This window comes from Vibrio sp. D3, from assembly GCF_043995865.1.
GTDB lineage: Bacteria > Pseudomonadota > Gammaproteobacteria > Enterobacterales > Vibrionaceae > Vibrio > Vibrio diabolicus.
On sequence record NZ_CP171887.1, the window covers coordinates 1,614,548 to 1,672,218 of the forward strand.

Annotated in this window: 55 protein-coding genes and 1 pseudogene (1 of these 56 cut by a window edge); 22 read left to right on the plus strand and 34 right to left on the minus strand. The window is 42.9% G+C overall.

Translation table 11 applies throughout. From position 1 onward, the window contains the following. Positions 1-680 precede the first annotated feature (680 nt). Positions 681-1,187 carry an ankyrin repeat domain-containing protein gene (locus ACHFJ9_RS15420; protein WP_012841835.1) on the plus strand — a complete coding sequence of 169 codons (507 nt, stop codon included), beginning with the start codon at positions 681-683 and terminating at the stop codon, positions 1,185-1,187. 462 nt (positions 1,188-1,649) lie between these two features. After that, positions 1,650-2,870 (plus strand): ammonium transporter, encoded by a 1,221-nt coding sequence (locus ACHFJ9_RS15425; RefSeq protein WP_258627402.1) that lies wholly within the window; start codon positions 1,650-1,652, stop codon positions 2,868-2,870. Between the two features lie 32 nt (positions 2,871-2,902). On the opposite strand, the gene ACHFJ9_RS15430 is transcribed toward ACHFJ9_RS15425, so the two are convergent. After that, complete coding sequence (locus ACHFJ9_RS15430; RefSeq protein ID WP_395357403.1) at positions 2,903-3,076, minus strand: hypothetical protein; 174 nt, start codon at positions 3,074-3,076, stop codon at positions 2,903-2,905. Positions 3,077-3,194: 118 nt separating this feature from the next. Between ACHFJ9_RS15430 and cobB the strand changes: the two genes are divergently transcribed. Beyond that, positions 3,195-3,926, plus strand: coding sequence for a Sir2 family NAD+-dependent deacetylase (gene cobB / locus ACHFJ9_RS15435; protein ID WP_005396469.1), 732 nt, complete (start codon positions 3,195-3,197; stop codon positions 3,924-3,926). Between the two features lie 90 nt (positions 3,927-4,016). Here cobB and ACHFJ9_RS15440 read toward each other — a convergent pair whose 3' ends face one another. The 5 genes from ACHFJ9_RS15440 to potA form a co-directional block, all read right to left on the minus strand. Further along, the gene (locus ACHFJ9_RS15440) at positions 4,017-5,054 is read right to left on the minus strand and encodes an extracellular solute-binding protein (protein WP_005396470.1); all 1,038 of its coding nucleotides are present in this window, start codon (positions 5,052-5,054) and stop codon (positions 4,017-4,019) included. A 247-nt stretch (positions 5,055-5,301) separates the two neighbouring features. Next, entirely contained in the window at positions 5,302-6,333 is a 1,032-nt protein-coding gene (locus ACHFJ9_RS15445; RefSeq protein WP_395357405.1) for an extracellular solute-binding protein, read from the minus strand. A 106-nt stretch (positions 6,334-6,439) separates the two neighbouring features. Then, positions 6,440-7,210, minus strand: a complete 771-nt coding sequence (gene potC / locus ACHFJ9_RS15450; RefSeq protein WP_005396472.1) for a spermidine/putrescine ABC transporter permease PotC — start codon at positions 7,208-7,210, stop codon at positions 6,440-6,442. Beyond that, positions 7,210-8,070 (minus strand): spermidine/putrescine ABC transporter permease PotB, encoded by an 861-nt coding sequence (potB, locus tag ACHFJ9_RS15455; RefSeq protein ID WP_012841831.1) that lies wholly within the window; start codon positions 8,068-8,070, stop codon positions 7,210-7,212. The genes potC and potB overlap by 1 nt, the downstream gene beginning before the upstream one ends. Further along, a complete protein-coding gene (gene potA, locus ACHFJ9_RS15460) occupies positions 8,051-9,166 on the minus strand; it encodes a spermidine/putrescine ABC transporter ATP-binding protein PotA (protein ID WP_395357408.1) in 1,116 nt (371 codons plus the stop codon). Before potA ends, potB begins: the two co-directional genes overlap by 20 nt. 401 nt (positions 9,167-9,567) lie before the next feature. On the opposite strand from potA, the gene ACHFJ9_RS15465 reads away from it, so the two are divergent. The 4 genes from ACHFJ9_RS15465 (at position 9,568) to ttcA (ending at position 12,963) form a co-directional block, all read left to right on the plus strand. Then, complete coding sequence (locus ACHFJ9_RS15465) at positions 9,568-10,365, plus strand: hypothetical protein (protein ID WP_012841829.1); 798 nt, start codon at positions 9,568-9,570, stop codon at positions 10,363-10,365. After that, positions 10,358-11,194, plus strand: coding sequence for a glucosaminidase domain-containing protein (locus ACHFJ9_RS15470; RefSeq protein WP_047008784.1), 837 nt, complete (start codon positions 10,358-10,360; stop codon positions 11,192-11,194). The genes ACHFJ9_RS15465 and ACHFJ9_RS15470 overlap by 8 nt, the downstream gene beginning before the upstream one ends. 13 nt (positions 11,195-11,207) lie before the next feature. Further along, positions 11,208-11,870: a DUF2987 domain-containing protein gene (locus tag ACHFJ9_RS15475; RefSeq protein ID WP_005396478.1), complete on the plus strand. Its 663-nt coding sequence runs from the start codon at positions 11,208-11,210 to the stop codon at positions 11,868-11,870. 199 nt (positions 11,871-12,069) lie between these two features. Further along, complete coding sequence (ttcA, locus tag ACHFJ9_RS15480) at positions 12,070-12,963, plus strand: tRNA 2-thiocytidine(32) synthetase TtcA (RefSeq protein ID WP_005377502.1); 894 nt, start codon at positions 12,070-12,072, stop codon at positions 12,961-12,963. Positions 12,964-13,088: 125 nt separating this feature from the next. Here the strand turns inward: ttcA and uspE are convergent, their stop codons facing one another. The 10 genes from uspE to ccoN all read right to left on the minus strand — a co-directional run bounded on the left by uspE (position 13,089) and on the right by ccoN (position 22,087). After that, positions 13,089-14,036, minus strand: a complete 948-nt coding sequence (gene uspE / locus ACHFJ9_RS15485; protein WP_053807422.1) for a universal stress protein UspE — start codon at positions 14,034-14,036, stop codon at positions 13,089-13,091. A 180-nt stretch (positions 14,037-14,216) separates the two neighbouring features. Next, on the minus strand, positions 14,217-14,963 hold the full coding sequence (locus tag ACHFJ9_RS15490) for an FNR family transcription factor (RefSeq protein ID WP_005377497.1): 747 nt from the start codon (positions 14,961-14,963) through the stop codon (positions 14,217-14,219). A 90-nt stretch (positions 14,964-15,053) separates the two neighbouring features. Then, positions 15,054-15,731 (minus strand): sulfite exporter TauE/SafE family protein, encoded by a 678-nt coding sequence (locus ACHFJ9_RS15495; RefSeq protein WP_006742590.1) that lies wholly within the window; start codon positions 15,729-15,731, stop codon positions 15,054-15,056. A gap of 8 nt (positions 15,732-15,739) precedes the next feature. Then, the gene (gene ccoS, locus ACHFJ9_RS15500; RefSeq protein ID WP_012841826.1) at positions 15,740-15,904 is read right to left on the minus strand and encodes a cbb3-type cytochrome oxidase assembly protein CcoS; all 165 of its coding nucleotides are present in this window, start codon (positions 15,902-15,904) and stop codon (positions 15,740-15,742) included. 15 nt (positions 15,905-15,919) lie between these two features. Next, positions 15,920-18,283 (minus strand): heavy metal translocating P-type ATPase, encoded by a 2,364-nt coding sequence (locus ACHFJ9_RS15505; protein WP_395355383.1) that lies wholly within the window; start codon positions 18,281-18,283, stop codon positions 15,920-15,922. 4 nt (positions 18,284-18,287) lie between these two features. Then, positions 18,288-18,764, minus strand: coding sequence for a FixH family protein (locus ACHFJ9_RS15510; protein ID WP_317396401.1), 477 nt, complete (start codon positions 18,762-18,764; stop codon positions 18,288-18,290). Between the two features lie 105 nt (positions 18,765-18,869). Beyond that, positions 18,870-19,844 (minus strand): cytochrome-c oxidase, cbb3-type subunit III, encoded by a 975-nt coding sequence (ccoP, locus tag ACHFJ9_RS15515; protein ID WP_005377487.1) that lies wholly within the window; start codon positions 19,842-19,844, stop codon positions 18,870-18,872. Next, positions 19,844-20,017 carry a cbb3-type cytochrome oxidase subunit 3 gene (locus ACHFJ9_RS15520; protein WP_005396487.1) on the minus strand — a complete coding sequence of 58 codons (174 nt, stop codon included), beginning with the start codon at positions 20,015-20,017 and terminating at the stop codon, positions 19,844-19,846. Before ACHFJ9_RS15520 ends, ccoP begins: the two co-directional genes overlap by 1 nt. 9 nt (positions 20,018-20,026) lie before the next feature. Then, the gene (ccoO, locus tag ACHFJ9_RS15525; protein ID WP_005377475.1) at positions 20,027-20,647 is read right to left on the minus strand and encodes a cytochrome-c oxidase, cbb3-type subunit II; all 621 of its coding nucleotides are present in this window, start codon (positions 20,645-20,647) and stop codon (positions 20,027-20,029) included. A 12-nt stretch (positions 20,648-20,659) separates the two neighbouring features. Further along, positions 20,660-22,087 carry a cytochrome-c oxidase, cbb3-type subunit I gene (ccoN, locus tag ACHFJ9_RS15530; RefSeq protein ID WP_005396488.1) on the minus strand — a complete coding sequence of 476 codons (1,428 nt, stop codon included), beginning with the start codon at positions 22,085-22,087 and terminating at the stop codon, positions 20,660-20,662. 257 nt (positions 22,088-22,344) lie between these two features. Between ccoN and ACHFJ9_RS15535 the strand changes: the two genes are divergently transcribed. The 3 genes from ACHFJ9_RS15535 (at position 22,345) to ACHFJ9_RS15545 (ending at position 25,707) form a co-directional block, all read left to right on the plus strand. After that, complete coding sequence (locus ACHFJ9_RS15535) at positions 22,345-22,701, plus strand: hypothetical protein (protein ID WP_395355387.1); 357 nt, start codon at positions 22,345-22,347, stop codon at positions 22,699-22,701. Positions 22,702-22,814: 113 nt separating this feature from the next. Then, positions 22,815-23,996, plus strand: coding sequence for an FIST signal transduction protein (locus tag ACHFJ9_RS15540; protein ID WP_031780556.1), 1,182 nt, complete (start codon positions 22,815-22,817; stop codon positions 23,994-23,996). After that, positions 23,986-25,707 (plus strand): ATP-binding protein, encoded by a 1,722-nt coding sequence (locus ACHFJ9_RS15545; RefSeq protein ID WP_048626397.1) that lies wholly within the window; start codon positions 23,986-23,988, stop codon positions 25,705-25,707. The genes ACHFJ9_RS15540 and ACHFJ9_RS15545 overlap by 11 nt, the downstream gene beginning before the upstream one ends. Before the next feature lie 174 nt (positions 25,708-25,881). Here ACHFJ9_RS15545 and ACHFJ9_RS15550 read toward each other — a convergent pair whose 3' ends face one another. Beyond that, positions 25,882-26,250, minus strand: coding sequence for a DUF3693 domain-containing protein (locus ACHFJ9_RS15550; RefSeq protein ID WP_005389163.1), 369 nt, complete (start codon positions 26,248-26,250; stop codon positions 25,882-25,884). Between the two features lie 112 nt (positions 26,251-26,362). Here ACHFJ9_RS15550 and ACHFJ9_RS15555 point away from each other — a divergent pair, with 112 nt between their 5' ends. From ACHFJ9_RS15555 to ACHFJ9_RS15600, 10 genes are all read left to right on the plus strand, one after another. Next, positions 26,363-26,974 carry a hypothetical protein gene (locus ACHFJ9_RS15555; protein ID WP_395355390.1) on the plus strand — a complete coding sequence of 204 codons (612 nt, stop codon included), beginning with the start codon at positions 26,363-26,365 and terminating at the stop codon, positions 26,972-26,974. After that, positions 26,971-27,186 (plus strand): hypothetical protein, encoded by a 216-nt coding sequence (locus tag ACHFJ9_RS15560; protein WP_149191779.1) that lies wholly within the window; start codon positions 26,971-26,973, stop codon positions 27,184-27,186. The genes ACHFJ9_RS15555 and ACHFJ9_RS15560 overlap by 4 nt, the downstream gene beginning before the upstream one ends. After that, complete coding sequence (locus tag ACHFJ9_RS15565; RefSeq protein ID WP_395355392.1) at positions 27,170-28,318, plus strand: replication initiation factor domain-containing protein; 1,149 nt, start codon at positions 27,170-27,172, stop codon at positions 28,316-28,318. The genes ACHFJ9_RS15560 and ACHFJ9_RS15565 overlap by 17 nt, the downstream gene beginning before the upstream one ends. 3 nt (positions 28,319-28,321) lie before the next feature. After that, positions 28,322-28,675 carry a DUF1293 family protein gene (locus ACHFJ9_RS15570; RefSeq protein ID WP_017822035.1) on the plus strand — a complete coding sequence of 118 codons (354 nt, stop codon included), beginning with the start codon at positions 28,322-28,324 and terminating at the stop codon, positions 28,673-28,675. Between the two features lie 11 nt (positions 28,676-28,686). Continuing rightward, complete coding sequence (locus ACHFJ9_RS15575) at positions 28,687-28,932, plus strand: hypothetical protein (protein WP_017822034.1); 246 nt, start codon at positions 28,687-28,689, stop codon at positions 28,930-28,932. Between the two features lie 10 nt (positions 28,933-28,942). Next, positions 28,943-29,176 carry a major coat protein gene (locus ACHFJ9_RS15580; RefSeq protein ID WP_015975175.1) on the plus strand — a complete coding sequence of 78 codons (234 nt, stop codon included), beginning with the start codon at positions 28,943-28,945 and terminating at the stop codon, positions 29,174-29,176. 131 nt (positions 29,177-29,307) lie between these two features. Then, positions 29,308-30,837: a methyl-accepting chemotaxis protein gene (locus ACHFJ9_RS15585; RefSeq protein WP_258495287.1), complete on the plus strand. Its 1,530-nt coding sequence runs from the start codon at positions 29,308-29,310 to the stop codon at positions 30,835-30,837. 1 nt (position 30,838) lies between these two features. Continuing rightward, complete coding sequence (locus ACHFJ9_RS15590) at positions 30,839-31,153, plus strand: DUF2523 family protein (RefSeq protein WP_017822026.1); 315 nt, start codon at positions 30,839-30,841, stop codon at positions 31,151-31,153. Then, positions 31,150-32,292 carry a zonular occludens toxin domain-containing protein gene (locus tag ACHFJ9_RS15595; RefSeq protein WP_395355395.1) on the plus strand — a complete coding sequence of 381 codons (1,143 nt, stop codon included), beginning with the start codon at positions 31,150-31,152 and terminating at the stop codon, positions 32,290-32,292. The genes ACHFJ9_RS15590 and ACHFJ9_RS15595 overlap by 4 nt, the downstream gene beginning before the upstream one ends. A gap of 360 nt (positions 32,293-32,652) precedes the next feature. Beyond that, positions 32,653-33,840, plus strand: a complete 1,188-nt coding sequence (locus tag ACHFJ9_RS15600) for a Swt1 family HEPN domain-containing protein (RefSeq protein WP_258495289.1) — start codon at positions 32,653-32,655, stop codon at positions 33,838-33,840. A gap of 26 nt (positions 33,841-33,866) precedes the next feature. On the opposite strand, the gene ACHFJ9_RS15605 is transcribed toward ACHFJ9_RS15600, so the two are convergent. The 5 genes and pseudogenes from ACHFJ9_RS15605 to matP all read right to left on the minus strand — a co-directional run bounded on the left by ACHFJ9_RS15605 (position 33,867) and on the right by matP (position 35,794). Next, positions 33,867-34,232 (minus strand): regulator, encoded by a 366-nt coding sequence (locus ACHFJ9_RS15605; RefSeq protein WP_258495290.1) that lies wholly within the window; start codon positions 34,230-34,232, stop codon positions 33,867-33,869. Beyond that, positions 34,210-34,413: pseudogene (locus ACHFJ9_RS15610) on the minus strand (DUF3693 domain-containing protein); the annotation flags it as partial. The gene ACHFJ9_RS15605 and the pseudogene ACHFJ9_RS15610, both read right to left, overlap by 23 nt. A 166-nt stretch (positions 34,414-34,579) precedes the next feature. Beyond that, complete coding sequence (locus ACHFJ9_RS15615; RefSeq protein ID WP_104971713.1) at positions 34,580-34,903, minus strand: hypothetical protein; 324 nt, start codon at positions 34,901-34,903, stop codon at positions 34,580-34,582. A 114-nt stretch (positions 34,904-35,017) separates the two neighbouring features. Further along, positions 35,018-35,329, minus strand: coding sequence for a DUF3634 family protein (locus ACHFJ9_RS15620; protein WP_005396496.1), 312 nt, complete (start codon positions 35,327-35,329; stop codon positions 35,018-35,020). A 15-nt stretch (positions 35,330-35,344) separates the two neighbouring features. Beyond that, complete coding sequence (gene matP, locus ACHFJ9_RS15625) at positions 35,345-35,794, minus strand: macrodomain Ter protein MatP (protein ID WP_005396497.1); 450 nt, start codon at positions 35,792-35,794, stop codon at positions 35,345-35,347. A gap of 210 nt (positions 35,795-36,004) precedes the next feature. Here matP and ACHFJ9_RS15630 point away from each other — a divergent pair, with 210 nt between their 5' ends. Further along, a complete protein-coding gene (locus ACHFJ9_RS15630; protein WP_395355399.1) occupies positions 36,005-37,645 on the plus strand; it encodes a S16 family serine protease in 1,641 nt (546 codons plus the stop codon). A 70-nt stretch (positions 37,646-37,715) separates the two neighbouring features. Further along, on the plus strand, positions 37,716-38,234 hold the full coding sequence (gene fabA / locus ACHFJ9_RS15635; protein WP_005396499.1) for a bifunctional 3-hydroxydecanoyl-ACP dehydratase/trans-2-decenoyl-ACP isomerase: 519 nt from the start codon (positions 37,716-37,718) through the stop codon (positions 38,232-38,234). 120 nt (positions 38,235-38,354) lie between these two features. Here the strand turns inward: fabA and rmf are convergent, their stop codons facing one another. From rmf to prc, 12 genes are all read right to left on the minus strand, one after another. After that, complete coding sequence (gene rmf, locus ACHFJ9_RS15640; protein ID WP_005377453.1) at positions 38,355-38,528, minus strand: ribosome modulation factor; 174 nt, start codon at positions 38,526-38,528, stop codon at positions 38,355-38,357. Positions 38,529-38,709: 181 nt separating this feature from the next. Beyond that, on the minus strand, positions 38,710-40,443 hold the full coding sequence (locus ACHFJ9_RS15645; protein ID WP_395355402.1) for a DUF3466 family protein: 1,734 nt from the start codon (positions 40,441-40,443) through the stop codon (positions 38,710-38,712). A gap of 7 nt (positions 40,444-40,450) precedes the next feature. Next, on the minus strand, positions 40,451-42,370 hold the full coding sequence (locus ACHFJ9_RS15650) for an ABC transporter ATP-binding protein (protein ID WP_395355404.1): 1,920 nt from the start codon (positions 42,368-42,370) through the stop codon (positions 40,451-40,453). After that, positions 42,348-42,548 carry a glutaredoxin family protein gene (locus ACHFJ9_RS15655; RefSeq protein WP_012841808.1) on the minus strand — a complete coding sequence of 67 codons (201 nt, stop codon included), beginning with the start codon at positions 42,546-42,548 and terminating at the stop codon, positions 42,348-42,350. Before ACHFJ9_RS15655 ends, ACHFJ9_RS15650 begins: the two co-directional genes overlap by 23 nt. 63 nt (positions 42,549-42,611) lie before the next feature. Further along, positions 42,612-44,732: a bifunctional 23S rRNA (guanine(2069)-N(7))-methyltransferase RlmK/23S rRNA (guanine(2445)-N(2))-methyltransferase RlmL gene (gene rlmKL / locus ACHFJ9_RS15660; RefSeq protein WP_395355406.1), complete on the minus strand. Its 2,121-nt coding sequence runs from the start codon at positions 44,730-44,732 to the stop codon at positions 42,612-42,614. Between the two features lie 488 nt (positions 44,733-45,220). Next, positions 45,221-45,763, minus strand: a complete 543-nt coding sequence (locus ACHFJ9_RS15665) for a cell division protein ZapC (protein WP_005396505.1) — start codon at positions 45,761-45,763, stop codon at positions 45,221-45,223. A 168-nt stretch (positions 45,764-45,931) separates the two neighbouring features. Next, positions 45,932-46,942: a quinone-dependent dihydroorotate dehydrogenase gene (pyrD, locus tag ACHFJ9_RS15670; protein WP_256899078.1), complete on the minus strand. Its 1,011-nt coding sequence runs from the start codon at positions 46,940-46,942 to the stop codon at positions 45,932-45,934. 313 nt (positions 46,943-47,255) lie between these two features. After that, entirely contained in the window at positions 47,256-52,097 is a 4,842-nt protein-coding gene (locus ACHFJ9_RS15675) for an NAD-glutamate dehydrogenase (RefSeq protein ID WP_225461686.1), read from the minus strand. A gap of 201 nt (positions 52,098-52,298) precedes the next feature. After that, on the minus strand, positions 52,299-52,517 hold the full coding sequence (locus ACHFJ9_RS15680) for a DUF2835 domain-containing protein (RefSeq protein WP_046876238.1): 219 nt from the start codon (positions 52,515-52,517) through the stop codon (positions 52,299-52,301). Positions 52,518-52,581: 64 nt separating this feature from the next. Then, positions 52,582-55,188 carry an aminopeptidase N gene (gene pepN, locus ACHFJ9_RS15685; protein ID WP_395355409.1) on the minus strand — a complete coding sequence of 869 codons (2,607 nt, stop codon included), beginning with the start codon at positions 55,186-55,188 and terminating at the stop codon, positions 52,582-52,584. Between the two features lie 228 nt (positions 55,189-55,416). Then, entirely contained in the window at positions 55,417-56,082 is a 666-nt protein-coding gene (locus tag ACHFJ9_RS15690) for a hypothetical protein (RefSeq protein WP_005396553.1), read from the minus strand. Positions 56,083-56,277: 195 nt separating this feature from the next. Next, positions 56,278-57,671 carry the 3' portion of a carboxy terminal-processing peptidase gene (prc, locus tag ACHFJ9_RS15695; protein ID WP_005396554.1) on the minus strand. 613 nt of this gene lie beyond the right edge of the window, so 1,394 of the gene's 2,007 nt are visible here — the last part of the coding sequence; its start codon lies beyond the right edge, outside the window — the gene reads right to left on this strand; its stop codon occupies positions 56,278-56,280.

Sequence of the window (57,671 nt, forward strand, 5' to 3'; positions counted from 1 at the left end):
TCTCTATCTTGAGGTGGCTTTTACGTTTAGGGTGGAGAGCTTGTTGTTTGTTGAACGACCCATAATTGGTGGCATTATCCGAAAACCCAAAGTTAAAAATCATATTCGATATGAGCACGATTTAAACCATATTGATTGCGAGAAGAACAAAATTACTTTTTATCGTCATATCAATTGTTCAGATGATAGTAGGCCTAAGTCCATTATGTCTTCAAGATAGAGGGTTTTGTTAACGCACACGCTATCGCAGAAAATCAAGGACGAAAACATCTTTGGAGCAAAGTGACAGTTTGCGAATTTTACAAGGCTTGTTATTCGAGACCAAGAACTCAGATGATGCCTTTGATTTTGGCGCATATTTAAAATCTGTTGCTGGTCCACCTCCTACAGATATCCCTGATCCACATGCTCATCATATATTCTTCAAAAAGGGGCTAGGTTCAGAGCAACAGCTCTCGTTGTTGAAGGTTAAATTCTTTTGAGACAGTATGGAACTTATCCAATATTTGACCACGAGAACTTAGTGTGGGCTCCAAATCGGATTGAAGGTCAGTATGATATTTATGCGTTGCGGCAGGTTGTTGATACTCTTAAAGTGACAGATAAATGTTGGGTAAACGCGGTGATATAGTTAATGCTTTAAAATTACTGGTTAAAACCGCAGCTGAGAGGAGATAAAGATGGCAGGTGAGCATAGCGCAAAAGATGTAATGGCCGCGATTAAATCGGGTGATGTAAGTGAGGTTGAAAAAATTCTCTCAGGAGATGACAAATTACTTCATCTAATTACGCCATTGGGCTCGTGGTTGCACATCGCAACGGAGCAAGGGCAAGATAAAATTGTAGAGCTTCTGGTGAATCTAGGTATTGATGTAAATGTCAAGGGGGGGCCTTCAGGTGTAACTCCCTTAAATACAGCTGCATATGAAGGTAATTTAGACTTACTTATCTATTTTCTAGAAAGAAGTGCAGTGATGGATATATCTGAACCAGACCGCAACCCATTGTTTGCTGCGATCCATGCAGGTCATAAAAATATTGTGGAGTTATTACTAAAAGCTGGTATAGATACAACGGTTAAATATACTGGTAACTCTATGAAAGACATGGACGCTATAGCGTTTGCTTATGAGTGGGGACGCAAGGAAATCGCAGAAATGATTAAAGAGCACAATAGGCACGCTTAGTAGAAGTTAATATGGTACGACAAAGGTAACCGTTTATCTGTTGAAACTGGTTGGCTTCCTCCTTATCTCGTCGAGGGGCGTTGGCTAGAAGAAGTAAAAGCAGGGAAGATCACTCGATAAACTCCTTTAGTTAGCCATTCAGTATAAAAGCCACCTCTCATGAGGTGGCTCTTATGTTTATGGTGGGGAGTTTGCTGCTTGTTGAGCTATATGGTGCGCATTATGTTGGTGCACTAAAACCACATTGGTGCATTTATTAGCGTGTTAAGCACCATTTCAAGAATGCATAATTTTATTAAAGTTCATACAAAACAATAAATTAAAGTGTAAGTGTTAGAAATGTAAATTATGGAATGAGAATTGCTCTGTTAGACGCTCTATAAACTAAGTTCACCAAATTGGTGATGAGCCTAACTTTGATGCACAGGATAAGTGCGCTACAGATCAACGGAGACAATCATAATGAGTGTAACTGCCAATCAGGTACAAGGCGCTGTACAAACTCTCACGCAAAGTTCCGACACACTTTTCTTACTACTTGGCGCAATCATGGTTTTTTTGATGCATGCTGGTTTTGCTTTTCTTGAAGTAGGAACCGTGCGCCAAAAGAACCAAGTTAATGCTTTAGTTAAAATCTTGGCCGATTTCGGTATTTCCGCCATTGCGTATTTTTTCATTGGATACTGGGTCGCTTATGGCGGCACCTTCTTTGCTGATGCAGAGACATTATCTCAAGGCAATGGTTACGAGTTGGTGAAGTTCTTTTTCTTGCTGACCTTCGCTGCAGCGATTCCTGCTATTGTTTCAGGTGGTATCGCAGAACGAGCTCGTTTTTATCCGATTCTAATCGCAACATTTTTTACTGTCGGCATCGTATACCCGTTATTTGAGGGAATAATCTGGAACGGAAACTTTGGTGTTCAAGCTTGGTTTGAAAGTACCTTTGGTTATGGCTTTCACGACTTTGCAGGTTCAGTCGTTGTACATGGTGTTGGCGGCTGGATAGCGTTGGTTGCCGTTGTGTTTTTGGGCATGAGAAAAGGCAGAGTTCGAGCAGGAAAGCATACCAACTTTGCACCTTCGAATATTCCGTTTTTGGCTTTGGGAGCTTGGATCTTATGTGTGGGGTGGTTTGGCTTCAACGTCATGTCAGCTCAAACCGTGTCAGGCATAAGTGGCTTGGTGGCTATGAACTCATTGATGGCAATGGTCGGAGGCATTGTCGCGTCATTGTTGGCTGGTAAGAATGACCCCGGCTTTATTCATAACGGCCCACTAGCTGGCTTGGTTGCTGTATGTGCGGGCTCAGACTTAATGCATCCTATCGGTGCTTTAGTGACAGGTGCGATTGCTGGCGTGCTATTTGTTTATCTTTTTACCTACCTACAAAACAAAACCAAGATTGATGATGTGTTGGGTGTCTGGCCTTTACACGGTTTATGTGGCGCTTGGGGTGGTATTGCTGCGGGGATCTTTGGTCAAAGCGCGTTGGGTGGGCTAGGTGGCGTGAGCATTATCGTTCAGCTTCTAGGAACGCTTTTGGGCATTTCTATCGCAGTGATTGGGGCGCTTGCAGTCTACGGCGCGATCAATGCCAGTATGGGACTAAGGCTTTCGGAAGAAGACGAATTCAATGGCGCTGACCTAGCCATTCATAAAATATCTTCTACCAACGAGGATTGAGGCCAATGTGGGAGCGGCGTAAAGCCGCTCTTTTAGCAATTGCCTTTTTTTGCTTGGCCAGGGGGACAGAAATCTCCATTACCACGATGGTTACCGTCATTGGTGCTGACTCTTACTTTTACGTCGTCCACTTCGCCTTCAACATTGGTTAGTTGGCAACCTGCTAAAGTCGTAAGTAATATAAGCGCTAGAGATACTTGTCTCATTGCTGTTCCTCTTAAATTGTAATTCTAATAGTGACCATTACGACCATGGTCTAATCCATATTACTACTGTTGCTATTCTTTCAGTGTTAAGCTAATGAAAAAACAGCAAGGATGAGTTATGAATTTCCCTTATAGAAATATTGTAGTACTTACTGGTGCAGGTATCTCGGCCGAATCTGGTATTCAAACATTTCGTGCGCAAGATGGCCTTTGGGAGAATCACCGTATTGAAGATGTAGCAACACCTGAAGGGTTTGCTCGCGATCCGGACCTTGTTCAAGACTTTTACAACCAACGCCGCAAGAAACTTCAAGACAATGCGATACAGCCGAATGCCGCGCATAAGGCACTGGGCCGCCTAGAAACCGAGTTAGAAGGTAAAGTGACGGTCATCACTCAAAATATAGACAACCTTCACGAAAGAGGCGGCAGCCATAACGTCATTCATATGCACGGTGAGCTTTTAAAAGCGAGATGCAGTGAATCAAACCAAGTTATAGAACATAGTGAAGACATTAAGACTGGTGAGCTTTGTCATTGCTGTCAGATCCCTTCACAAATGCGACCACATATTGTTTGGTTTGGTGAAATGCCACTACGAATGGGGGATATCTACGCAGCATTAGAAGAAGCAGATTTATTTATTTCTATCGGGACTTCTGGCGTCGTATATCCCGCAGCAGGTTTTGTTCATGATGCAAAAATGCATGGCGCGCACACCATCGAAATTAACCTCGAGCCTAGTGCGGTAGAAAGTGAATTTGAGGAAAAACGCTACGGAAAAGCAAGCGTCGAGGTTCCAAAATTAGTTGACGAGATACTGGCTCTAGAAGGAAAAGAAAGAGCGTAATAATTCTCACAGAGGAGAGCTTTTGTCTTGTCATTAAGAACAAAAAAAGCGGCTCATGAGCCGCTTTTTCATATCTTTAAAACTAACGAATTAGTTGTTCACTTTTAGCTTTTGGAAGTACTCATCGTACATTACGCTCGCTTCGCCAACTTCATCTTGCCAAGTACCGCTGTCCATCACTTCTTGTGGTGGGAAGATGCTTGGATCGTTAGCAAATTCTTTCGGTAGCAGTTCGTGTGCCGTTTTCACTGGAGTAGGGTAACCAATCTCTAGTGCGATCTTAGCTGCGTTTTCTGGGCGCAGTAAGAAGTCAATCATCTTATGAGCCGCATCAACGTTCTTCGCGCCAGCTGGAATTGCCAGGCTGTCCATCCAGAAGATCGTTCCTTTTTCTGGCCAGATGATGTCGATGTTCGCGCCTTCTTGACGAGCCATGTAAGCAGAACCATTCCAAAGCATACCAAGTGAAACTTCACCCGCTAGGTAAGGGTTTGCAGGAAAGTCTGAGTTAAATACTAATACGTTTGGCATTAGCTTTTTCAGTTCTTCGTAAGCGGCTTTGATTTCTTCTGGGTTAGTCGTGTTTGGTGAGTAACCAAGCTTAGTCAATGCAATGTGGAATACTTCGCGAGAATCATCCATCAACATTAGTTGACCTTCCCACTTGCTATCCCAAAAATCATCCCACTTCGTAACAGATGATTTGTCTAGCATGTCAGCATTGATACCAATACCTGTCGCACCCCAAATGTAAGGGATAGAGTAGTTGTTGTTCGGATCGAACGGCTTGTTAAGGAAGTTAGTATCAAGATCGGCAAAATGAGACAATTTCTCTTTGTCGATCTGTTGCAGCATGCTTTCTTTACGCATTTTAGAAACGAAATAGGTAGACGGTACTACCAAGTCGTAACCAGAACCTTGGGTTTTAAGTTTTGCGTACATACTCTCGTTAGATTCATATGTAGAGTAAATAACTTTGATTCCAGTTTCTTTTGTAAAGTCTTCAAGAACTTCGTTTGGAATGTATTCCGACCAGTTGTAGAAATACAGTTCTTGATCAGCAGCCATTGCAGGGGTAGCGATGAGCGTCGCTGCACATAGAGCGCTTGCGTAGAATTTACTTTTCATTTGTTTTCCGTTTTGTTTCGCGATTGGACAAGTCAATACTAGCTGGAGTTATCAAGTTGATCCAAATCGCAGTAAGCACAAATCTGTTTATTTAGCTCGAGGGCTGTATCTCCGCTTTGTGAGAAGATAAAACTAGACATCGAGCCAGATAAACCTAGCAACGCATAATTATATCAGTCAATTACAAAAATAGGCAGCGTATTGCTGCCTATTTTCTTTTAGTCGATGACTTGTTACACAAGCTCGATTACTGTCCCGCTTTCAGCTTTAGGAAGTAATCTTCGTACTTAACGGTTAGATCACCAACCGCATCTTGCCATTCCACTCGATCAAGATCTTCTTGAGAAGGAAATAGCGGTGCAACATCTTTAAACTTAGCGTTCGATTCCTCTACCGCTGTTAAGTAACCAGTATCACGTGAGATTTGCTCTGCGATTTCTGGACGTAGTAGGAAGTCGATCATCTTGTGAGCTGCTTCTACGTTCTTCGCACCGGAAGAGATAGCGAAGTTATCAACCCAACCGATACCGCCTTCTTTAGGAAATACGAGTTTAAGGTTTAGGCCTTCATTTTGAGCAGCTGCAGCGCTGCCGTTCCAAAGCATACCAACGCCCACTTCACCAGACATGTAAGGTGCGCCTGGGTTGTCAGAGTTGAAAACTAGAACGTTTGGCATCAACTTTTGTAGCTCAGCGTACGCTTCATCGATTTGTTTAGGGTCTTTTGAGTTACCTGAATAGCCGAGTTTACGCAGAGCGATATGGAAGACTTCACGAGTGTCGTCCATCAGCATTACTTGACCTTCAAGCTCAGGCTTCCATAGGTCTGCCCAGCTTTGGAAGTCGTTTGGATCGTACATGTCTGCGTTAACCGCTAGGCCTGTAATCGCAACAACGTGTGGAATAGAGTAGTCGTTATTTGGATCGTAAGGCTTGTCTAGATAGTTCTTATCTAGGTTGCCGAAGTTTTTAAGCTTAGTCTTATCGATCTTTTGTAGCATACCTTCATCGCGCATTTTTGCTACAAAGTACGTTGAAGGTACAACTAGATCATAACCTTGGTTATGAGTTTTTAGCTTTGCGTACAAAGTTTCATTCGACTCGTAAGTCGAGTAGATCACTTTGATACCAGTTTCTTTGGTAAATTGCTCTAGGATATTACTGTTGATGTAAGGCCCCCAGTTCATAAATACCAATTCTTTATCGTCCGCTGCCGCTGAACCTGAGAACAGAGAAAGCGCACATGTACTACCAGCTAATAGAGTAGCCCATTTTTTCATTGACGTTAGCTCCAAACCAAACGTTGTCCAAATCATTTTGGACGGTAGATAGAAAAACAGAATGGCATGTAACCATTCTGTTTCGTGATGTTAACGGATGTGGATCTTACTTTACTTTTTCTCTTGCGAGCAACTGAGAAATTACGACAAGAATTAAAGAAACTACCAACATGACCGTTGCAAGAGCATTCACTTCCGGTGAAATACCCACCTTAACCATCGAGTAAATTTTCAATGGTAGGATTTCATACGTTGGACCTGTTACGAACGAACTGATAATTACGTCGTCCAGAGACAGGGTAAAGCTAAGCAGCCAGCCTGCCGCAACTGCTGGTTTTGCAAGAGGAAGGATGATCTGCTTTAAGATAACCCATTCACTTGCGCCAAGATCTTTTGCTGCTTCCAACATCTTCACATCGAAGCCATTTAAGCGGCTGTATACGGTTACCACCACAAATGGCAAACAGAAGGTGATGTGGGCAATCAATAGAGTAAAGAAGCCCAGCTGTGCGCCTAATACTAGGAACAGAGCAAGTAATGAAATCGCCATGACAATATCTGGAGACATCATTACGACAAACAACATGCCGTTTACAGCACCTTTGCCTTTGAACGAGTATCGGAATAGGGCAACAGCTGTTAAGCTACCAATAATAGTAGCCGCTGTCGCAGAAAATACCGCCACGTTCAATGAGTGCCATGCAGCCTGCATTAGGCTGTCGTTGTTGACTAGGGTTTCATACCATTTCGTGGTGAAACCACCCCATTTCATACCAAATTTATTGGCGTTAAATGAGTTTACGATTAGTACAACGATTGGCAGATACAAAAATGCATAAACCAACGCCATAAAGCTAAATCTAACTGTGCGTCCCATTAGTCTAGCTCCACTTTCTTATTCAATAATTTGCCTGCTCGGTAGTAAGCGTAAAGCATTACCGCCATTGCGAAGGTGAGGGCGATACTGGTCGCAGCACCAAATGGCCAATCACGAGCGTTCAATACTTGGCTCTTAATTACGTTACCAATCAGTAGGTTCTTCGCACCGCCTAGAAGATCTGAGATGTAGAACATACCCAGCGCAGGCAGTAGAACCAACAAACAGCCACCGATAATGCCAGGCATTGTCAGAGGTAGAATTACTTTAGTAATGGTTTGGAGCTTGTTCGCACCGAGGTCTTTTGCTGCCTCGATGTAAGTGTTGTCCAACTTCTCGATTGCCGAGTAAAGCGGCAGAATCATGAAAGGAAGTAGGATGTATACAAGACCAATCATTACAGCCGTTTCGGTATACATAATACGCAACGGCTTGTCGATGATTTCCATTGCCATCAGCGACTTGTTCAAAATGCCCTGTGTACCGAGAACAATCTTCAGTCCGTAAGTTCGAATCAAAGAGTTCGTCCAAAACGGTACGATCACCAAAAACAGCATAAACGGACGCCATTTTTCAGGCATTTTCGCTACGATATAAGCAAACGGGTATCCAATGACTAAACACAACAACGTTGCCACAATTGCCATGTAGAACGAGTGCATCAGCACTTTCGCATACAGTGGGTCCAGCAGACGCAAGTAGTTGTCGAAAGTGAATGTCATTTCGATTAAGTTTGCTTCATCACGCGTTAAGAAACTGGTACCAATAATCATCACGTTTGGTACCAACACAAACAGTGTTAGCCAGCCTACGATTAAGGCAATGATCGCGTTCTGAAGATTAATCTTCTTGCTTATCATTGAGTACTACCTCCCAGCTCTCAACCCAAGTGATAGCGACTTTCTGGCCAAGTGAGTGGTCCACATCAGGATCATCTTCGTTAAAGAATTCGCTTACCATTACACGCATACCTGAATCCAATTGGATAACAGAATCTAACGTCATACCTTTATAAGTACGCTCAGTCACGTGACCTACAATGCCTTTTTCTTCAGACTCTTTGATTTCTTCGATACGTAAGTCTTCAGGGCGAAGTAGTACTTGTAGTTTGTCGCCTTTCTGTGCTTCCTTATCGTAGTAAACGACGGATTCAACACCTTCAATTTCTGCGCGGATGCGTTTGTCATCGATGCGCTCTAGCATGGTTGCATTGAATACGTTGATCTCACCAATAAAGCGAGCAACAAACAGGTTCTTAGGCTCTTCGTAAATCTCACGCGGAGAGCCATCTTGTTCGATAACGCCATCACGCATCACGATAATGCGGTCTGACATCGATAGGGCTTCTTCCTGGTCGTGTGTTACAAAGATAAAGGTAATACCAAGTTGACGCTGAAGCTGCTTCAACTCGATCTGCATTTGTTTACGCAACTTGTAGTCCAGCGCCGATAGCGATTCATCGAGCAGAAGTACTTTTGGTTTATTAACAACTGCACGAGCAATTGCGATACGCTGTTGCTGGCCACCAGAAAGTTGGTGCGGTTTACGCTGTGCCATTTTTTCTAGACGAACCATGCATAATGCTTCCATTACTCTTGGTTCAATCTCTGCTGCAGGCGTTTTCTGCATACGAAGACCAAAAGCGACATTGTCAAAAACGGTCATGTGTGGAAACAGTGCGTAACTTTGAAATACCGTGTTGACGTGTCTCTGCTCAGCAGGAACCTGTGTTACATCTTGGTCATCCAAAATGATTTGACCGTTATCCGCCGCTTCAAAACCAGCAATCATTCGTAAAACTGTCGTTTTACCACAACCAGAAGGCCCAAGAATCGTCAGAAACTCACCATGATTAACATCCAGATTTAAATTACCGATGATTTCCTTACCATCGAAACTTTTACTAATACCAGATAAACGAATAACTGGCTTTCCTGCTTGCGGTTTTGCGTTCAACGTCTGTATTTCCCCCACGTTCAAGCTGGAATAATTCCAGCTGATGTGACACTAGCCATTCACTTTTGAGGCGCGCATCATAATCACCAAAATTGTGAAATTAAAGCATTTTCTTATCTTGAAACAGAAAAAATTTTGCAGGCAAAAGTCATCATTCCTTACCATACTGTTTTTATAAGATTAATTGGCATTTAAACACAGTTTGATAGCACTAGCCTCTGTTCAATAATTGTTTTCAATTTCATAACTTTGAGAGTGGTTAATTATCAACCATACAGTTGAGATTGCAAGGATAGTACGTGAGTTGTGATGTTAGATGTGGAAAGATTTCTTTATAATAATGGCCACATTAATTGACTGGAATTCCAGTGAAAATTTTACAAGTTAATCTTGGATAAACTATGAACGACGATTTTGAGAAAGATTTCAATCTTGGGGGGAGTGTAGAGCGAGCTTTGTCTGGCAACTACGAGCTTAAAGCTGGGGCTGTTTTCAATGAAGCTTGGCGAGCAACCATCCAGCACTTTTTATCCTTTTCTCCTGCTATTATTGTATTGCTTTTTGTCCAGTTAGGTATTTTCTATATCGCATTACAACTGCAGTTGGGTGATCTGACCGTTATTCTTGATGCATTTGAGAATCCAGAATCATTCACTAACGATATTGTGTCTTCTATTTATGTCGCGAACTTTAGTTATGAGGTGATCAGCGCCCCAATTTATGCAGGGATCAGCTTGATGGCCATGAGCCATATCGCGGGCTTAAAGACTAAATTGCGCCATGTAGGTAAAGGGCTGCAGTTTACTATTCCCGTGATCCTAGCAACGCTGATGAGCCTAATGCTGCAAGGCGTAGTTGGTATGATCTTCCCTCTACTGTCCCTGTATCTTTCTTTAGCGTTTAGTCACTCTATCTTGTTGATTTGTGAAAAAAGAGTGCCACCAATGCAGGCGCTATTGTTATCACTTCGCGCTATTAACAAGAAGATTTTTGTCGTCGCAGGGCTTTACTTAGGCGTGATGTTGATGTTTATTGTCGCAGCGATGTTCTACGGTATTGGCTTGATTTTTGTGTTGCCATTCTTCTTCCATTTGAAAGGCATACTCTACCGCGAAATGTTTGGAATTAAGCTCAAGATCGTTGCAACACAGAAAAACGACAATGATCACGATGGTAACTCACAGGTGTTTGATGCCTAATTCTTTAAAATCAATAAGTTTACGAGTGGCGGCTACCTGTATAGCCGCCACTTTCATTTCCATTGGACCGTATTTACACTACGAGCAACAGTTTAAATATGTTGAGAATCCTGATGTGCTGTCCGGGACAATTAAGCATGTCGATTTGTCTCATTTGCCACACATTGGTGATATCCCTGACTTCAACGCAATAAAAGACACCAAAGAGAAAAAAGCGGCGTTTTTTGATTTCTTAAGGCCTAAAATAGCACTTGAGAATCAACGAATTCGTCATGAACGAGCGTTTCTTACTTCTTTAAAGGTGGGACAAATCACTCAAGAGCAAGAAGAGTACGCTCAGCGACTAGCGGCTCTGTATTCTTTGCCTTTGAGCGACAACAAAGTCGATCACGCGTGGTTGGGTGAAATGCTTGTGCGAGTGAATGTCTTACCAGAAGCGCTGGTTCTAACTCAAGCAGCAAATGAATCTGCGTGGGGCACTTCTCGTTTTGCTACTCAAGCAAACAACTTGTTCGGCCAATGGTGTTATAAAAAGGGCTGTGGAATTGTTCCTGCGCAACGTAGCGCAGGCAAAGTTCATGAAGTTGAAAAATTTGATTCTGTACAGCAGTCGGTTCATGGCTACTTTATGAATGTCAATCGAAACCCAGCGTATGCTGAACTGCGTGAAATCAGAGCTTCTCTAGCCGAAAAGAACAAAGACCTGTTATCGGTCGCAACGGCGTCAGAGTTAACTCATGGATTGCTAGCATATTCTGAACGTGGCATTGCTTATGTACACGATCTTCGCGCTATGATTCGTCATAATAACGCCTACTGGACACAATAAAATAACGGAAAAAATGAAAAAGTTAAGCCTAAGTCTATTGGGAAGTGCGGCGCTAATTCTTGTATCGCCAATAACCCAAGCTCAAGAGTACATGTTCACATACTCAAAGTTATACACCCAACTCAAAAACAACAATAAAGAAGGGCATGACGACGTGAAAGTTGGCGTCTTCTTTGTGGACGCGAAAACTAAGCAAATTTGTACAATAGAAAAAGCTTGGATGGAAAAAGAAGAGCACTATGAAGAGTTTGTTATCCCTGCTTCACAAGAGTTGCCTCTGCCAGTCGATAAAAACTTAAAGTCAGCGAATCCGTTGGTTTTTGTCGATACTCCAAAAGATACTCGTTGCGATTACTCACTTGTCGTGATGACCAAAGAACCATTACAGGGTAACGTTTCTTACGAGCAACTTAAGCCTCTTCTACCTCAAATGCAGACGATGCTGGAAGATTTAGGCGGTATGTTTGCGGGTTGGTTTACACCTGAAGTTCAAGGTGTGACGATGGAGTTTGCAAATCAACTGAATGATAAAGTGATTTTCTCAAACGGAACCGAAAAGCCAATTGTCAATGGCAAGATACAAGTCGCACTAAGTGAAATAGGGCAAGGTGGCACAATGACACTACCAGAACCGACGATGCGAGTGCTACCTTATCTGCCTAACGCAAAGAAGTGAACACTGAGAGTTTAGAAAGGGCTGCAATTGCGGCTCTTTTTTCATTTGTGACCGTAACTAAAGTATCTTTCATACTCTTTTCTTAAAGACTCAATAAGACAAGCATTTAATCCTGCGTAAAAAGCTCGTATAATCCACGCCCCAAAGAAACCCATGTTAGGAAGTCCTAGTCGATTTATCGGCGATGTGAGAGCCCGCAATGAACCAAATAGATACAAGAAAAGAAACCCTAGAATTCAACAAGCTTCAGAAACGCCTGAGAAGACATGTTGGAAATGCCATTACTGATTACAACATGATTGAAGAAGGCGATGTTGTGATGGCATGTATTAGCGGTGGTAAAGATTCATTCGCGATGCTTGATATCCTGTTGAATCTTCAGAAAGCTGCGCCAATCAAATTTGAAGTGGTTGCGGTAAACTTAGACCAAAAACAACCGGGCTTCCCTGAGCATATTCTGCCTGAGTATTTCGAAACACTGAATATCCCTTACTACATCGTAGATAAGGACACGTATTCAGTCGTAAAAGAGAAGGTGCCAGAAGGCAAAACCACTTGTGGTCTGTGTTCACGCCTACGACGTGGTACGTTGTATTCATTTGCAGAGAAGATTGGTGCAACTAAGCTTGCGCTAGGTCATCACATGGATGACATCGTCGAAACAATGTTCTTGAATATGTTCCACGGCTCTCGCCTTAAAGCGATGCCACCAAAGCTGCGCTCTGATGATGGTCGTAACGTGGTCATTCGTCCATTGACTTACTGTCGTGAAAAAGATCTGATCAAATACGCTGAACACAAGGATTTCCCAATTATTCCGTGTAACCTTTGTGGTTCTCAAGAGAACCTTCAGCGTCAATCTATAAAAGCAATGTTGATTGAATGGGATAAGAAGACGCCAGGGCGTGTGGAAGCGATTTTTAAATCAATTCAAAACGTAAGCCCAAGCCAACTAGCAGACCGCGAATTGTTCGACTTTGTTAACTTACCGCTAGACCGTGAAGGTAACCGCGAAGAGTATGAATTTAATGAGGCTGTCGTTTCTTCGACGAATATTGATGAATCAATGTTCATCGATGTTACGAACATCTAACTCGTAAAAAGGAGGTCAATTAGACCTCCTTTTTTGTATTCAACACTTTAACTGTCCCCAAACAAAAATCCCCCTTTATTAGGGGGATCTATTAGCGTCTGTTTGAAAGCGCTCATAAAGAGAGATTAGGTTGCTGTGTTTGGATCAAGAGGACTAATGTAGCCTTTTGGTTTTAGAGCCAATACATCGCAATTTATTTTATCGATCACGTGCTCAGCTGTATTACCAATAAAGACAGCAGAAAGCCCGGTTCGCCCTGTGGTGCCTAAAATAACCATTGCAGCATTCAAGCGCTCAGCTGCTGCTGGAATGACATCTTCAGGTAAGCCTTGCTCAACAATCGTTTGCTCTTCATCAAGACCGTGTTTTTGGCGTAATGCTTTCATCGCAGTTAAGTGATGACCTCGAACGGCATCGGTATAAGTCGTTGGATCAAACTCAGGAAGTTCAATGGTAATGTTCGCCGGTGTAACGGGATACGCATTAACAAGGTATGGTTTGGCATCCAGTCGGGTGGTGACTTCTTTTAGTCGCTCGACCATGGCATCGTTGAGATCAATATGAGTTGGATTTTCAGAGCCTACGTGCACCGAGGCAAGAATGCTTGCTTGTTCTGGCCAATCTGCATTTTTAATCAGAAGTACTGGGATTGGGCATTTACGTAACAAGTGCCAATCGGTCGGAGTGAAAATCACAGATTCTAACACGTCGTGCTTACGTGTGCCTTTAATGACTAGGTCATGGCTGCCTGCATAGACCTCAGCGATAATTGCTTCGTAAGGACGGTTGTGCCAGACGACACATACATCAAAGTCGAAGCCATCGTTTAGATAAGGTTGAGCAATTTTACGCATCCACTGCTCACGTTGATGGATAACACCTCGACGCATAGCATCTCTTTCATCCACTGATAGCATTGACGTCATGTCATAAGAGAAATCGTAAATGGATAAAAAGAAAGTGATTCGGCTTCTAGATACACTTTTTTGAGCTAATTGAACAGCTCTTGCAAGTGCGGGCTGCTCATCATTATTGATGTCAGCTACAACAAGGATCTTACTGTATATACTCATAACTAAGCCCACTTCTATTGCAAAACCAGATACTGAATATAAATTAAATCAGTATTTTGGAGTACTCACCGTACATTTTTACTGTAGCTTAGTTTGGGTAACTTTTTGAGGACTTTCGAAAGGAATTTATGAGAAATATGATGTAGCTCATTTTCGAACTACATCAATAATTGGGGTGTATTATTCTTTAGTTACACCAGCAAGTTCCATCAATGCATCGTGGTCTAAGATAGTGATATATTTACCTTTTACACTTAGGATCTCGGATTTTTGGAAACGACCCAACAAGCGACTGATTGTTTCCACTGTAAGACCAAGATAGTTACCAATATCACCACGAGTCATCGTTAAACGAAACTCTCTAGGGCTGAAGCCACGTTGAGAAAAACGAGTTGATAGGTTGTATAGGAAAGCCGCTAGACGTTCTTCTGCATTCTTTTTAGAAAGAAGCAAAATCATTTCCTGATCACCTTTAATTTCGTTACTCATCAAACGCATAATTTGCTGGCGAAGCTTAGGCATTTTACCTGATAGGTCGTCTAAAATTTCGTATGGGATTTCACATACCATCGACGTTTCAAGCGCTTGAGCAAAGCTAGGGTGGGAGTCACCTGTAATGGCATCGAAACCAACTAGGTCTCCGGCCAAGTGAAACGCTGTGATTTGCTCATCACCTTGCTCTGTGATCGTATAGCTCTTGATGGTACCAGAGCGGATAGCGTACAGAGATTTTAGCTCGTCACCAGCCTTAAAAAGCTCTTGTCCTTTTTGGATAGGCTTCTTACGTTCGATGATTTGGTCAAGCTGATCAAGTTCTGCCTCATTCAGAGTGAACGGGATACACAGCTGACTAATGCTACAATCTTGGCAATGAATGGCGCAACCGCCTGATTGGATACGCTTTGTTGCAGGTTTTTCAGAAATCATAACAACCTTTCACTATTTGATATACATCAATATTTTAGCATCGCTTAATCCTAAAGGGTAGCAAAAATGTCACCTCAATAGAGTTTAACGTTATATGAAACCGAGTAACTCCATGGCTCCTACAGCAGTGTACGAACCATACCCAATAAGGATTAATGCTGAAATATTTCTAAATATTAACGATTTTTGTAATTTCTGAAAATGGTTGGCACCATATCCAATAATCAGCATTGCCGGAAGTGTTCCGAGGCCAAACGCGAGCATAATAAGACCACCGTTTATTGCGCTGCCTGAAACCGCCGACCAAGTTAGCGCAGAATAAACCAAGCCGCATGGTAACCAGCCCCAAATGAAGCCAAATGGTAAAGCATGAAGAGGGTGCTTTAATGGCAACAAACGCTTACCAGCAGGTGAGATAAAGCGCCAAATGTGCTGTCCTAACTTTTCTATTAACAGTAAACCTTGCCACCATCTAGCAATATAAAGCGCAACCAGAATCATGAACAGTGCGGCAATCAGCCTTAACCAAGCAAGAGAATGCGTTAATCCACTTAGCTCAGATAAACCTGATATTGCTCCGCCTACTAATGCACCGATTACGGCATAGCTGCTCAATCGCCCTAGGTTGTAGAAGAGTGGAATAAGGGGGGAGCTTTTACTTGTAGAAGAGCCCATGGTAAGCAGAGACGCGATACCACCACACATTCCCATGCAATGACCGGCCCCGACGAGGCCGATCATCAAAGCACCAATAAAGTCAGGAGTCATAAAGGTTGCTATTTTTTATCACTATTAGATTTGTCTTCTTCATCAAGAAGAATGTTATGTCCTTGTCGTTCTAGATCTTCAAACTGATCACTTCTTACTGCCCAAAGAAAAACGGCAACAGCAACACAAACGAGAACGATAGCGATGGGAATCAATATATAAAGACTTTCCATGTTTGCTTTCTCTACTTATTTCTCTTTGAGCAGGCGCAAAGAGTTAGATACAACGATAATTGAGCTTGCAGACATGCCAACTACTGCAATGTAGGGAGCCACTAAACCAGCGACAGCTAAAGGCAAAATTAACAGGTTGTAACTCAAAGACCAAGCCAAGTTTTCTCGAATAATCTTTCTTGTACGCAGTGCAAGCAAACGTGCCTCTAGTAGCTTTTCGAGATTATCCCCAAGTAACGTCATATCTGCAGATGCTTTAGCGACATCCGTACCACCGCCCATTGCAACAGAAAGATGAGCTCCGGCGAGAGTAGGTGCGTCATTGATGCCATCGCCAACCATCATTGTGATACTGTCTTCATCAAGACTCTTAAGGTACGCGAGTTTGTCTTCTGGTTTTGCTGACGCAACGACGTGATCGATACCAATTTCATTCGCTACAGGTCGAGCGTTTGAGAGAGAGTCACCTGTTAGCAGCGTTGTCTTAATTCCAGCGTCAGCAAAACGTTGAACAAAGGCTTTGCTTTCTTTTCGGATAGGGTCGCGGTAGTAAAAGCTAGCGACATGCTCGCCATCAACTGAAAGATAGACCGCATGGCTTTCATCGCTTTCCTTGCCTTGAACAAAAACCGCACTGCCTATCTTAATGATTTTGCCATTCCAGATCCCCTCAATCCCTGAACCAATCACGTTTTGCACTTCATACACAACAAAGTCGTCATTGGCGTAACTTGCAAAAGAGCGAGCGATAGGATGGTTTGCATGAGCTTCTAATGCTGCGGCTAGAGAGAGACAATCTTCTTTTGGAAGATCACTCAACACTTTTGTATCACAGATCTCAATATCGCCTTTCGTCAGAGTACCTGTTTTATCTACAACTAAGTGGTTGATCTTACATAGCGTCTCGAACACATGACCTTTACGAAGCAAAATGCCAAAGTTTCCCATACGAGAGGTAGCACAAGTTAGAGCAGTTGGAGTCGCAAGAGATAGGGCACATGGACAGGTGGCTACCAATACGGATAGCATGATCCAAAACGCATCATCTGGTTTTGTTTGATGCCAGTAAAACCAAGTACCAGCAGAAATAATAAGAATTGCTCCAACAAAGTAACGAGCAACAACGTCTGCAATTTCTGCGATTTTAGGTTTGGAGTGTTGAGCTTCATCTTGTAAACGCACGATATTGGAAATCATTGAGTCGGCTTTGGAACTCATGACCTCTAGCTCAAATGACTCATCACCGTTTAGTGTTCCTGCATAAACCGCATCGCCTTCTCGTTTCACAACATGTACGGATTCACCCGTTAGCATGGATTCATCAATATGAATACGACCCGAAATAACTTTGCCGTCAGCTGGGATATGTTCACCAGGAAGGACGCGAATACGATCACCAACTTTTAGAGTTTTCACTGGTATTTGCTCGCCATCCAGCGTCGTGGCGATCGCTGGGATCAACTTTAATAGGTTACCACTCGCCGCTGCGGCTTTGCGACGCGCTCGCATCTCTAAAAATCGTCCAACCAATAGGAAGAAAGTGAACATTGAAATCGATTCGAAGAAGACTTCGCCCTGTTCTGTAACGGTTGCTATTAAGCTGGCTACATAGGCAAAAATAAGTGCAATCGAGACAGGCACATCCATACCGAGGGTTCGGCCTTTGATGCTTCGCCACGCATTTAAGTAAAACGGAAGAGCAGAGTAGAGTAGGACTGGCGTAGCAAAGATCAAACTTACCCAACGAAAGTAATTTTTAAACTCCGGCTCTAGGTCACCAAAAACTTCTAGGTACAATGCGACGGCTAGCATCATAACTTGCATGGTAGCTAAACCAGCAATACCTAATCTGTATAAGTATTGCTTCATCATTCGATGATAAGAGGCTTCTTGCTTATCAGCTTCAAATGGTGCGGCTTTATAACCCAATTTATGAATGACAGATAGGAGCTCACTTAATCGCACCTGAGTTTTGTCCCAGGCTAGTAATGCGCGGTTAGTGGTTGTATTCACGCGGATAGACACTAACCCAGCCGTATTAGAGACTTGCTTTTCGATTAACCACGCACAAGCTGCACATGAAACGCCTTCTAAAGAAAGAGTTACTTCAGAGACATTTTCACGATTTCGCACAAATTCTGATTGTACATCTTCATTATCATAATGAATTAAAGCTTGGAGTTGCTCTGGTACTAAATCTGCTTTTTCCGCAGGCGCAGTTCTATATTGATAGTAGGATACTAAGCCGCTGTCTACGATGGTTTGAGCAACCGTCTCGCAGCCAGGACAACACATCTTGCGGGATTCACCGAGTATATCAACTTTAAAATCCGTGTTGGCTGGTACATCTTCACCACAGTGATAACAGGATTCACACATATGCTTACTTCATTAACGGTGTTGACGAGGCAGGAAATTCAACTTTACCTTGGATCATCCATTGTTGGTCATGTGGTTGTAGTTCGATAAACCAAGGACCTTGAATAGATTCTTCTGCCATTAGGCGGTAATTACCAGATGCATCCGCCGTTACGAGCTTTGTAAAGTCACGATCAGGAAGAGTACGATGAGTGAAAGTGGCCGTTAGAGCAGGGTAATGAGATAGCTTCCCTTTAGCGAAAACAATCACAACATTGTTATTTTCAGAAGAAATCTCTGCGTTAAGACCTAGGTCACGAGCGACATTCATTTTACTAATGTCGATGTTAATGCCTTTGCCTTTTTTATAGTAATCCTCGGCGACTAAAGAAACAGAGTTGTTCGAGAAAACGACCACAGTAATCACAGTCCAAACTACGACAGTAAGAGGAAGGATGATTAGGAACCACGGCCAAAATTGTTTATACCAAGGCTTTACCATAAAAAAGTTCTCAACAGCTAAATGAAAAAATGTAAGGCGTTAAATTTAAAGGAAAGACAGCCCCTATGAAAGGGGCTGTTATTGCTATGTTACTTAATATCTCAGTTACTTACTCTCTGAGTTACTTAAGCTCCAGACATAAGAGGCAACGAGCTGAACTTTATCTTCACCCAAAATGTCTTTCCACGCGGGCATTACACCTGAGCGGCCGTTCATTACGGTTTCGGTTACAGCTGCACGAGAGTCGCCAAATAGCCAATCTTGGTCTGTAAGATCAGGTGCACCGACTGCAGGGTTACCCTTACCATCAGTACCGTGACAAGCTGCACACACGACGAAACGTGCTTTACCTGCCGCTGCTTCACGAGCATTCACTTTACGACCAGATAGGCTAAGTGTGTAGCTTACAACTTCTTGCACACCTTGCTCACCAAGCGCATCTTTCCATGCTGGCATTTGACCAATACGGCCATGCATGATGGTTGTTACGATTGCAGCTGGTTCACCGCCGTATAGCCATGCATCATCAGTTAGGTTAGGGAAACCTTTCTGACCACGAGCATCAGAGCCGTGACATTGAGAACAGTTTTGCAAAAACAAACGTTGGCCAACTTTTAATGCTTCAGGATCTTGCGCAATTTCAGGAATTGGGCGTAGACCACTGTCATTGTGCGCGAGTTTACGGAATGCTTCGCCGAAGTAAGCGTCGGCATCATCCAGTTCTTTTGCATATTGGTTTAGTTGCTTGTTCTCTTGTGCTGCAGCGATGGCTTCTTTTGACTCTTCTAGTGAGCGAACGGTTTGAGCCGAACTCTGCCAGTTTAAAAAGCCCTTGAAGCTACCTAGACCTGGGAATAGGGCTAGATAAACTGCTGCAAACACAAATGTACTTACAAACAGATAAGTCCACCACTTTGGTAGAGGGTTGTTTAGCTCGCGAATACCATCGTACTCGTGGCCCATGTCTTCCCCTTCCTCGACGCCCATTTTATCTTTAGCGCACCAAGTTAGGAGAATCGCACAGCCTACCAGCGTACCGACAGTAATCACGATAATCCAGAGACTCCAGAATGTAGTCATTACTTCTTCACTCCTTGGTTATTTGGGGTCGTTTGTTCTTCGTCAGCAAACACCAAGTTGGCATCTTCTTCAAAGCGTGCTTTACGCTTTTTACTAAATGCCCACCATACGATGCCGATAAAACTAGCGAAGAGTACAACGGTATAAATACTATGAATTGTACCGAAATCCATATGATCCCCTTACTTCATTGCATGACCAAGAGACTGAAGGTAAGCGATGATTGCATCCATCTCTGTTTTACCTTCTACTTCTTTAGCCGAATTCGCGATCTCTTCATCAGTGTATGGAACACCGAACTGATCACGAAATAGCTCAAGTTTCTTCTGAGTTAGCTTACCGTCTAAAACGTTTTCAGCTAACCACGGAAAACCTGGCATGTTTGACTCAGGCACAAGCTCACGAGGATCTAGTAGGTGAACGCGGTGCCATTCATCAGAATAACGACCACCAACACGAGCTAAATCCGGACCTGTACGCTTAGAGCCCCAAAGGAATGGGTGTTCCCAAACACTCTCACCAGCAACAGAGTAGTGACCGTAACGTTCAGTCTCTGAGCGGAAAGGACGAACCATCTGGCTGTGACAAACGTTACAACCTTCACGGATGTAGATGTCACGACCTTCCATCTCCAGAGGAGTGTAAGCACGCAGATTCTCTACAGGTTCAGTCGTTTGCTTTTGGAAAATCAGAGGAGTGATCTCTACAAGAGCACCCCAGCTGATAGCAAACACGATAAAAATAGCCAACAAACCGACATTACGTTCTAAGATTTCGTGGCGATTATTAGAATTATTACTCATTCTTAAATCTCCTTATGCCGGATGTGGGATAGCTTTTAGGCTTTCTTTTGGTGCACTTACCGTTTTGTACGTGTTGTATGCCATTAGGAACATACCAGATAGGAAGATAAATCCACCTAAGAAACGTACAAAGTAGAACGGATAAGACGCTTCTACAGACTCAACAAAGCTGTAAGTTAGCGTACCGTCAGAGTTAACCGCGCGCCACATCAGACCTTGCATTACACCAGAGATCCACATCGCAACGATGTAAAGAACGGTACCGATTGTTGCTAGCCAGAAATGCACATTCACGAGACCAACAGAGTACATACGCTCTTGGCCAAATAGGCGAGGTACTAAGTGATATACAGAGCCGATAGAAACCATCGCAACCCAACCTAACGCACCAGAGTGAACGTGACCAATGGTCCAGTCTGTGTAGTGAGAAAGTGCGTTAACTGTCTTAATCGACATCATTGGACCTTCAAAGGTAGACATACCATAGAATGACAAAGAAACGATTAGGAAACGTAGGATAGGGTCATAACGAAGCTTATGCCATGCACCAGATAACGTCATAATACCGTTGATCATACCACCCCAAGAAGGAGCAAATAGAACCAGCGACATCACCATACCTAGAGACTGAGTCCAGTCCGGTAGCGCTGTATAGTGAAGGTGGTGAGGGCCTGCCCAAATATATAGAGAAATAAGCGCCCAGAAGTGAACGATAGATAGACGGTAAGAATAAACAGGACGTTCAGCTTGTTTAGGAACGAAGTAGTACATCATGCCTAGGAAACCAGCGGTGAGTAGGAAACCTACCGCATTGTGTCCATACCACCACTGAACCATCGCATCCACTGCGCCTGAGTAAATCGAGTAAGATTTACCAAGTGACACAGGAATAGCCATGCTGTTCACGATGTGAAGTACTGCTACTGTGATAATAAAGGCACCGAAGAACCAGTTTGCCACATAAATATGTGACGTGTTTCGCTTCACCAGTGTGCCGAAGAACACCACCGCATATGATACCCATACTAGCGCAATTGCGATATCAATAGGCCATTCTAGCTCAGCATACTCTTTACCCGATGTTAAACCGAGAGGCAAAGTAATGGCTGCTGCCAGGATGATTGCTTGCCAACCCCAAAAGGTGAAGGCAACGAGTGGGCCACCAAAAAGACGTGTTTGACATGTACGCTGTACAACATAATAAGACGTTGCGAACAGAGCACTTGTACCAAACGCAAAAATTACCGCATTAGTATGCAGTGGACGTAAGCGACTGTACGTCAACCACGGCGTATCAAAGTTTAGCTGTGGCCAAACTAATTGAGCGGCAATCAAAACACCAACAGCCATACCAACTATGCCCCATAAAATGGTCACAAGGGTAAATTGGCGAACGACTGTATAGTTGTAGTTTTGTTCAAGCTGCTTTACTTGGCTCATTTGCATGCTTCCAATTTCTAATTAACTACACTTTTACTTCCAACACGACTTGCGTCGTAACACCACCCAAGTAAACTCTAGAATTCAAGTGTTATCATCACCTTATTTCCATTGCTGACTTTAATAAAAAGTGGCATTTTCAGCGTGACACTATACTTGAATTAACAATTCAATGACAGGGTAGTAACCTTACTGGCCCCCTGGAAATCATTTTTTATTTAAAAAGTTTGAAGTTTGTAACAAGGATATTAGTAATTATGCCTGCACAAAAGTTAACAAAGGCGCGACTTGCACAAATCTTAATCATGCTCAGTGTGTTAATAGGCGCATTTTTTTGGCGTACCTTTACACACGAGAGCGTTACTAGCATTGACTGTTCACAAAAAGAACGATGTGATGTAACAATTGAAGGTGAAATAATCACAATTAATCGTGACTCGGCGGGAATTTCGCTCGAAACGATGAAAAGTAGCACTCTAAAAATTGATCTAAATCAATCTGGCGAATTTATCAATCTCGATCGGGAACATAAGAACATGGAATGGGACACAATACCTGAATCAAAAAAAATCACCTTTAAAAAAGGCGAAAACATTGTTGTAGTTCAATTATAAATACGATCTGTCACGAGATAATCGCAACTTCTTAATGAAATTTTCACCTTCTTACCTAGAGAAAATTGGTTGGAATGGTATAACAGCAGAGTGATACCCAATTATAAAATCGTATGCATTGCCAATCAGTTTTTACTCATATTAAAGATGAAGACTCAGCGATAGAAACGCTTAGGTCCGAGCTGACACAACAGAACTTGTCTTACGTGATGTGCTACTACACGGAAGAGTACGACTTCGAGTTAATTCGAGAAGCGTTTCTTGAGCATTTTCCCGGTGTGCCTTTTCATGGCGCCAGTTCATGCCAAGCAGTAATGACAGACCAGGGGTTTCATACGGGCCCAGTGATTGCGGCGCTCGCAATTTATGACTCAGGCCCTCATGCTTATGGCACTGGTATTTCTAACTACGACTCAGGTGACAGTGTAACTAGAGCCTTAGATATGGCTCTTGAGAACGCTAACCGTGTAGGAGAAGTGCCAAACTTAATACTGCTTCATGCAACTCCAGGGCAAGAGGAATCAATCATTGCATCTATAGATGAAAGGTTTGGTACGCTGATCCCAATTATTGGTGGTTCAGCCGCTGATAATCATATCGCGGGAAAATGGTCTGTTATTACCGCCCAAGGATCTCAAACTGCAGGTTTAAGTCTGACATTGTTTTACTCCTCACAACCTGTAGATATTGCTTTTAGTGCTGGGCACACTCCAACCAATATTAAAGGGGTTGCAACCAAAACTAACGATAGGTGCTTACTAGAAATTGATGACGAACCAGCCCTCAATGTTTATAGAAAGTGGACAAACCATCAAGATAACCAAGTAGGCAAAAACAACCTGCTATTTACAAACTCGAGCGCTTATCCACTAGGGCGTGTCGCTGGCCACCTCTATGAGCGTCCATATTACAAATTGTCCCATCCAATTCGTGAGACGCGAGATGGAGGAATTGAGCTATTTACACGAATAGAAGAGGGTGATGAACTCACTTTAATGAAAGGAAGCAGAGAACACCTCGTTGCACGCGCTGCTAAAGTTGTAAATGCAGCCTTTAATCAAAAATTAGAAGAATCTCGAAAAATTGGGGTGATAAACATCTTTTGCGCAGGTCCTATGTTGCACTTAATGCAAGACATGAATAGCGTTTGTGAACAAATTAACCAAGAACTAGAACAGTTACCTTTTATTTGCCCTTTTACTTTTGGTGAGCAAGGTAGATTTATTGGTGGTGAGAATGGACATGGAAACCTGATGATTTCATCAGCGATATTCCATAAACCTTATGAAAGATAAATACTTAGACATATACCAACAGGAAGCGCTGCAAGAAGCGTTAGTCGAACTAAAACAGGCTAGGCAAAGAGAACGACTGCTCGCCGATGAGAATAAAGCTATTCTTTCAGCGATATCCGCGATGAGTGAAGCAAAAAACCGGCACGAGATATTTACGGGATTAAATAATGTCCTTAAGAAGTACATCAACTTTGATGATTTTATCGTTCTAACTCGTGATGATGAGAGGTACCCCTTCAAAACGTTGATATCGACAAATAGTGTATTTGATAACATATCTTGGTTACACGGTAACGCATCTGAGAGAGCGCTGAATGGCGAATGTATTCTGCTGTTCGAACCAGATAGGCTTGCGGAGTTTATTAACCTGAACAGCTTTATAAAAAGCCATGTAAACTCGGTAGTCCTAACGGGCATACGTTCAGAAGTAACACAAACGGTCATCTTACTTATTGGTGCTAAGAAAGGGCACTTTAGCATAGAAAATAAGGAAACCTTAAGACGCTTTCGGCCTTTAATTGAGAGGGCTGTCATCGATATTGAGACCAAAGAGAAGTTACAACGTATTGTTGAAGTGCGGACAACTCAGCTTGCTAAAGCAAGAGAAGAAGCAGAGCTTGCAAATCGCTCAAAGTCAGAATTCTTAGCGATGATGAGTCATGAAATTAGAACCCCTCTAAATTCCGTCCTTGGAATGCTCGATATTCTGAAACAATCCACCTTATCAGAAGAGCAAATCGATGCCCTGAGCCAAATGGAATGCTCAGCGGAATTGCTTCTCGCGATTATCAGCGACATTCTTGACCTCTCAAAAATTGAATCAGGTCGCTTTCAACTCAATGAACAGTGGGTTAATTTAAGAGACACTGTCACTTTTGTCATCTCTCAACAAAAACAAATAGCTAAGAAGAAGAGCCTTCAATTTAAACTCAATTGCATGGTAACTACCGACAAACAGTTTTGGATTGACTCTACGCGATTATCTCAAATCCTGTTTAATCTTATTGGGAATGCAATAAAGTTTACTGATGAAGGAGAAGTAAAAGTTTCAGTATCTGAGCAAGACTCCGAGCTTGTAATTTCAATATCAGACACCGGAATTGGTATATCTAAAGCCAAGCAAGAACATCTATTTACGGCATTTCATCAAGGTGATCGTTCCATCACGAGACGCTTTGGTGGTACAGGACTAGGGCTAGCAATAACCAAGCATTTAGTTGAAATGATGCGCGGCAAGATTATCGTTAAAAGTGACGAGCATGTCGGCTCAACATTTACTATTAAGATTCCCGTTTTAACTCGGTGCAATCAAAATCGTCCAGTTAAAATAGAAAACAACCAACCAATAAAAGCGATGGATCTTCTCGTAGTCGAAGATACCGAGTCGAATCAGTTTGTAATAAAGCTTATTTTAAATAAGCTTGGTCATAATGTTCATATCGCAAGTCATGGAGCAGAAGCATTAACGTTCTTAGAGGAAAATGAGGATTTAATCGACCTGATTCTTATGGATGTCTCGATGCCAGTGATGGATGGGATTACTGCAACAAGGCTTCTCCGAGATAAAGGCTTCAAGACTCCAATCATCGCATTAACCGCTCATGCGCTAGAAAGTGATAGAGATAAATGCCTTGACGCAGGTATGGATGGATTCATTTCCAAACCAGTTCGAAGACAAGATATCTTTGAAGCTATACAGCCATTTCTGTAAGTAGAAAAAGCATTAATATAGATCTTAACAATCGATAGATTATTAAGATCTATATTAAGTATTTTATGGTAAATAGCCATTATGTTTAATGGTTATGATGGAGACCTTAAATTTCAAATCCACAGGGGAATAGGAGTGCTCATTGGCAACATTTGACGTACGAACACTCCCAATTTAACATAACACATATAATGCGCACTGTAATAGTGGTTCCTGTGGACTTGCAATCACTAAAGCCAATCCGGCACAAACCATTGAAATGCTTGATAATCCAAGTCCGTTATACTTTTTTGCAATGCTTTCCCACATGCTTTTTATAGCTGGGTTTTCATTGCGATCAGCGTGACATCCTAGCAACGCAATCTCCGGGTCTATACCTGCGCCGTGTGCTAGAAAAACTGCTTCTTCATCAGTAAGTTGTCTAACACCTTTGCGAATTTTACTAATCTTCGGCGGGTCTAGATTCAAATCGTGCGCAACCTGCTTATCTTGTACGTAGTTTTTCGCCTTTTTGTAGGCGTTAATTAGTTCAGCTGTGTACATAAGAACCTCCATTTCTTCTAATTGTAGCCACAAAGTTGCCATAAATCGCATCTTGCAGTTGCCATTCTTCGCAACTACGATTGCCATAAATCGCAATTGGTCAGGTGTCATTATGCTTACGGAACAAATCAAATCCCTTATCGAAAATGAATATGCGCTTAGTCCTCGACTTACTGGCGTGTTCTTCCGTAAGCACCTGAATCAATCTATGTATGATGATGACGGCCAACTCACTGAGTTCGCCATTCAATGTCATCACTACTTTAACGAACTCAAACGCGCTGCTGAGCAAAAAGCCTTTCATGCTCGTCTTGAACAACGTCGTCTTCAACACGAACAACAGCAAGAATCAGTTAAACGCGTTAATCAGTCCGTAAAGAAATCCGCTAACCAATCACGAGCTCAGTTCATTGGATCTCTGGGCTTTGAACTCAATCAAGGCGTTCTCATGGTTCGCTCAGTTTCCCGTTCAATGCCAACTCCAACCAAATGGGTTCGTCGCTATCTCAAGAAACTTGGCGTACGTCGCGTTGGTAAGTCTTTGTCTAACGGTGTTTTATTTACTGGTGACGCTGTCACTGAAATCCTTGCTTGTTTGCAAGCTAAACAGGCTAAGAACGACACCGTACCGTTTGAACTGAATATCAGCGCCCTGCCGATTTTAGCTTGGTTTCGTTCGCCACTCAGCTTTGGCACTCCAACATTGGAGGCTCAGTACTCATGAACGACGCTCAAATCATCTATTACGACTTGCTGCCTGACTACACGGTTTCAGTGTTGGTCAAAGGTTGCGACGAATGGGATTTGCTTAAATCCATGTCTCATCTTGAGTCTTGGGCTTCGTCTCAGTTCGCTTCTTATGAGTTGGTGTCCATCACCAACACGACCGTTGAACAACGTATCAATTTGGGGGTGTTTGATGACTACCGCAACTAACATCCTCAAAAAGTTCGATGAGCAAAGCGTTCATATTGATTACCTGTGTTTTACGTTTGCTGTGAAAGACTTACGTCATTGTCATGATGCCGTTCGTCGATTGCACAAGCATGAAGAATACAAAGGCTTTGCCAAATCAGGACTGTTACAGCGTCACTGTCGAGCGCCTAAGTTCCCTGCTCCACCTGTGTTTAATCCGACGGTCGCTAAGACGTCTGAAGACATTGAAGCGTACAACAAAGCATTTGATATCTGTTACCGCAACTATTTGGAAGACTGCTTGCGCATCTTCACCAATCAAGTGCTTGGTTTGTCGCTGTCTGCGCCTCGCGGTTTGGGTTTCCAGTTCTACACCGAATCCATGAAACTGACTTCGCCAGATGGTGAGGACTTCTGCGGCTTCGTTGGTATCGGCGGTAACAATGACACGGTGCATTTCCAAATCAACGGAACGGGATGCAAGCATGTATTTGCCCGTCGTCCTACGTGGTCGCTGCATGACTGGCTGACTAATGTCCTTGGTGTGCAAACTCTGGCGCGTGTTGACTTGGCCTATGACGATTACGACGGCATTTTTGATTGCGAATACGCTTACAAGGCGTGGCGTGACGACTGTTTCCGCACCGCAGAACGTGGTCGTGGCCCTGTGCTTCATGAAGATATGACCATTGCCAGCATCGGCAAAGACGGCAAACCGATTTACACCAAAGAGCAATACTCGATTGGTTCGCGTACCTCGCGCATTTACTGGCGTATCTACAACAAGGCTCTTGAGCAGAAACTCGCGAACACGGGTCTTGTCTGGTATCGCTCCGAAGTCGAGCTTAAAAAATGGAATGTTGATGTGTTGCTGAATCCGGCTGGCGCGTATTCCGCGCTCAATGATTTCGCTGCCTCGATTTCTACTGCAAAGAAATTCAATACCAAACCTGTCCCGACCAAACGTGCGGCGTTAGACCTGTTGGCCTCTGCGCACTGGATGCGTCGTCAGTACGGGAAAATCCTTAATTCACTTATCGAGTTCCATGAGGGCGACATTGAAACCGTCGTCGGTTCCCTTGTCCGTGATGGAACGAAATTCACCTTCCCCGATACCTACGGCAAGTTGGTGACTCACATATTGGAGACTTAACAAATGGCTAAATCCGTTTTTGTACTTGGCATGGATATCACTTGGAATTCAGCACGTGGTGACAGTGCTCAACTGAACGTGTCGCGTCCTCTACGTGAAATCAACTCAGAGAAATTCAAACGCCGCACTATCGGTGAATCCGGTGATGTGAATCCACAGTGGGACCAACCGTTGATGATTGATCATCAATACGCCCTATTACTTGAGCGCACTGGTGCCCTCGTTCCTCGCCGTGAATACCAATTGCGTTTGGAGATTAACCCAGACGATCCATTGGCAGGTGCCATTGTGACTGAACTCATCCCTGTGGATGACGACATCAAGAAACATTTTGAAGCCTCGTTAAAGGCTAAATAAGGAATTTCGTTATGCCTGTGTGTGCTTTACCTAACGCGGACGGTTTTCTCGCTGTCGTTCCTGACATTGAAGCGGCTTCATGCCGTGGTTATGTCATGGTCACGGCTCAAGAATATGACACGTTAATGAGCTACACACAGCTGACTCCAGGAGAGATATCTCAAGCGTTCGGCTTGGGTTTCACCTTGGTGTTCGTTGGCGGATATCTCTCAACTTACGCCATCAAGATGGCAATACGTTTAATAAAACTACTTTGAGGAATCTGTTATGAAACGTCTAAACGCGCTTAAAAAGTTCGGTAAACAAGCGGCGGCAACCGTCACTGTTGCGGTGCTTTCTGTCCCTGCTATGGCGGCGGAAGGTGGTGCAGCTGACCCGTTCTCCGCTATCGACTTATCTGGTGTGGCAACCAAAATCGGCGCGGCAGGTCTGGTGATTGTCGGCATTACTATGGCTTACAAATCCATCACTCTTGCTAAGCGTGCTGTGAACAAGGCTTAAGTTTATGTTGGCCGTTCTCCACGATGTCCAACTCATCGTCTTTGTGCTTTTGGGTGGCATTGCCGGATACGTGGCCAGCCAAAACTTTAGAGGATAAGGGGGCTTCGGTCCCCTTTTTTAATGGTGAAAACGTGAATAAATCACTCTTTTTACTTCTGTTTTCGTGCTTGTTCTTATCACTTAATGCAAGCGCAGTTCAACCAACTTACAGCGCTAGCGATGTTGCCGCTTATCCTAACTGTAACTTGTCCTTGGGTAAGAGGGTTAACCCTTACTCGTATGTCTCTTGTTATGAAAATAAGTTTGTTAACTACAAAGACTTCTATACGAAGTCATGCTCTATAGAGAGTAGTAAATTCGCTTTAATGATTATTTGTAACACAACCAGTCCCAGTTACCCGAGATATCACGCTGCAACGTTTCTTCATCGTACCGCTAAGTGTCCAGCAGACCATGAAAGAATAGAAGATGGTGACGGTTACACCTGTGAGCCTATCGTTCCTGCGTGTGAGTATGGTGAAAACCCTGACGGCACCTGTATGGACGCTTGCCAGTTTAAAAAATCCATTGATGAAACCAAACTGCTTCAATGGCTGGCGTACGTCTACGGTGAACAAGTTACTGGGGCATGCTATGGCGATTTTGGCGCAACCCGTTGCGAACTAGAACGCATTCCTAGTGATACTACGCTGTGTACGGGCGTTGATTCTGGCGAATGGACACAAAACACAATCTGTCATGGAACGTTCCAGTTCAAAGGCAATCAGTGTGAAGGCGGTACACTCTTCTGGGGTAAAGATGGCCCTGACACCCCTATGATTCCTGATGACCCCATTCATGACCCTGACGACCCAACAGGCGACATCGAAGACCCTAGCGTATTACCTGATGGCTCAACCAATACGGTGAATCCACCGGATACCGACAGTGAGCCAGACGTGGAAGAGCCTGACACCGATGAATCGACAGACACGGCAGTTCTGAAAGCCATTACTGGAATGAATAAGGACGTCAACAAAGCACTAAACGACATGAACATCGACATCAATCAAGCCAGTGCTGACGTTCAAAACCAAATCATTGCGCTGAACGCGTCGATGGTCACCAACACGCAAGCCATTCAAAAGCAGCAAATCAACGACAACAAGATTTACGAAAACACTAAGGCCCTTATCCAACAAGCGAATGCTGACATCACCACGGCCATGAACAAGAACACCAATGCCATTAATGGTGTGGGTGACGATGTAGAGAAAATTGCAGGGGCAATGGATGGTATCGCGGATGAAGTTTCCGGTATTTCTGACACCTTAGACGGTATCGCAAACACAGATACGTCTGGTGCAGGTACGGGTGGTACGTGTATCGAGTCCCAAAGTTGTACCGGATTTTATGAGTCGGGCTATCCCGATGGCTTAGGTGGTTTGGTGTCCGGTCAGTTAGATGATCTTAAACACAACACCATCGACAACTTTGTGAACTCGTTTGGTGACCTCGACTTATCCAATGCCAAGCGCCCTTCTTTCGTGCTCCCTGTGCCGTTCTTCGGTGACTTCAGTTTTGAGGAGCAAATCAGCTTTGATTGGGTGTTCGGTTTTATTCGTGCGGTGCTCATCATGACGTCAGTGTTTGCGGCGCGTCGTATTATTTTTGGAGGTTAATATGGATTGGTTAGTCGATTTATTTAACAAGCTGTTGGTGTTCCTCTATCAGCTCTTAATCTCGCTGGTCAACATGCTCAAAGACCTGTTCTTTTGGGCGGTTGAGCAAATCATGGCAATGGTGAATCTGTTGCTCTCGGGTGTGTTCTCCCTATTCGCTCCGGTCGATATGAGCCAGTACATGACCAGTATTCCGCCTACGGTGGCTTGGGTCATGGCGGCGGTCGGTGTGCCTCAATGTCTGTCTATCATTCTGGCCGCTATTACGGTGCGCTTGATGCTGCAATTGATTCCGTTTACGAGGTTAGGCTCATGATATACGCCATAGCAGGAAGACCAGGTGGCGGTAAAACTTATGAGGCGGTTGCCTACCATATTATTCCGGCCATTAAAGATGGCCGCAAAGTCATTACCAATATCACCTTAAACATTGATTGGTTCGTTAAGGTGTTTGGTGAAGACGTTCGAGAACTCATCAAAATCGTGGATGGCCGTTTAACGGATTTTGGTTCAACCTCGCGTCCGTTCAGTCAGATTGAAGACTACTCGGACGAATGGCGCAATGAAAAAGGACAAGGGCCACTTTATGTGGTCGATGAGGCGCACATGAGCTTGCCAAGTCGAGGCTTGGCCGCGCCGATTCTAGAATGGTACTCAATACACCGTCACTACGGTGTCGATATCATCTTGCTTACGCAGAACATCCGCAAAGTGCATCGAGACATTAAGGACATGATTGAAGTGACCTACCGATGCACAAAGAACACAGCGATGGGCTCAACCAGTTCTTACACCAAGAAAGTGCAAGATGGTTGTGCCGGTGAAGTGGTGAACACCTCTACCCGATTTTATAAGTCGGAATTCTTCCCGTTCTATAAGAGTCATTCGCAATCCAACAAACAAGTGCAGGAAGCCGAAGCAAAAGACATTCGCCCGTTCTGGAAGCGTTGGCCTGTCGTCGGAACGGTGGTGCTGTTATCGCTTGGGTTAGTTTTCAATATCTGGGCTTGGTGGCCGGAGCCAGAGCAACCGCCCGACCCCGTTAAACCACCGCAACCAGTACAAGCGCAGCTGCCTAATGGAACGCCAACGGTAGATACGGCAGAAACCAAAGCTAAGAAGAAAAAGAAAGCATCAGGGTTTGGGCCTTTGGAAGATTACGACTTCTACATCACCGGATACGCAAAGCAAATCGCCTACGCCAAACGGCTGAAGTATGCTGCCGAACTCGACCGTGACCTGACGTTCTACAAGATATACATCGATGTGTACGATGGCCGCGACAAGCTATTCAGTTTCGATCATCTGGACTTGGTAAAGATTGGGTATCAGTTCGAAGTGTTGAGCGATTGCGTGTATCGAGTGACTTGGGAAGAAACAGAAAGGATCTTCACGTGCGGCCAAAGAGAAAAGCCATCAGACATATTGCAGCAAAACATGCCTGTCCATATCTAGACCGCTCGCCACAGCGTCGAAGCTAGCGCAGTCTGCGTAGACCGAGGAAGCGGAACATGTAGGACACCAAACCTTGGCACTTCCACACCGAACTTAATCATGGGGCTCTATACGAGCCCTTTTTTATTATGTGCGCGGTATTGCGAGCATTTTGGGAGGGGCCCGCTTTGCGGGAGGGACCTAAAAGCGGAGCAAACCCCCGAATCTGTATTACGGGGGTAAATTCCACACTCCACCGTTTATTCTATACATTCATTTTGTCAAAACCTTTGTATAACCTTACTAGATTATTTTTTTACCCCGTTGGAACAATGACTTATAATTGATATACATATATTTTTTATAGGGGTGATTTACGTTATGGATTGGAGAGAGCAAGAGCTATTAAATGTCGAAAAAAATGATTATGAAGATCCTCAATATAATATTCCAGGAGATTGGATTCATATTCATTCTTATGAAGCACTTAACATTCTATTTAGATTTGAAAACTCGTTAAGAGTGTTTGTTTATAGCATTCTAAAAAAGCACAAAGGTGCAAATTGGGCAAACACAAATATCAACAAAGAAGAGACGATTTTCTCGGCTTACAAGCAAAGGTCCGCACAGTATAAGAAGTATGGGTATTTAGGTATTACTGTGTCTTCACCAATGCTGTTCCTTAATAGCGGAGAGTTAGTTTATATTTTAGAGAATGAAGGTACTTGGAAGCAATTTAGTCCCTACTTTTCAGCTGACAGAATGGTTATTGTAAATAAGTTGCTAGAAATAAACGCAATAAGAAACTCATTTGCTCATTTTAGGCCAGTGACGGAAGATGATGTAACATTACTTAAGCAGAATATAAGTCATGTATTTCATGGTGCATCGGAATACTTTAAAGACCTCTATACACTGATTAACCCTGTGCCAACTAACTTGAATGAAAAATGGTACATCGAACTTAACAGAATGAACTACAACTTTTCGAGCATTTCTTTCCTACAGTCGAATTCTAGTAGTTTTATCGATATCAGCGTCACAGTTCCACTTGTTGAAATCAGTCAGAAACACTTTGGGCAAACAACTCCAGTAGTGGAAACAATCAAAATAAATATTGATAAGTTTTTTAAATCAAAAAAAAAGCTTTTGGAGAATGTCATATATGTTACTGATTCATATCATGTCAGCGGTTCTGGGATTGGGCAAGATACGCTCTTAAGTCCAAACAGTGGCTATACCTTTTCCTTTACCTTTCATAGAGCAAATCTAAACAACAACGTTGATGAAATTCTGGAACACTTTTTAAAAATGTTTCAAGAGATTGACCATGAAATGCAATTGATTTTGAATGATCCTAAAGCTTCCGGCTCATATGTATCTGGCACAACGTATTACGGCTCAATTAAAGAAAGCAAGCGTGTTTTTTCTAAGCAAGAACATAAAAAGCCTAATGAAGTCGTTGAATATTGGGGTGAAAAGACATTTTCTATTGGAGATGATATTGTAACACGTAGCCATATGCCTTGGATTGAAGGGAGTATATGTCCGGTAAATTCTAATTTCTAATAGAAGGCTCCTTTCGGAGCCTTCTATTACATCATCTTTCTAAGTGCTCTAGCATATTTCAGCACTTTCCCTGCAGCTTCCAAATCAGTCAACGCCCCTATCTCTAACAAAGCAATTCCGGTCAAAACCTGTTGAGCACTAACTAGCTGCCCTGTCGGAAGTTCCAATCTGTCATAGTGCATTTTAAAGTGTTCCCATTGGTCAGATGGGCTCAGTTCCCTTCCCTTTGTCATTCTCATCAGCCGTTTACACTCAGGAGGAATGGTTTTCCCCTTATCCCATTCTTTGACTGTTCTCACAGTTTTTAAACAAAGTTCAGCAGCCTGTTCGACGGATAAACCACATTCAAATTCACGAAAAATATAGTTTTTAGTCATTTCGTGATACTTCATTGAATAGTCCCTCAAAAGAGAGACATTTTATAAGACTGGCATATGCAATCGCATTCAACATAAGCAGATATAATGCGCACTGTGATAGTGGTTCCTGTGGACTTGTAATCACTAAGGCTAATCCAGTGCAAGCCATTGAGATTCCTGACAATCCAAGCCCATTAAACTTTTTTGCAATTCCTTCCCATACTGCTTTTATCTGCAGATTATCATTTCGAGTTGATTGGTTTATCTCACCTAGCCTGCATTCCCAACCAATTACACGAGAGCCACTTCATTTTCATCTAGTTCATCGAGTCTGAAAGCTTTGCGCTCTTGCTGCCCAATGCTTCTAATCAACATTGCAATCACGAACCTGTGGCTATATGAAGCCGAATATACTTTTCTGGATATTTATAACGATAACGTTTTCCTTTCCTCAAGTTGGATTTCACATACCGACAAACTTTTTTGTCACCACTACTGGTTACTCTTTTTATTACTGCTTTTTTACCTTTGTGTTCCATCTCTATCATGACATCACAATAACCTTGGTAGTCATCAAATTTATTGTCTGCTTTCCTTTGAATCTTAGTTTTAATCTTTTTAGCCAATGGATTCGTTTCCGAGTCGTCAGACAAAGCTGAAGCACTTACAAAGAGAAAGATCATTAAAGTTACAACGTATCGCATAGTTTAAGTCCGTTTATCTTATTGATTAATCAATGATAAATAATTTTTCTATAGATACGAAAATGGGACGCTATATTGCGTCCCATTTAACACGATTAAGTAACTGATATGTAATTAAGCTCGCTTCTTGCCTTTGCTCGCTTTGAAACCTTGATGCGGAAAAACGTTGCGAATCCGCTGTTGGATTTTTTTGGGAACGTCCTTGGAAAAGCTCAAACGCATGCCGGTTCGTTGGCTATATACCTTCATTTCACCACTAAAAGGATTATGTTCACTAATATCTTGTAAGTTATGTTTGAAAGAAGGTGGTAGATGCCCTTTTACGTTACTGATATGGCCGTTATCAAACTTTACTTTTAGCACTGGTCTATCAACTGCGATCAACCAAAAGATCACGATGGCAGCAATTAAGATTACATATAACATTTGGCACTCCCTATCCTAGCTAGATAGCAATTTACTCAAATCCTCTTTGATTGAGGTAACTTTTTGACTCGCTTTTTCACTTCTCGATGCTTCAGAAAGTAGATATTCAATTGCGTCAGATAATGTACAACCGAGCTCGTTTGCTCTACTAGAAAGCTTTTCCCAAACTCGATAATCTAAGTCAATGGACTTTTTCTTTGTATGGACTTGCTCTGCATTGAAGTGGCGTTTCCGTTTCGCTCGGATAGCCTGCTTGAGTTTGTTGTCCAACTCTTCTGACATGTGGTTTTCTATCCAAGCTAATACAAGCGTAGGTTCGTGTTCAAGGCGTTTTAGCTCTGCAACCGCGGCATCTGCTTCACTTGTATCAATATGTCGGGTAATCGCTTCACCATCTTTCCATTTCTTGATGAGATACTTCCATTTCCACCCACACTCTAGATTCTCAAGCTGCTGATATTTCATTTATTCCGACCCATAAACATAACCTAGTGACAGCGTAACCCAGATAATTTACTTGGGCAAATAAAACTCTTAGAAGTATCGATGTTGATCACTCATTTGTCTAAGTATTGTTCATTGAGTGTTGAATGCCGTGAGCGAACCAAATTGGTGCTAGGGTGTTATAGTCCATTTCGTTATAATGTCGGCAAGATTGAATTACGATGAATTTTAATGAACCAACTTAATTGGCAAGACGTAACACCTTCACTTGAGCAGTACGAAGCACTTTTAAAGTCTGCACCTTCGTTACCAAAGAAGTCTTTTACTGATCTTCAACCGAGGATGTCGGCAACGATATCTCGCTTTTCCAAAATGTCGGGATTGACACGCGTGCTACTCATTAACTGCGTCGATAATTCTGTCTATAGAGATTTCATCAGTAAAGCTCTTCAGAGTCATTCTAACGCTGCGATTGTTTTGTCGGAATCACTTGATGCCAAACGTTTATTTGACCGTTACAGTGTTGATGTAAGTGGTGATATTGCCTTCCAACCAGGCTTGATTTCACAAGCTGACGACGGTTATTTGATTGTACCTGCTAATCTCATTCTGGCTAACCCGGGACTTTGGCCGAATATAAAGTCTGCAATTCAACAAAACCTTATCGAGCCACTGAACCTAAGCCCTACTCGCTTATCTACTTCAGTACCGCCATCTAAAGCTTATGATGTAAAACTGATTGTAACTGGGGAAAGAAGTCAGTTAGCAGAGCTAGAATATATCGACGAGGACTTTTGTTCAGGCTTTGCCATGTATACCGAAGTTGAAGAAGATATTCATTTGTCAGAGCAGAATTTGACAGATTACTTTGGTTTGGTGAACTGGATATGTTCTCAATATCAGCTGCCTCATTTAACGGAATGTGGCTTTAGAAGACTATTGCTAGCTGGTATGAGATTTACTGAAGATCAACATTATTTGCCGTTAGGTGTAATGTGGCATTCTCAACTTCTAACACTTGCCAGCCAGTTCAGTGATGGCCAAACATTAGATTACGAGTCATTAGATAAAGCGATTGACGACAAGTATTACCGTGAATCCTATCTTCCTCAGCGTGCCGTGTACGATATTTTAGATGGCCAAGTCATCATTGAGACAACTGGGAAGCAAGTTGGTCAAATCAATGGCCTAACCGTCATCGATATGGCTGGACACCCTGTCAGCTATGGTGAGCCTGCTAGAATATCGTGTGTAATTCACTTTGGTGATGGCGATGTTTCCGATGTTGAGCGCAAAGCTGAACTTGGCGGCAATCTACATGCGAAAGGCATGATGATTATGCAAGCTTTCTTAAGCTCTGCTCTAAAACTGGATGAACCTCTGCCTTACTCTGCCTCGATTGTATTTGAACAGTCTTATAGTGAAGTTGACGGTGACAGCGCATCTCTCGCAGAACTTTGTTGTTTGGTGAGTGCGTTATCTGAATCTCCAATTAATCAACAAGTTGCGGTTACAGGAGCCGTCGATCAGTTTGGTCGAGTGCAAGCAGTCGGTGGCTTGAACGAGAAAATTGAAGGTTTTTATCAGGTTTGTAAACATCAGGGTTTTACGGGAAATCAAGGCGTTGTCATGCCGAAATCAAACCTTAAACACCTTGCATTACATAAAGATGTAATAGAAAGCATTAAAAATGGTGAGTTCCATATTTGGTCCGTCTCTACGGTAGATGAAGCTATTCCGATTGTTATGAATAAACCTTTTAGAGGCGAAGACGAGAGCATTATTGGCAAAATAGCGGAACGTATTGAAAACTTTGAAAGACATGAGCATCCAGAAGGAATTGTGCAGCGCATCAAAAACTGGTTTGTCTAGTACTGATCGGAGTTGTTTAGCGTACACGTGTTCACTAAGATGCATCTATCAAAAATTGGAGTAATTGATAATGCAAAACAAACGTGATTCTTATAACCGTGACGATCTACTTGCTTCTAGCCAGGGTGAGCTATTTGGACCAGGTTACCCTCAGCTTCCTGCACCAAACATGCTAATGATGGATCGTATTACTAAAATGTCTGAGACAGAGGGCGATTTTGGTAAAGGTTTGATCTTGGCGGAATTGGATATTACTCCAGATTTGTGGTTCTTTGATTGCCACTTCCCTGGTGACCCGGTAATGCCTGGCTGTCTTGGCCTTGACGCGATGTGGCAACTTGTTGGCTTCTTCCTTGGCTGGGTTGGCGGTAAAGGTAAAGGTCGCGCTCTAGGTGTTGGTGAAGTGAAGTTTACAGGCCAAATCCTACCGACGGCGAAAAAAGTAACCTACGAAATCCATATGAAACGCGTCGTAAACCGTAAACTGGTAATGGGTTTGGCTGACGGTCGTGTATGCGTAGATGGCAAAGAAATCTACGTTGCGAAAGATTTGAAAGTTGGTTTGTTCCAAGACACTTCAAACTTCTAATCACGATTTTAATCAATTTATAAAGGCTCCTATTTAGGGGCCTTTTTGTTTGCCTAGTCTATAAATGTAGAAAAGGCTCCGTAGAGCCCTTTCGAATCCTTCTTTTTGTATGTGGAGAGTTTATTTGTAGAGACCAGATTGTCTTTCATCTCTGGCATCACGCCAACCACCTAACCAATACGACCGAGCATCAACTTGTTGATATGGGCAAGCCTCTTGAGACCTTCCATTCAACCCAGCTTTATAGCCTTGAGATTGAGCTCGTTCTAGGCGATCACGCTTTTGTCTCTTCATAGTTAATTCCTCATACAGGTCCATTTACTAACGTACAGCTGTTATTGTGAAACTTTGATGGAGTTTTTATGACTCCACTTATAAGAATCGATCAAGTTGAGTGATTTCTCAAGGCATAAAAAAAGCAGAGGCTCAAATGTGTGAGCCTCTGCTTGATTTAAAAATTACTGACGATTTTTGACTATTTTCTACGGAACCCAAACAATCCAAGCATGGTCAAAGCTAACCAACCAAGGCCTGCACCTTGACGCTCTGTTGTCGTTGAGTCAACGCTTCGAGACACAATGTCCTTCTCAGTCGCACCTGCAATAGGCACCAATTTTACAGCTACGATTTGCTCATCAGAACTACATGTCGCATTGTTTGCTGTTGTACTGTAACCGCCAGCACATTTCATCGCGGTACCAGAAATCACACCTGCATCGTTGATATCGGTTGCGTCAATGATACGGAACTGGTTGTTTTGTTCAGAGTAGTCACCGCCATTAGTCAAACTATCTAGGAACCAAGCTTTTCCATTAAATAGTGTTGAAGCACGTTCACTAGTCTCACCACCTACACTGTATGGGTAGATAAAACCGCGCTTACGACGTGGCTTGCCATCGTCTTCACGCGTCGTTTCCGCATCAAGTTGCCCAACGATTTCATTGTAAGAGTTGATACCGCCCATCTTACCGCCTGCACCGCTAAAGAAAATACCTGTAGTTGGGTAAAAAGCGTTAATAGAATCCTTACGAACATCATTTACGATAAAGAGACGATTTGGAGCAGAGCCCGTTGGCATTAGATATCCGCCCGAACGTTTTGCTTCACCAATAGCAACAAAATTTGAGTTAACATCGGTTAATCGTGAGTTTGTATGAACCGTATCATCGCCCTCACGCTGTCTCGCTCCTACAACAACTTTGTTTTTCCAAGTTGCGTTTTCAACGCTACCTTCTGCCTCTAGAGTTCCGACAAAAACAGTAGCATTCAGATAGTTATCATCACTGTATGTGTTGTAACCCACGCCGTAAACCGTTGTTCCATCTGTGACAAGGTCACGCATGCTTCCTTGAGCCAGTCTTTCTCCATCTTTAGATGTGCCACTTGGCCAAGCCAACTCACTGACGGTTCCACTTTGATCCCAAATAGCTGCTTTCGATGTGTGGTGAGCGCCATTGGTATTGCTTGCCGTTCGAGATACACTACCAACGGTAAAAGTGCCATCGGTTTTCCAAGCGTGGCTTTGCACAACGCTTGCGTCGTTATCACCTGTAACAAAATTTGGTTCAATAGGTGCTACGACTGTATTTCTTGTTTCCAGTGTCGACTGGTTTTCACTGCTGACTTTACTTTGATTACCGACAGCTGCACCATCTTCGGTAAGCTGATTGATAACATTGTTATATTCATTTTTATAAGCAGCAGAATCGCCTTCTACAAATGCTAACGCATTAGAAGTAAAGTCTTTACTACGCTCTTTGTTCCATGGGGTCCAGTTTACAGAAGCCCAAGAGTCACAAGTAGAATAGCGAAGCTGGTTATAACAGTAACGTTCAAAATCTTTGAGTTCTTGGATGTAATAAAAGCCCGCGTCCAATCCAAATGGAATTTCCTCACGATAGCTGTTCCCATCCACGGCTTGTGTCGCTGAAATCGGTGTTGTGCGAGTTTCCATCGCAAGCTTAAATTGGTCTGGTGTACAGTTTGCTGCTGCATCAAAACAGCCCAAAGCGAAAGGGGAACCTGTTGAAGGATCTGTACCCGCATCACCTTGCTGAATTGCAACGCCGTAAGCCGTTTGGTAGTCACCGTTTGAACCATGATCCTGAGGTGAAACCTCAACCACTTGATACAATGCCGCCTGTGCGTTCATTGTGGTACCAACCATCATCGCAATGGCGGTCAATTTGAATTTATTACTACAATTCATTGAATTCTTAACTATCCTGTTGCATTGCTTCGAGTTCTTCCCATCTCTCGAATGCGTTTTCCAACTCCTGCTCTAGCGCAGCAAGCTGTTCCAATACCGGCTGAGTTTGCTCTACAGGTTTAGCAAAGAACTCTGGATCGTTCACTTGCTCCTGAAGGCCCTCGATATCCGACTCTAACTGTTCTAGTTTAGCTGGTAGAGCTTCTAATTCTCTTTGCAGCTTATACGATAACTTCTTCGAGTTGTTCTTAGGTTGAGTTGTTTTGGGAGTTTCCTCAACCACTTTTTCTCTTTTCGCTGGCTTTTCAACCGCTTGACGAACCGCCAATACCTGTTCACGCTGTTGTCTTGCATCGTGATAACCACCAACAAACTCTTCAATCACTCCGTTCCCTTCGAAGATCCAGCTTGTGGTAACGGTATTATCAACAAACTCTCGGTCGTGGCTAACTAAAAGCAATGTGCCCTGATAGTTGGCAAGCATTTCTTCTAAAAGTTCCAACGTTTCGATATCCAAATCGTTGGTTGGTTCATCAAGAATAAGTAAATTGTTTGGTTTCAACAAGATACGAGCTAGCAGTAATCGGTTTTTCTCACCACCAGAGAGCGCCTTAACCGGGGTTCTTGCGCGCTTAGGTGCAAATAAGAAGTCTTGAAGATAACTCAGCGCATGACGCTGACGTCCCCCAACCATTACTTCTTGTTTCCCATCCGCTAAGTTATCGATCACTGTCTTTTCTGGATCCAAAACCTCTCGGTACTGATCAAAGTACGCGACTTCTAATTTTGTTCCGCAGTGTAAACGACCAGACTGCGCTTCCAATTGCCCTAATAGCAATTTAAGTACCGTACTCTTACCGCAGCCATTTGGTCCGATAAGTGCAATACGGTCACCGCGCATAATGTTAAAGCTAAAGTTGTCGACGATTGTCTTGCCTTCGTAAGCAAAAGATATGTTTTCTGCTTCAAATACAATTTTCCCTGAACGTGAAGCATCATCGATATTAAGGTTAACTTTGCCTTGGACATCCCGGCGATCGCGACGCTCTTCACGAAGTTTCTTCAATGCGCGTACACGACCTTCATTTCGAGTTCGGCGTGCTTTAATGCCCTGCCGAATCCAAACTTCCTCTTGAGCAAGCTTTTTGTCGAATTCAGCATTCTGCATTTCTTCAACGCGGAGCATCTCTTCTTTTTCTTCTAGGTAGTTGTCGTAATCACCAGGGAAAGAAGCTAATTGCCCGCGATCTAAATCAACAATGCGTGTTGCCATTGATTTGATGAACGCACGGTCGTGAGAAATAAAGATGATCGAGCCTTTGAAGTCTTTTAAGAAGTTCTCTAACCATTCGATAGTTGTTACATCAAGATGGTTTGTTGGCTCATCAAGAAGTAATACATCAGGGTCACAAACCAGCGCGCGAGCTAAAGCGGCTTTACGTTGCCAACCACCGGATAAATCGGTCAGTTTAGTTTCTGGACTTAGTTTTAAAGCACCAAGTACGTTCTTAACACGGTCATCAAAACGCCAAGCATTAGAATGGTCAAGCTGCTCTTGGACCTTGGCTAAACGGTTGATGTTTTTCTCACTCGGGTCTTGAGCAACAAGATCGAGAAGATCGTGATAGATCTTCAGTTGTTCGCCGATTTCAGCCAAACCGCCAGATACGTATTCGTAAACCGTACCCTCTTGATTACGCGGTGGATCTTGTTCAAGTCGAGAAACAACGACGTCTTGAGTGATTTGAATCTTGCCGTCGTCCAACAAAATGTCGCCGGCAAGCACTTTCATTAACGTGGACTTACCTGCTCCGTTGCGACCCACTAAACAAACGCGTTCGTTTTCTTGAAGAGCGAACTCCGCTTTGTCCAGTAATGGGTGGTCACCAAATGCAAGTTGTGCGTTATGAATGGTAAGTAATGCCATTATTATCCAACCAATGTGTGAGTTGTTCTAAGTCAAACGGCCAGTTCAACTCAGAATCTTGATACTTTAATACGGGTATTGTGACGCCGTAACGAGAAAACAGTGCATCATCGAACGCAATATCAATGATATCTGTTTGCTCGGCCAAACCAATTTGGTCTACTAGAGCAAATGCCATCTCACAAAGATGGCATCCCTCCGTGCTATACAATATCAGCACGTATTAATCCTTTTGTTTATACTACGCGTGCGTTACTAGCCAACAGTTATGAATCTGTTTATTACGCGCAAAATCTAATGGTAACGTTTGAGAAGAAATATTCTGAGCCTTCAAACCAAGTTCGGCCAGCGACTCTTCATCCATCTTGAAGTGGCGCTTGTTATTAGAGAATACGATAGTGCCTCCACTTCTTAGTAAACGTTTAAGATTCTTCATCAGTTTAATGTGGTCACGTTGTACATCGAATGATGTTTCCATACGCTTAGAGTTAGAGAACGTAGGTGGATCAATAAAGATCAAGTCGTACTCACCTTTCGCGTTTTCTAGCCATTGCAAACAGTCTGCTTGTTCATAGCGATGCTGATGTCCTACACAACCGTTAAGCTGCATATTGTCTCTCGCCCAGTTCAAGTAGGTATTTGACATATCAATAGTCGTTGTGGAACGAGCGCCACCAACCGCTGCGTGAACCGTCGCACTCCCAGTATATGCAAACAAGTTTAAGAAATCTTTACCTTGCGCCATTTCACCTAAGCGACGACGAGTGATCTTATGATCCAAGAACAAGCCAGTGTCTAGGTAGTCATGAAGGTTTACGATCAGCTTCACACCGTACTCGTTTACTTCAAGCGTCTCTGATACCTGACCTAATTTTTGGTATTGGTTGCGACCCTTCTGCTTTTCACGAACTTTAAGTACAACTTTGTTCGCCTCTACACCTGTCACCTGAATCGTTGCACGAATGATATCCGTTAGGCGACGTTTTGCTTTTTCTTCTGGAATGTTTTTTGGCGCAGCATACTCTTGAATTACGATTTGATCGCCGTATACGTCTATCGCCACATTGTATTCAGGAAGATCAGCGTCATAGATTCGGTAGCAATCAAGCTTCTCTTTACGAGCCCACTTGCCAATCTTGCCAATGTTTTTCTTTAAACGATTTGAAAAATCTGGTGCAATTTGAACATTAGTATCAGCACCCTTCACTTCATCAGCACTGCGCTCTGCAATACTGTAGTTCTTTTGGTGACAAGGTAACGCACCATTATTCAATTTAAATTGTTTATCAGCTCGCATACGAAGACAGCTCAGCAGCTCGTCTGAACTCGAGAAGATAGAGGCTTTGCATCCACCAAACTCAGATTTTAGCTGTCCACCAAATGCGGTGTAGAGCGCAATTAGCCCCGGCTCAGTTCCTAGACGTTCACCGTAAGGTGGGTTTGAAACGATAACACCGTGTTCGAATCCTGCAGGACGAGTAATGGTTGCAGCATCACCTTGTGCGAACTCAATCAATTCTTCAACGCCTGCTCTGCGCGCGTTTTCTTGAGCAACTTTTAATACTTTAGGGTCGTTATCGAAGCCAAAAAACTTAGCGTCAACTTTCTTGACACCTCGTCTAGCTTGAACATTAGCCTCTGATTTAATCTCTGCCCAAGTCTCTGGTTCAAAGTCTTCCAACACTTCGAAACCCCATTGCTTTCGCTTAACGCCAGGAGCCATGTTGGCAGCCATCATCGCAGCTTCAATAAGCAAAGTACCAGAACCGCACATTGGATCGAGTAATGGTTGATGCCCATCCCAGCCACAACGCATGATAATCGCAGAAGCAAGCGTTTCACGTAACGGGGCACGACCCGATTCTGGTCGGTAGCCACGTTGATGCAAACCACTACCTACCATATCTATCCCAAGCAACGCTTTATCTTTATGCAAACGAACGTGGATACGAACATCTGGGCGTTCTTTACTGATGTTGGGACGCGGCAATCCTTTATTTTCAAAGCAATCTACGATGCCATCTTTGACTTTCATCGCACCGTACTGGCTATTTCTGATCTCACGGTTTGTGCCGTTAAAGTCCACAACAAAACGTTTAGAGCTATGAAATTGGTTAACCCAGTTAATAGCAGATGTAGATAAATACAAGTCCATGTCGTTGTTACACGTGAACTCAGATAAAACACGTACAAATCGAGACGCTAAACGGCTCCACAAACAACAGCGATAAACCTGTTCGTTTGTCGCTTTAAATTTTACGCCTGCCTGTACTGGTTTCGCATTTTCAATGCCTAGTTTAGTCAGTTCTTCAACAAGCAAATTTTCCATGCCATTTGAAGTTACCGCGAGATATTGATTCATAGTGTTCTTTCGCTGATAAAAAATGGCTTCAATTATACCTGACTTTACGATCAATGCCTCGTTTTTAAAGGAATTTCCCCACCTGTTAGTTCAAATCATCACCAACAAAATGATCTGAAACTTTCAACATCTTCAATTTGAGTGTTTTTTATTCACGAACGAAATTTTGTTTCCTTGGAAAGAAGTGAATACTTATTTACATTGATTTTGGTATATACCAGGCAGTGATTGTTGATGTAAGTTACTTACATTTTTGCCTTATAGGGGAATAAATGGGGTCATTTTAAGCGCTAGGTTGCCTAGTTAAGGGAGTCATCAGATTGAAATAAGTAAAATAAAAGTGACCAGCTTCATGTTTGCATGCATAGAAAACATACAGTTTCATGGCTGATGGGGCTCTAGTATCAAAGGAAAGGACAAAAAAAATCGACCTAACGAGGTCGACTAATGCAAACAAAGGAACGAAATAAAGAAAAAATTAAACAGGTTTACCCCACCATTGCCATAGGGGTTATTGCAAAGAGGTGATTTGCACAAGCCATGCGGTCATGCATTACTTTAATCGGCTGCCCAAACTGAAGCGCCTTATTGCCATCAAGCACAAACGCTTCTTGGTTAACATAAGCACATAAGCTCGACGTCTCGCCTGGTTCTAACACGATGAACATGCCATCAGAATATTGGTTTGTTAGAAAGACCATGTCCCCTTCTTCAGGCTCGTAACCTGAGGACTGTGCGTCAAAGAACCAGCTTTTAGGCTGTACAGGTTTATGAAAGCGCTTTGCTGCAACACAATACAGTGTTAACTCAGCTTGGCGGTATTCGCTGATGTCGAGGCATCGAATACGTTCATTAAACGTTTGGAATGCACTGGCGTCATCAACGGTAAATTCATTGTTTGAGAAGGCACAGTTAACCAACAATTTTCGGGATAAATTGGTTTGGAAAATCATTTCCTCCCCCAGATCCAGCATTAAGCAAGCTTTTTGCTCGTCAAAATACCAATTCCATTTGTCGCTGGGTTTAAGCATTATTCCGTTCTCTCTTGACTAGTTAAATCAGTGGTAAAGAGGTAAGACGCTTAATTACCTACTCGTGATTTTTAAATTTTACAAACGAACGGATAAAAAAAAAGAGGAAACAAAGTCCTCTTTTTTATGTAATAGCTACTGATTTTTCAGTGGTTTTTGATGTATATGTTAAAGATTCTTAACAATATCACGTACTAGGCTTGGGCCGTGGTAAATAAAGCCGGTGTAGACTTGAACAAGTTTAGCGCCTGCCATCAGCTTTTCTTTGGCTGCAACATAGGAATTCACACCACCAACACCGATAATTGGAAGTTTGTCTCCTAGCTCTTCATGAAGCTTACGTACGACTTCCGTAGAGCGTAATTGCACAGGGCGACCACTTAAACCACCTGCCTCATTGGCGTGTTTCATTCCTTCTACGATCGTGCGATCCAGAGTTGTGTTAGTCGCGATCACACCATCTATATTGTTTTTCAATAAAGAATCGCAGATTTGGCAGATTTCTTCGTCACTCAAATCAGGCGCAATTTTTAATGCTAGCGGGACGTATTTGTTGTATTTCTCTGAAAGTTCCGCTTGTTTCGCTTTTAATTCAGAAAGTAGTTCATCAAGCGCTTCACCATATTGAAGTGAACGAAGACCCGGAGTGTTTGGTGATGAGATATTAACCGCAATGTAGCCTGCGTACTCATACACTTTCTCCATACAAATCAGGTAGTCCTCTGCCCCTTTCTCAATTGGTGTGTCTTTGTTTTTACCAATATTAATTCCGAGAACACAGTTGAATTTTGCTTGCTTTACATTCTCGACCAAATTATCAACGCCTAGGTTGTTAAAGCCCATGCGATTGATGATCCCTTCAGCTTCGACTAAGCGAAATAAGCGTGGTTTATCATTCCCTGGTTGCGGACGAGGTGTTACTGTGCCAACTTCGACAAAGCCAAAGCCCATGGCATCAAATGCTTCAATGCATTCACCGTTTTTATCTAAGCCAGCCGCAAGACCTACTGGGTTACGGAATGTTAGTCCCATACACTCAACTGGACGAGTTGGTAATTGTTGGCGGTAAAAGAGATCAAGTGGTGTGCCGTTAAAGCGTTGGAAGTTCTTGATTGCAAGATCGTGTGCCTTCTCGGCATCGAGTTGGAAAAAGCCAGTTCTGGCTAGACGGTAAAGCATTGTGCCTCCGAAAGAAAAAAGCCCCGTATAAACGGGACAATATTATTTACTGTTTTTCATCGTAATTCAATGAAAATGAATGTATTAAGTAAAAACCTATATCTTTCTAATATTTTCAAATATAAAACAAACAATTAGAGTAAGATTTCAACAATAAAATTTATAACTAACCACCCTAAAGCAATCGATTTCAGCCTATTTTAACTTCCCAGCGCTGTTACACTGTAACTCACCCGCACTATAGTAGAAACGATGAGCAACAAAAAAGCCTCGCTAAATAACGAGGCTTTTATTTACAATTTGACTAGCTCATCTACTCTTTCGACGAACAGTTGAGATTCAAGAGTACTAATTCTCGAAGTGCTACAGAAAACTTAGCAAATTCGTGGACAGAGCCAACTTTGAACTCATTTAAGATGCTTTCCCAACGGTGCAGTGATTGCTCGTTAGTTTCCATCCAATCTTCTAACGCTTTCATCACGTCTAGCTCTTCCGTTGCACAGCCGCAATTTAATACCTGAGCCGTAAGTTGACGTTGTTGCCAGTCCAGATCTTCTCGGAATGCAGCTCTTGCCAGTGCCTGCCAGTTATTATCAACGGCTTGGCTGTTAATTTGCTTCAAGAACCAGTGTAACGACAAACGGTCTCCTAAGTTAAAGTAGAGCTTCGATGCTTGCTCAACCGTTTTACCTGTTTCACTCGCCACTGATGAGATATCCAGTGCAGATTGTAAGCTGGATAAACGAGCGACTTGATGTGCAAGTTTCTCTTCTACCCCTTTCTCAATCCACCCTTGAGCAAGTTCATTGTGTTCTTCTACTTCAGACTCAACCAGCATAGTGTCTAAGGTTTCAGTGATAACATTGACATCTTGCTTGTAGATAGCAATCAGCTCACCAACTGTGCATTTACCACTACGGTTGCGAAGCAACCAACGTGCAATTCGACGTAGTGCTCGACGAACATAAAACATGATTTCGTACTGAGCTTGAGCAGTGGCGATATTATCGAGTTCACGAGTCTGCTTAAGAATTGCTTCTAGATCGAAAATTTCACGAGCCGCACTGTATGCGTTAGCAATATCGACAACACTTGCACCGGTTTCTTCTTGCAAACGAGTGACGAAGTTACAGCCCATTTCATTAACCATCTGGTTAGCCAATGCTGTAGCGATAATTTCAGCTCGCAGTGGGTGATTAACCATTTGATCTTTATAGTTACGTCGTAACGCACTTGGGAAATATTCAACAAGCTGTTTCGCGTGGAATTCATCATTCGCGATTTCATCCGTAACAAGTTGCTGTTTAAGTACCATTTTACCGTAGGCAACCAACACTGATAGCTCAGGGCGAGTCAGACCTAGTCCCTGTTTTTCACGCTCGATTAGCGTTTCATCATCAGGGATGTATTCGAGAGCACGATCCAAGTACCCTGCTTTTTCCATGGTATGGATGAATCGAATTTGTTCCTTAACAATGCCAACACCTTGCTGTTCAGTAACGGAGATCGACTCAGATTGACGGTAAGCATCATCTAAGACAATTTCACCCACTTCGTCTTCCATAGACTCTAGAATTTGGTTACGTTGCTTAACCGTAAGATCGCCATTTGAAACCAATCCATTGAGGAAGATCTTGATGTTGACTTCATTATCCGAACAGTCAACGCCACCCACGTTATCAACGAAGTCTGTGTTCACTCGGCCGCCAGTCAGTGCGTATTCAATACGACCAAGCTGAGTCATACCCAAGTTACCGCCTTCGCCAACTACTTTTGCTCTTAAGTCACGGCCGTCAATGCGCAGCATGTCGTTAGCACGGTCACCAACATCCGTATGAGTTTCTGTCGAGGCTTTAACGTAAGTGCCGATACCACCATTCCAAAGCAGATCGACTTTCATTTTCAAGATCATCTTAATCAGATCATTAGGCGCTAAAGATGCTTTCTTAGTACCTAACATTTTCTGAATTTCTGGCGTTAACTGGATCGATTTTGATCGACGAGAGAAGATGCCACCACCTTGAGAGATCAAATCTTTATTGTAATCTTCCCAGCTTGATCTTGGCAGATTAAACAAGCGGTTACGTTCTTCCCAGCTGGTGGCTGAATCTGGATTTGGATCAATAAAGATGTGCATGTGGTTAAAGGCAGCTTGCAATCGAATATGCTTCGATAACAGCATACCGTTACCGAACACGTCACCTGCCATATCACCTACACCGATTGCGGTAAAATCAGTGGTCTGACAGTTGATGCCCATTTCACGGAAGTGACGCTTAACTGATTCCCAACCACCTTTTGCAGTGATACCCATCGCTTTGTGGTCGTAACCATTAGAACCACCTGAAGCGAATGCGTCACCTAACCAGAAGTTGTACTCTGCAGAAACAGAGTTCGCTAGGTCTGAGAATGTTGCTGTGCCTTTATCTGCCGCCACTACTAGATATGGGTCATCTTCGTCATGGCGCACAACGTTTTGTGGTGGCACGACTTCACCTTCAATGATGTTATCCGATACATCAAGTAGCGCACGAATAAATCGTTTGTAACAACGTTGGCCTTCAGCAAAGATCTCATCACGGGTTGTGAGAGATGGCTGGCGTTTACAAACAAAGCCGCCTTTGGCACCCACAGGTACGATAACGGTGTTCTTAACTTGCTGAGCTTTTACGAGACCAAGAATCTCTGTACGGAAATCTTCTTGACGGTCTGACCAACGTAAACCACCACGAGCCACTTTTCCGCCACGAAGGTGAACACCCTCAATATCTGGTGCGTACACAAAGATCTCGAACGCGGGTACAGGCTGCGGAATCTCTGGAATATCGCTCGGTTTCATTTTCAAAGATAACCAAGGCTTAGATTGCTTGCTTTCGTCTAATTGATAGTAGTTAGTACGAAGTGTCGCCATGATCATGTCTATGTAACGACGAATAATACGATCGTCATCCAAGCTCTCTACACGATCCAACTGCTCTGTTAGCTTTTTAATCAGATCGTTTTGGCCTTTTTCACTGCCTTTGTGTTTCGGATCGAATCGCTTGGTGAACAGCTTGACTAGACCTGTTGCTAAGTCTGGGTAGTGGCTTAGCGTGTCTTCGATGTATTGTTGACTGAATGGGAAACCGACTTGGCGCATGTATCGAGCATAAGCACGAAGAATGGAAATTTCACGCCCAGATAGCGACGCACCGAGTACCAATCGGTTAAAACCATCACTTTCAAGGTTGCCCGCCCAAATTGCGGCAAATGCTTGTTGGAAACGATCACGAGCCTCACGAAGATCAACTGTTTTCTCGCTCTTATGCAGCATAGAGAAATCAAGGATCCAGAATGTCTGTCCGTTGTTTTTCTCGATCTCATACGGTGATTCACCGATCACTCGCAAGCCAAGGTTTTCAAGCATTGGCATTACGTCAGAAAGATGGATTGGCTCATCGCGATGGTATAATTTCAAGCGAACAGCTTTTGAATCCGCCCCCTCTTCTTGAGGTCGGTAGAACAACATGCCAAGTTTATTATCATCACTTAACGCTTCTAAGCGTTCAATATCTGCAACCGCAGAACCTGGCATCATGTCCTCTTTATATGAGCGAGGGAACGCACTCATGTATTCTTTTGAAAGAGGAAGGCCTTTGCTTTCACCAAAGTTAGCAATGATGGATTCTTTTAGTCTGTCATCCCAAGAGGTAGAAACTTCCATTAGGTTTTGCTCGATCTTTTTCACGTCTACGTCAATGTTGTTATTGTCTACACGAACAATGTAATGTGTTCTCGCTAGTGGGCTTTCTGAGAAGAACGTTGTAAATTCAACCTCTTGCTCGCAACCAAAGTACTGCTTAAGAATGCGTTGAGTTTGACGACGTAACTCTGTGTTGTAACGATCTTTAGTGACATAAACCATGCAGCTAAAGAAACGACCAAATGGGTCCTTACGAACAAATAAACGCAGTAGGTCACGATCTTGCATTTGTACAACACCCATACCCACCTCAAGCAGTTCTTCTTCATTTGCTTGAAGTAGTTCATCGCGTGGGTAGTTTTCTAAGATATTGTGCAATGCTTTGTATGAATACGATCCGTGACGATATCCGCTCGCTTCAAGGATACGGTCCACTTTTTCACGGATCAGAGGGATGCTTTGTACCGCTTGGTTATACACGGCAGAGGTATATAGACCAGTAAAGCGATGCTCACCTATTACTTTACCGTTTTCATCAAACTTCTTAATACCGATGTAATCAGTATAAGCTGGACGGTGAATACGAGATGCTTTGTTACCTTTTGTGATGATCAGAGCGTATGGCTTTTTCGCTTCTAACCGCGCTGAATCTGAAAGCTCAGATAGCTTGACGCTACGCACACGCTTGTCATCAGCAAATAGACCAAGTCCTTTTTCTTTAGCAGGAACAAGCTCGGTATCACCATTGACTTCTTCTAAATCATAATCTTTGTAACCCATAAAGGTAAAGTTATGATCTTCTAGCCAACGAAGAAATGCGATCGTTTCGTCCATACGATCCGTTTGGATAGAAACACGATCTTTATTTTTCTCAAGTTCATCAGTCACAAGCTTAAGCTTATCAACCATTTGCTTCCAGTCATCAACGACTAAACGAGTGTCAGATAGAATTTTTAACAGCTCTTCTTTAAGCGCTTGCATCTCTTCTTTACTAGTAAGGCGGTCTACCTCGATATGGAACAGTGATTGAAGAACACCACCCTCACCGTTTACGTCGGTAACTTGGCCTTTTTTATCACGCTGTATCTGTGTTGGGTTGTTTAACATTAAGTGGCAAACAAGATCCAAACGCGCTAAAGCCATTTTGACTGAGTCCACTAAGAATGGACTATCTGGAACAACAATTTCTACGATTGTGTGTGTGGATTGCCAGCCTTGACGACTTACGGTCGGGTTAAATACTCGTACCGAAATCTCTTCTGGTTTTTTTTCATTGATATGGTGCCAAAGGCTGACGACAGCACCATAAAGATCGGATTCGTTTCGCTGAATCAGGTCATCATCAGCAATGTTACTGAATAAGTGTTGAGCAAGTTTAGTTACAAGCGTTTGGTGAGAAAGCTCGAGTTTGTCTTGAATCAGTTGGTAAACTTTTTCAAGCAGAACCGGCACTACATTTTCACGCGCGGTCATATTCACACTCCACATTAGAATTGTTGTTTTGTAGGGGGACTTAGTAGCTAGGTTGTTACCTTAGAAACTAAGCATAGGTAATGCATGTGCCCATTGTAAAAGCATAATTACAAATGTTTAACAACTAATCGTGGTGGTAAGAGGTGAAATGTCCGATTCTGTGACTAAGATTCCTATTTAACTCTCTGCAAATACAATACATCACAGAGTTTCTAACTTAAGAAACTTATTATTTTGGTCAGTTGTTAGTCTAAACTGGCCTTTAATGCCTAATTGACTAAGAAATGGTCTAAATCGTGCGGCGGGTAACTGCAAACGTAAACCGTTATGTGTGACGACTTGAACAACACTTGCCGCGCCAGAATAATGGGATAAAAACGTTTGATATGAAATATTGAGGTTGAAGTAGTAATAGTTCATGAAGTAAAAACTAAGTGACATAAACAATAAGGTGGCCTTAATGACCACCCTATTGTGTTGTTTACTATTCGTCTAGTGCTTTAGTCACTTTTTCGAATAAGTCTTTAGCAAGATTATCCATTGCTTTGAGCTTTTCAAGTTCTGCTTTGATCAAAGCTTGGCGACCTTCATCGTATTTACGGAACTTAAGCAAAGGATCAATCATTCGAGAAGCTACTTGTGGGTTCGAATCATTAAGTTGGCGAAGGATTTCTCCTGCAAATTGGTAACCTGCACCGGATTTATCATGGAAACGTACTGGGTTAGCACTTAAGAACGAGCCAATCAAACTGCGCGTACGGTTCGGGTTCTTCAAACTAAATGCTTCGTGGTTCATGGTGGCTTTCACTTTTTCAAGTGCATCCTCTGCAGGATTGCTACCTTGAAGTGCAAACCACTTGTCCATAACCAAACCATCGTGCTTCCATTTATCGCTATAGTCTGCCATAAGAGCTTCACGACACTCAAGCTGTGCACTATTTGCCGCACTCATCGCTGCAATCGTATCTGTCATGTTATTTGCAGATGCGTATTGTGCTTTCACTAAATCATTACCTTTTTCCGTATGTGCTAGGTATTGCAGACAACGGTTACGTAATGCACGCTTGCCAATCGCAGCATGATCGATCGTGTACTCTGTTTGCTTCAGTGTATGATAAGTTGCACTTAGCTCATCGTCTAACTCTTGAGAAAGTGACACTGTAATGCTGTTTAGCACTTTGTCTACGGCATCGATGTCAATTTGCTGGTACCAGCCAGTAATCTCATTAATTGAAGGCAAAGAGAAAACTTGAGCAATGAAAGCTGGCTCAAGCGTCTCATCCAATAGCACACCACGGAACGCATCTATCACGCCTTCAGAAAGCGACACGTCTTGTCCGGCTTGAACGTTTTTCACGTTCTGACGAATGTACTTAGCCAATAGCATTTGGCTTGCATCCCAACGAGCGAAGTCATTCGTCGCGTGTTTCATCAAGAAGACTAATTCATCATCACTGTAGTCGTATTCTAGTTTTACTGGTGCCGAAAATTCACGCAACAAAGATGGCACTGGTTGTTCTTCGACATTCTCGAATACGAACGTTTGCTTATCTTGTTTAATATCTAATACGTTATGAACAGATTCACCGTTAATCAGCAATGGGATAACTTGACCTTTCGAATCGTACAGCTCGATATCAAACGGAATGTGCAGCGCTTGCTTCTCAGCCTGGTCTTGCGTTGGCTCCGTAAATTGCTCTACCGTTAGTGCGTAAGTTTTTGCATTGGCATTGTATTCGCTATTTACGCGCAGCGTCGGTGTACCAGACTGGCTGTACCATAGACGGAATTGTTTTAAATCGACACCGGTGGCATCTTCCATTGCAGAAACAAAGTCTTCACATGTGGCAGCAGTACCATCGTGACGCTCAAAGTAAAGTTTCATCCCTTTTTGGAAGCCCTCTTCGCCAAGGAGTGTATGGTACATGCGAATAACTTCGCTGCCCTTTTCATACACTGTTAGCGTGTAGAAGTTATTCATCTCAATGACTTTGTCAGGACGAATCGGGTGAGACATTGGGCTTGCATCTTCTGCAAACTGAGGGCCACGGATGATACGTACGTTATCGATGCGGTTATCTGCGCGAGAGCCTAAATCAGAAGAGAATTCTTGGTCACGGAATACGGTTAAGCCTTCTTTTAGACTTAGTTGGAACCAGTCACGGCAAGTGACACGGTTGCCAGTCCAGTTGTGAAAATACTCATGACCGATCACAGCTTCGATACCTAAGTAGTCACGATCGGTCGCCGTTTGGTCATTCGCCAGAACATACTTTGAGTTAAAGATGTTTAGGCCTTTGTTTTCCATTGCGCCCATATTGAAGAAATCAACGGCAACGATCATGTAAATATCCAGATCGTATTCAAGGCCAAAGCGTTCTTCATCCCACTTCATCGAGTTGATCAGCGATGTCATCGCATGGCCTGCACGATCTAAGTTACCTTTATCAACAAAGATTTCTAAATCAACACTGCGACCTGACATCGTTGTGTATTTGTCACGCAGTACGTCAAAGTCCCCTGCGACAAGAGCAAACAAGTAAGCTGGCTTTGGATGCGGGTCCTGCCATTGAACCCAATGACGACCGTTCTCTGCATCGCCTTCTGCAATTCGGTTACCATTGCTCAGCAAATATGGATAAGCGGATTTATCTGCGATCACTTTTGTCGTGTATTTTGCCAGAACATCAGGACGATCTAAGTAATAAGTAATACGACGGAAGCCCTCGGCCTCACACTGAGTACAAAATGCGCCGCCTGATTTGTACAAACCTTCGAGTGCTGTATTCGCTTCAGGATCAACTTTGGTGACGATTTCAAGTTCAAACTCGGATGGAAGATCGGTCAGTACAAGCGATGATTCTTTCACTTCGTGATGAGCCCAATCCTCACCGTTTACTTTTACAGCGCGCAGCTCAAGCCCCTCGCCATCGAGTTCTAGCGTTGTTATATCGCCTGTTTGAGCAACCTTTGATATCGCCGTAACGATGGTGTCATTGTCATAAAGATCAAACGTAAGATCGATATCGGTAATCGCGTGAGATGGCTCTTGATAATCTTTACGATATTTGGCCTGGGGAGCTTGGGACATGAGCATAAATCCTTGTATGTCGAACAACAAAAATACCAGACTGCATGATCAAAAATGCAGTTCTGGTATCACTATATAAGCTATTTGTAGGGGTTGTGGTATCAGAATACAAGTCTTTCCATCAAAAAACGGAGCTTTTAGTGCTCTAGCTCCGTTTTTTGATTAACATTTAAACAACATTGACAATTTACCGTATGCTCGCGTAATTTGTCGTAGCAAGATAAGCTATCAAGGCGTTACCCGATTAAGTACCGCGTACATATCGCCATTTGAATCTTCGATCGTTAATTCATTTTTGTTGAGCTTATAGGTGGTCCCGTGCTCGCCATTTTCATAGAGCAAGACTAAATATTCATCTTCTGTGTAGAAAACACCTTGCTTGATTGACTCATCCCCTTCTTCGTTGGATACCCGAAACATAAACACGAAGTCAGGTTGAAGTATCAGATCCATATGGTTGATGTTGTTTGCCACAAGGCCATCTCCGGATACATAAGAGCTAGACCATATGCCCGCTAGCGAGTTAGACAACCCTTTAGTAAAAGTCACACCATTAAGATCAAGCGTATTGTGATTATTGCGATAGGCATAAATTTGAGGCTCATCTGTGTTTAAGCCAAGAACGATGGTGTCTTCATTGGCGTTATACAATCCTTCCCAATGATCGACAGAATAATCTTTCTTTTGAATATCAATAGAAAAGCTGTAGTCGGAACCCAGTGACAGTTTTATCGCACGAAAATTTTCAGCCGACTCTTCGGGGTTTGGGTTCATTAAATACCAGTCTCCGATGAGAAACGGCGTGTCAAAGTGACTTAATTCATCTTCTCTGGTGTTTTCTCCGCTAAACACACTAAAGCAGCAAAAGCTAAGTAAAATAAAGAACCATTTCATATCGGCATCCTTATCGTTTTCTTTTAGCTTAGGCAGTAGTCCTCACTTTCGCGAAATTTTAGATGTAGATCACGTAAATTATTGGGAAAAAATAAGCGAATATCTTACTTGATACTCAATACAAACAAAGATGAAAAGACATAAAAAAAGAGTGAGCCTGAAAGACTCACTCTTTTTACTTTGAATTGCCAGTTATTATGACTGATTTTTCTGCTTGAGCAGATCAACCATAATCGCGACAGACTCATCTAAATAAACATCAGGCGCTTCATAATCTTTAGGTATATCATCCAATGTTTTGAATGCTTCCTTACCTAAAGCAGCTTGACGCTCATTGATGCGTTGCAAACGAAGTGCTTCCGCTTTATCCGATTCAGCCTTACGAACTTTCTCGTTCAAAGACAACATATTATCGTCTTTTTCTTTACGATACTTCTCTATGTCTTCATTGATGAAACGGAATTCCATCTCATCAGAAATACGCTTGTTATGAAGAGCGGTGAGTTTTTCAACTAGTGCTTCGTTGCTTGGGAAGGTTTGATATTTTGCTTTATCAATCTGATCCCAAGGTAGTGCATTGTCTTCTACACTTTCACCCGTTTCAGAAGCTTCAATTGGTGTTGGGTACGAAATATCGGGTGCAACACCACGATTTTGCGTACTTCCACCGTCAATACGGTAGAACTTCTGAATCGTGTACTGAACGTAGCCTAGCTCTTTATCGAAAAGATCGTAGATATGATTCAGTGAACGATGCTGTTGAACCGTACCTTTACCGAAAGAATTTTCACCTAAAATAATTGCACGATTATAATCTTGCATTGCTGCTGCAAAAATTTCAGACGCTGAAGCACTGTAGCGGTTAATCAACACCGTCAGCGGACCATCGTAGCTCACTTTTCCGTCAGTATCGGCGTTCACCTTAATACGACCATAGCTGTCACGAACTTGAACAACAGGACCTTCTTTAATGAATAACCCTGTTAATGCTGTCGCTTCCGTTAATGCACCACCACCGTTGTTACGTAGATCAACGATTACGCCGTCAACGTTTTTGGTTTTTAACTCAGCAAGCAGTTTATCGGTATCTTTCGACAAACCGACGTAGAAACTTGGCACTTCTAAAATACCAATCTTCTTACCATCTTTTTCGATGATCTCCGACTTCACTGCGCGATCTTCTAGACGAACTTTGTCACGAACAATTGTGACAATGTAACTCTTAGCATCGTTACCTTCTGGCAAGATCTGTAGATTAACCTTTGTGCCTTTTGGGCCTTTGATTAATTGAACTACATCATCCAGACGCCAACCGATCACGTCGACAATCTCTTCACCGTCTTGTCCAACACCGATGATTCGATCCCCTTCGCCAAGCTGCTTGCTCTTCGACGCAGGGCCACCAACAACAAGTGAACGAATTACTGTGTAATCGTCAGTCATTTGCAGAACGGCACCAATGCCTTCCAGAGAAAGGTTCATTTCCGATTGGAATTGCTCAGCATTACGTGGAGAAAGATAGCTAGTATGAGGGTCGACTTGTCGGGCGAAGGCATTCATATATAACTGGAATGCATCTTCGTTATTAG

What these genes read in the sequence shown, in the direction of transcription:
- ACHFJ9_RS15420 (WP_012841835.1), top strand. Translation starts at nt 681, where the DNA reads ATGGCAGGTGAGCATAGCGCAAAAGATGTAATGGCCGCGATTAAATCG.
- ACHFJ9_RS15425 (WP_258627402.1), top strand. Translation starts at nt 1,650, where the DNA reads ATGAGTGTAACTGCCAATCAGGTACAAGGCGCTGTACAAACTCTCACG.
- ACHFJ9_RS15430 (WP_395357403.1), bottom strand. Translation starts at nt 3,076, where the DNA reads ATGAGACAAGTATCTCTAGCGCTTATATTACTTACGACTTTAGCAGGT.
- cobB (WP_005396469.1), top strand. Translation starts at nt 3,195, where the DNA reads ATGAATTTCCCTTATAGAAATATTGTAGTACTTACTGGTGCAGGTATC.
- ACHFJ9_RS15440 (WP_005396470.1), bottom strand. Translation starts at nt 5,054, where the DNA reads ATGAAAAGTAAATTCTACGCAAGCGCTCTATGTGCAGCGACGCTCATC.
- ACHFJ9_RS15445 (WP_395357405.1), bottom strand. Translation starts at nt 6,333, where the DNA reads ATGAAAAAATGGGCTACTCTATTAGCTGGTAGTACATGTGCGCTTTCT.
- potC (WP_005396472.1), bottom strand. Translation starts at nt 7,210, where the DNA reads ATGGGACGCACAGTTAGATTTAGCTTTATGGCGTTGGTTTATGCATTT.
- potB (WP_012841831.1), bottom strand. Translation starts at nt 8,070, where the DNA reads ATGATAAGCAAGAAGATTAATCTTCAGAACGCGATCATTGCCTTAATC.
- ACHFJ9_RS15465 (WP_012841829.1), top strand. Translation starts at nt 9,568, where the DNA reads ATGAACGACGATTTTGAGAAAGATTTCAATCTTGGGGGGAGTGTAGAG.
- ACHFJ9_RS15470 (WP_047008784.1), top strand. Translation starts at nt 10,358, where the DNA reads ATGCCTAATTCTTTAAAATCAATAAGTTTACGAGTGGCGGCTACCTGT.
- ACHFJ9_RS15475 (WP_005396478.1), top strand. Translation starts at nt 11,208, where the DNA reads ATGAAAAAGTTAAGCCTAAGTCTATTGGGAAGTGCGGCGCTAATTCTT.
- ttcA (WP_005377502.1), top strand. Translation starts at nt 12,070, where the DNA reads ATGAACCAAATAGATACAAGAAAAGAAACCCTAGAATTCAACAAGCTT.
- uspE (WP_053807422.1), bottom strand. Translation starts at nt 14,036, where the DNA reads ATGAGTATATACAGTAAGATCCTTGTTGTAGCTGACATCAATAATGAT.
- ACHFJ9_RS15490 (WP_005377497.1), bottom strand. Translation starts at nt 14,963, where the DNA reads ATGATTTCTGAAAAACCTGCAACAAAGCGTATCCAATCAGGCGGTTGC.
- ACHFJ9_RS15495 (WP_006742590.1), bottom strand. Translation starts at nt 15,731, where the DNA reads ATGACTCCTGACTTTATTGGTGCTTTGATGATCGGCCTCGTCGGGGCC.
- ccoS (WP_012841826.1), bottom strand. Translation starts at nt 15,904, where the DNA reads ATGGAAAGTCTTTATATATTGATTCCCATCGCTATCGTTCTCGTTTGT.
- ACHFJ9_RS15505 (WP_395355383.1), bottom strand. Translation starts at nt 18,283, where the DNA reads ATGTGTGAATCCTGTTATCACTGTGGTGAAGATGTACCAGCCAACACG.
- ACHFJ9_RS15510 (WP_317396401.1), bottom strand. Translation starts at nt 18,764, where the DNA reads ATGGTAAAGCCTTGGTATAAACAATTTTGGCCGTGGTTCCTAATCATC.
- ccoP (WP_005377487.1), bottom strand. Translation starts at nt 19,844, where the DNA reads ATGACTACATTCTGGAGTCTCTGGATTATCGTGATTACTGTCGGTACG.
- ACHFJ9_RS15520 (WP_005396487.1), bottom strand. Translation starts at nt 20,017, where the DNA reads ATGGATTTCGGTACAATTCATAGTATTTATACCGTTGTACTCTTCGCT.
- ccoO (WP_005377475.1), bottom strand. Translation starts at nt 20,647, where the DNA reads ATGAGTAATAATTCTAATAATCGCCACGAAATCTTAGAACGTAATGTC.
- ccoN (WP_005396488.1), bottom strand. Translation starts at nt 22,087, where the DNA reads ATGAGCCAAGTAAAGCAGCTTGAACAAAACTACAACTATACAGTCGTT.
- ACHFJ9_RS15535 (WP_395355387.1), top strand. Translation starts at nt 22,345, where the DNA reads ATGCCTGCACAAAAGTTAACAAAGGCGCGACTTGCACAAATCTTAATC.
- ACHFJ9_RS15540 (WP_031780556.1), top strand. Translation starts at nt 22,815, where the DNA reads ATGCATTGCCAATCAGTTTTTACTCATATTAAAGATGAAGACTCAGCG.
- ACHFJ9_RS15545 (WP_048626397.1), top strand. Translation starts at nt 23,986, where the DNA reads ATGAAAGATAAATACTTAGACATATACCAACAGGAAGCGCTGCAAGAA.
- ACHFJ9_RS15550 (WP_005389163.1), bottom strand. Translation starts at nt 26,250, where the DNA reads ATGTACACAGCTGAACTAATTAACGCCTACAAAAAGGCGAAAAACTAC.
- ACHFJ9_RS15555 (WP_395355390.1), top strand. Translation starts at nt 26,363, where the DNA reads ATGCTTACGGAACAAATCAAATCCCTTATCGAAAATGAATATGCGCTT.
- ACHFJ9_RS15560 (WP_149191779.1), top strand. Translation starts at nt 26,971, where the DNA reads ATGAACGACGCTCAAATCATCTATTACGACTTGCTGCCTGACTACACG.
- ACHFJ9_RS15565 (WP_395355392.1), top strand. Translation starts at nt 27,170, where the DNA reads ATGACTACCGCAACTAACATCCTCAAAAAGTTCGATGAGCAAAGCGTT.
- ACHFJ9_RS15570 (WP_017822035.1), top strand. Translation starts at nt 28,322, where the DNA reads ATGGCTAAATCCGTTTTTGTACTTGGCATGGATATCACTTGGAATTCA.
- ACHFJ9_RS15575 (WP_017822034.1), top strand. Translation starts at nt 28,687, where the DNA reads ATGCCTGTGTGTGCTTTACCTAACGCGGACGGTTTTCTCGCTGTCGTT.
- ACHFJ9_RS15580 (WP_015975175.1), top strand. Translation starts at nt 28,943, where the DNA reads ATGAAACGTCTAAACGCGCTTAAAAAGTTCGGTAAACAAGCGGCGGCA.
- ACHFJ9_RS15590 (WP_017822026.1), top strand. Translation starts at nt 30,839, where the DNA reads ATGGATTGGTTAGTCGATTTATTTAACAAGCTGTTGGTGTTCCTCTAT.
- ACHFJ9_RS15595 (WP_395355395.1), top strand. Translation starts at nt 31,150, where the DNA reads ATGATATACGCCATAGCAGGAAGACCAGGTGGCGGTAAAACTTATGAG.
- ACHFJ9_RS15600 (WP_258495289.1), top strand. Translation starts at nt 32,653, where the DNA reads ATGGATTGGAGAGAGCAAGAGCTATTAAATGTCGAAAAAAATGATTAT.
- ACHFJ9_RS15605 (WP_258495290.1), bottom strand. Translation starts at nt 34,232, where the DNA reads ATGAAGTATCACGAAATGACTAAAAACTATATTTTTCGTGAATTTGAA.
- ACHFJ9_RS15615 (WP_104971713.1), bottom strand. Translation starts at nt 34,903, where the DNA reads ATGCGATACGTTGTAACTTTAATGATCTTTCTCTTTGTAAGTGCTTCA.
- ACHFJ9_RS15620 (WP_005396496.1), bottom strand. Translation starts at nt 35,329, where the DNA reads ATGTTATATGTAATCTTAATTGCTGCCATCGTGATCTTTTGGTTGATC.
- matP (WP_005396497.1), bottom strand. Translation starts at nt 35,794, where the DNA reads ATGAAATATCAGCAGCTTGAGAATCTAGAGTGTGGGTGGAAATGGAAG.
- ACHFJ9_RS15630 (WP_395355399.1), top strand. Translation starts at nt 36,005, where the DNA reads ATGAACCAACTTAATTGGCAAGACGTAACACCTTCACTTGAGCAGTAC.
- fabA (WP_005396499.1), top strand. Translation starts at nt 37,716, where the DNA reads ATGCAAAACAAACGTGATTCTTATAACCGTGACGATCTACTTGCTTCT.
- rmf (WP_005377453.1), bottom strand. Translation starts at nt 38,528, where the DNA reads ATGAAGAGACAAAAGCGTGATCGCCTAGAACGAGCTCAATCTCAAGGC.
- ACHFJ9_RS15645 (WP_395355402.1), bottom strand. Translation starts at nt 40,443, where the DNA reads ATGAATTGTAGTAATAAATTCAAATTGACCGCCATTGCGATGATGGTT.
- ACHFJ9_RS15650 (WP_395355404.1), bottom strand. Translation starts at nt 42,370, where the DNA reads ATGGCATTACTTACCATTCATAACGCACAACTTGCATTTGGTGACCAC.
- ACHFJ9_RS15655 (WP_012841808.1), bottom strand. Translation starts at nt 42,548, where the DNA reads ATGGCATTTGCTCTAGTAGACCAAATTGGTTTGGCCGAGCAAACAGAT.
- rlmKL (WP_395355406.1), bottom strand. Translation starts at nt 44,732, where the DNA reads ATGAATCAATATCTCGCGGTAACTTCAAATGGCATGGAAAATTTGCTT.
- ACHFJ9_RS15665 (WP_005396505.1), bottom strand. Translation starts at nt 45,763, where the DNA reads ATGCTTAAACCCAGCGACAAATGGAATTGGTATTTTGACGAGCAAAAA.
- pyrD (WP_256899078.1), bottom strand. Translation starts at nt 46,942, where the DNA reads ATGCTTTACCGTCTAGCCAGAACTGGCTTTTTCCAACTCGATGCCGAG.
- ACHFJ9_RS15675 (WP_225461686.1), bottom strand. Translation starts at nt 52,097, where the DNA reads ATGACCGCGCGTGAAAATGTAGTGCCGGTTCTGCTTGAAAAAGTTTAC.
- ACHFJ9_RS15680 (WP_046876238.1), bottom strand. Translation starts at nt 52,517, where the DNA reads ATGAACTATTACTACTTCAACCTCAATATTTCATATCAAACGTTTTTA.
- pepN (WP_395355409.1), bottom strand. Translation starts at nt 55,188, where the DNA reads ATGTCCCAAGCTCCCCAGGCCAAATATCGTAAAGATTATCAAGAGCCA.
- ACHFJ9_RS15690 (WP_005396553.1), bottom strand. Translation starts at nt 56,082, where the DNA reads ATGAAATGGTTCTTTATTTTACTTAGCTTTTGCTGCTTTAGTGTGTTT.